Source organism: Dyella sp. EPa41, from assembly GCF_016586165.1.
Lineage (GTDB): Bacteria > Pseudomonadota > Gammaproteobacteria > Xanthomonadales > Rhodanobacteraceae > Dyella.
This window is the reverse complement of the sequence record NZ_BCPR01000005.1, coordinates 1-57,671: the sequence shown is the minus strand read 5'-3', so window position 1 is coordinate 57,671 and position 57,671 is coordinate 1. Positions and strand designations below refer to the sequence as shown.

Annotated in this window: 48 protein-coding genes and 1 tRNA gene (1 of these 49 running past the window's edge); 28 read left to right on the top strand and 21 right to left on the bottom strand. The window is 65.5% G+C overall.

All coding sequences use genetic code 11. The annotated features are described in order from the left end of the window. The 7 genes from JMF82_RS03110 to JMF82_RS03080 all read left to right on the top strand — a co-directional run. Positions 1–151: the end of a restriction endonuclease subunit S gene (locus JMF82_RS03110; RefSeq protein ID WP_201313077.1), read on the top strand. Its footprint begins 1,340 nt before the window's first position; only the last 151 of its 1,491 coding nucleotides appear in the window; its start codon lies off the left edge, out of view; the stop codon is at positions 149–151. Between the two features lie 46 nt (positions 152–197). After that, positions 198–1,166, top strand: coding sequence for an Abi family protein (locus tag JMF82_RS03105; RefSeq protein ID WP_201313076.1), 969 nt, complete (start codon positions 198–200; stop codon positions 1,164–1,166). A gap of 154 nt (positions 1,167–1,320) precedes the next feature. Then, positions 1,321–2,790, top strand: a complete 1,470-nt coding sequence (locus JMF82_RS03100; RefSeq protein WP_201313075.1) for a class I SAM-dependent DNA methyltransferase — start codon at positions 1,321–1,323, stop codon at positions 2,788–2,790. 24 nt (positions 2,791–2,814) lie between these two features. Beyond that, on the top strand, positions 2,815–3,948 hold the full coding sequence (locus JMF82_RS03095; RefSeq protein ID WP_201313074.1) for a hypothetical protein: 1,134 nt from the start codon (positions 2,815–2,817) through the stop codon (positions 3,946–3,948). Positions 3,949–4,301: 353 nt separating this feature from the next. Next, complete coding sequence (locus JMF82_RS03090) at positions 4,302–4,646, top strand: hypothetical protein (protein ID WP_201313073.1); 345 nt, start codon at positions 4,302–4,304, stop codon at positions 4,644–4,646. A 143-nt stretch (positions 4,647–4,789) separates the two neighbouring features. Next, positions 4,790–5,131 (top strand): HigA family addiction module antitoxin, encoded by a 342-nt coding sequence (locus JMF82_RS03085; RefSeq protein WP_201313072.1) that lies wholly within the window; start codon positions 4,790–4,792, stop codon positions 5,129–5,131. A gap of 439 nt (positions 5,132–5,570) precedes the next feature. Beyond that, the gene (locus JMF82_RS03080; protein ID WP_201313071.1) at positions 5,571–5,750 is read left to right on the top strand and encodes a hypothetical protein; all 180 of its coding nucleotides are present in this window, start codon (positions 5,571–5,573) and stop codon (positions 5,748–5,750) included. A 38-nt stretch (positions 5,751–5,788) separates the two neighbouring features. Here JMF82_RS03080 and JMF82_RS03075 read toward each other — a convergent pair whose 3' ends face one another. Continuing rightward, positions 5,789–6,277, bottom strand: coding sequence for a hypothetical protein (locus JMF82_RS03075; RefSeq protein ID WP_201313070.1), 489 nt, complete (start codon positions 6,275–6,277; stop codon positions 5,789–5,791). A gap of 305 nt (positions 6,278–6,582) precedes the next feature. After that, positions 6,583–6,726, bottom strand: coding sequence for a hypothetical protein (locus tag JMF82_RS03070; protein ID WP_201313069.1), 144 nt, complete (start codon positions 6,724–6,726; stop codon positions 6,583–6,585). Here JMF82_RS03070 and JMF82_RS03065 point away from each other — a divergent pair. The 5 genes from JMF82_RS03065 (at position 6,719) to JMF82_RS03045 (ending at position 13,058) form a co-directional block, all read left to right on the top strand. After that, positions 6,719–7,168, top strand: coding sequence for a hypothetical protein (locus tag JMF82_RS03065; RefSeq protein WP_201313068.1), 450 nt, complete (start codon positions 6,719–6,721; stop codon positions 7,166–7,168). The genes JMF82_RS03070 and JMF82_RS03065 overlap by 8 nt on opposite strands. A gap of 422 nt (positions 7,169–7,590) precedes the next feature. Continuing rightward, positions 7,591–10,056 carry an EAL domain-containing protein gene (locus tag JMF82_RS03060; protein WP_201313067.1) on the top strand — a complete coding sequence of 822 codons (2,466 nt, stop codon included), beginning with the start codon at positions 7,591–7,593 and terminating at the stop codon, positions 10,054–10,056. Between the two features lie 523 nt (positions 10,057–10,579). Continuing rightward, positions 10,580–11,398 carry an AraC family transcriptional regulator gene (locus JMF82_RS03055; protein ID WP_236585270.1) on the top strand — a complete coding sequence of 273 codons (819 nt, stop codon included), beginning with the start codon at positions 10,580–10,582 and terminating at the stop codon, positions 11,396–11,398. A gap of 234 nt (positions 11,399–11,632) precedes the next feature. Beyond that, on the top strand, positions 11,633–12,514 hold the full coding sequence (locus tag JMF82_RS03050; protein ID WP_201313065.1) for a catalase family peroxidase: 882 nt from the start codon (positions 11,633–11,635) through the stop codon (positions 12,512–12,514). A 43-nt stretch (positions 12,515–12,557) separates the two neighbouring features. Beyond that, positions 12,558–13,058 carry a DUF302 domain-containing protein gene (locus JMF82_RS03045; protein ID WP_201313064.1) on the top strand — a complete coding sequence of 167 codons (501 nt, stop codon included), beginning with the start codon at positions 12,558–12,560 and terminating at the stop codon, positions 13,056–13,058. A 963-nt stretch (positions 13,059–14,021) separates the two neighbouring features. Here the strand turns inward: JMF82_RS03045 and JMF82_RS03040 are convergent. The 3 genes from JMF82_RS03040 to JMF82_RS03030 form a co-directional block, all read right to left on the bottom strand. Beyond that, entirely contained in the window at positions 14,022–14,717 is a 696-nt protein-coding gene (locus JMF82_RS03040; protein ID WP_201313063.1) for a VIT family protein, read from the bottom strand. A gap of 220 nt (positions 14,718–14,937) precedes the next feature. Beyond that, entirely contained in the window at positions 14,938–17,868 is a 2,931-nt protein-coding gene (locus tag JMF82_RS03035) for a serine/threonine-protein kinase (protein WP_201313062.1), read from the bottom strand. 65 nt (positions 17,869–17,933) lie between these two features. Beyond that, entirely contained in the window at positions 17,934–18,479 is a 546-nt protein-coding gene (locus JMF82_RS03030; RefSeq protein ID WP_201313061.1) for an ECF-type sigma factor, read from the bottom strand. A 219-nt stretch (positions 18,480–18,698) separates the two neighbouring features. Between JMF82_RS03030 and JMF82_RS03025 the strand changes: the two genes are divergently transcribed. The 3 genes from JMF82_RS03025 (at position 18,699) to JMF82_RS03015 (ending at position 20,880) form a co-directional block, all read left to right on the top strand. Further along, entirely contained in the window at positions 18,699–19,535 is an 837-nt protein-coding gene (locus tag JMF82_RS03025) for a hypothetical protein (RefSeq protein WP_201313060.1), read from the top strand. Positions 19,536–19,761: 226 nt separating this feature from the next. After that, positions 19,762–19,917: a hypothetical protein gene (locus JMF82_RS03020; protein WP_201313059.1), complete on the top strand. Its 156-nt coding sequence runs from the start codon at positions 19,762–19,764 to the stop codon at positions 19,915–19,917. A gap of 108 nt (positions 19,918–20,025) precedes the next feature. After that, positions 20,026–20,880 carry a LysR family transcriptional regulator gene (locus JMF82_RS03015; protein ID WP_201313058.1) on the top strand — a complete coding sequence of 285 codons (855 nt, stop codon included), beginning with the start codon at positions 20,026–20,028 and terminating at the stop codon, positions 20,878–20,880. Positions 20,881–20,922: 42 nt separating this feature from the next. On the opposite strand, the gene JMF82_RS03010 is transcribed toward JMF82_RS03015, so the two are convergent. Beyond that, positions 20,923–21,480 carry a lipocalin-like domain-containing protein gene (locus JMF82_RS03010; protein ID WP_201313057.1) on the bottom strand — a complete coding sequence of 186 codons (558 nt, stop codon included), beginning with the start codon at positions 21,478–21,480 and terminating at the stop codon, positions 20,923–20,925. 307 nt (positions 21,481–21,787) lie between these two features. On the opposite strand from JMF82_RS03010, the gene fdnG reads away from it, so the two are divergent. The 4 genes from fdnG to fdhE are packed head-to-tail and all read left to right on the top strand — an operon-like array spanning position 21,788 to position 27,379. After that, a complete protein-coding gene (fdnG, locus tag JMF82_RS03005) occupies positions 21,788–24,862 on the top strand; it encodes a formate dehydrogenase-N subunit alpha (RefSeq protein ID WP_201313056.1) in 3,075 nt (1,024 codons plus the stop codon). Positions 24,863–24,873: 11 nt separating this feature from the next. After that, entirely contained in the window at positions 24,874–25,785 is a 912-nt protein-coding gene (gene fdxH / locus JMF82_RS03000; RefSeq protein ID WP_201313055.1) for a formate dehydrogenase subunit beta, read from the top strand. Further along, on the top strand, positions 25,782–26,432 hold the full coding sequence (locus JMF82_RS02995; RefSeq protein WP_201313054.1) for a formate dehydrogenase subunit gamma: 651 nt from the start codon (positions 25,782–25,784) through the stop codon (positions 26,430–26,432). The genes fdxH and JMF82_RS02995 overlap by 4 nt, the downstream gene beginning before the upstream one ends. Further along, positions 26,429–27,379 carry a formate dehydrogenase accessory protein FdhE gene (gene fdhE / locus JMF82_RS02990; protein WP_201313053.1) on the top strand — a complete coding sequence of 317 codons (951 nt, stop codon included), beginning with the start codon at positions 26,429–26,431 and terminating at the stop codon, positions 27,377–27,379. Before JMF82_RS02995 ends, fdhE begins: the two co-directional genes overlap by 4 nt. Before the next feature lie 10 nt (positions 27,380–27,389). Here fdhE and JMF82_RS02985 read toward each other — a convergent pair whose 3' ends face one another. Next, the gene (locus JMF82_RS02985; RefSeq protein WP_201313052.1) at positions 27,390–28,442 is read right to left on the bottom strand and encodes a permease; all 1,053 of its coding nucleotides are present in this window, start codon (positions 28,440–28,442) and stop codon (positions 27,390–27,392) included. A 262-nt stretch (positions 28,443–28,704) separates the two neighbouring features. Here JMF82_RS02985 and selA point away from each other — a divergent pair, with 262 nt between their 5' ends. From selA to JMF82_RS02970, 3 genes are all read left to right on the top strand, one after another. After that, positions 28,705–30,126, top strand: coding sequence for an L-seryl-tRNA(Sec) selenium transferase (gene selA, locus JMF82_RS02980; RefSeq protein WP_201313051.1), 1,422 nt, complete (start codon positions 28,705–28,707; stop codon positions 30,124–30,126). Then, on the top strand, positions 30,123–32,117 hold the full coding sequence (gene selB, locus JMF82_RS02975; RefSeq protein WP_201313050.1) for a selenocysteine-specific translation elongation factor: 1,995 nt from the start codon (positions 30,123–30,125) through the stop codon (positions 32,115–32,117). The genes selA and selB overlap by 4 nt, the downstream gene beginning before the upstream one ends. Then, positions 32,070–32,166 (top strand) — tRNA-Sec (locus tag JMF82_RS02970). The genes selB and JMF82_RS02970 overlap by 48 nt, the downstream gene beginning before the upstream one ends. A gap of 16 nt (positions 32,167–32,182) precedes the next feature. On the opposite strand, the gene selD is transcribed toward JMF82_RS02970, so the two are convergent. Beyond that, positions 32,183–33,223 (bottom strand): selenide, water dikinase SelD, encoded by a 1,041-nt coding sequence (gene selD, locus JMF82_RS02965; protein WP_201313049.1) that lies wholly within the window; start codon positions 33,221–33,223, stop codon positions 32,183–32,185. Between the two features lie 198 nt (positions 33,224–33,421). Between selD and JMF82_RS02960 the strand changes: the two genes are divergently transcribed. The 3 genes from JMF82_RS02960 to JMF82_RS02950 all read left to right on the top strand — a co-directional run bounded on the left by JMF82_RS02960 (position 33,422) and on the right by JMF82_RS02950 (position 36,482). Beyond that, positions 33,422–34,297 carry an EamA family transporter gene (locus JMF82_RS02960; RefSeq protein WP_201313048.1) on the top strand — a complete coding sequence of 292 codons (876 nt, stop codon included), beginning with the start codon at positions 33,422–33,424 and terminating at the stop codon, positions 34,295–34,297. A 275-nt stretch (positions 34,298–34,572) separates the two neighbouring features. After that, a complete protein-coding gene (locus JMF82_RS02955; RefSeq protein WP_201313047.1) occupies positions 34,573–35,187 on the top strand; it encodes a peroxiredoxin in 615 nt (204 codons plus the stop codon). 236 nt (positions 35,188–35,423) lie between these two features. Then, positions 35,424–36,482, top strand: a complete 1,059-nt coding sequence (locus tag JMF82_RS02950) for a methyltransferase (protein WP_201313046.1) — start codon at positions 35,424–35,426, stop codon at positions 36,480–36,482. Positions 36,483–36,553: 71 nt separating this feature from the next. Here the strand turns inward: JMF82_RS02950 and JMF82_RS02945 are convergent, their stop codons facing one another. From JMF82_RS02945 to JMF82_RS02930, 4 genes are all read right to left on the bottom strand, one after another. After that, on the bottom strand, positions 36,554–38,329 hold the full coding sequence (locus JMF82_RS02945) for a GGDEF domain-containing protein (protein WP_201313045.1): 1,776 nt from the start codon (positions 38,327–38,329) through the stop codon (positions 36,554–36,556). Positions 38,330–38,343: 14 nt separating this feature from the next. Further along, the gene (locus JMF82_RS02940; protein WP_201313044.1) at positions 38,344–38,628 is read right to left on the bottom strand and encodes a hypothetical protein; all 285 of its coding nucleotides are present in this window, start codon (positions 38,626–38,628) and stop codon (positions 38,344–38,346) included. Positions 38,629–38,741: 113 nt separating this feature from the next. Further along, complete coding sequence (locus JMF82_RS02935) at positions 38,742–39,563, bottom strand: SAM-dependent methyltransferase (protein ID WP_201313043.1); 822 nt, start codon at positions 39,561–39,563, stop codon at positions 38,742–38,744. Between the two features lie 124 nt (positions 39,564–39,687). Beyond that, positions 39,688–40,083 (bottom strand): DUF5329 domain-containing protein, encoded by a 396-nt coding sequence (locus tag JMF82_RS02930; RefSeq protein ID WP_236585267.1) that lies wholly within the window; start codon positions 40,081–40,083, stop codon positions 39,688–39,690. Positions 40,084–40,320: 237 nt separating this feature from the next. On the opposite strand from JMF82_RS02930, the gene JMF82_RS02925 reads away from it, so the two are divergent. Beyond that, positions 40,321–41,886: a phospholipase D family protein gene (locus tag JMF82_RS02925; protein WP_201313042.1), complete on the top strand. Its 1,566-nt coding sequence runs from the start codon at positions 40,321–40,323 to the stop codon at positions 41,884–41,886. Between the two features lie 9 nt (positions 41,887–41,895). On the opposite strand, the gene JMF82_RS02920 is transcribed toward JMF82_RS02925, so the two are convergent. Together JMF82_RS02920 and JMF82_RS02915 are read right to left on the bottom strand one after the other, a co-directional pair. After that, complete coding sequence (locus JMF82_RS02920; protein ID WP_236585279.1) at positions 41,896–42,696, bottom strand: SGNH/GDSL hydrolase family protein; 801 nt, start codon at positions 42,694–42,696, stop codon at positions 41,896–41,898. Between the two features lie 233 nt (positions 42,697–42,929). Next, on the bottom strand, positions 42,930–43,340 hold the full coding sequence (locus JMF82_RS02915; RefSeq protein WP_201313040.1) for an SRPBCC family protein: 411 nt from the start codon (positions 43,338–43,340) through the stop codon (positions 42,930–42,932). Positions 43,341–43,643: 303 nt separating this feature from the next. On the opposite strand from JMF82_RS02915, the gene JMF82_RS02910 reads away from it, so the two are divergent. Beyond that, entirely contained in the window at positions 43,644–45,554 is a 1,911-nt protein-coding gene (locus JMF82_RS02910; RefSeq protein WP_201313039.1) for a sigma-54-dependent Fis family transcriptional regulator, read from the top strand. 10 nt (positions 45,555–45,564) lie between these two features. On the opposite strand, the gene JMF82_RS02905 is transcribed toward JMF82_RS02910, so the two are convergent. From JMF82_RS02905 to JMF82_RS02880, 6 genes are read right to left on the bottom strand one after another with little or no spacing between them, the layout of a single operon-like run. Further along, positions 45,565–47,967, bottom strand: a complete 2,403-nt coding sequence (locus JMF82_RS02905) for a TonB-dependent receptor (protein ID WP_236585266.1) — start codon at positions 47,965–47,967, stop codon at positions 45,565–45,567. A gap of 5 nt (positions 47,968–47,972) precedes the next feature. After that, the gene (gene gfa, locus JMF82_RS02900; protein ID WP_201313038.1) at positions 47,973–48,545 is read right to left on the bottom strand and encodes an S-(hydroxymethyl)glutathione synthase; all 573 of its coding nucleotides are present in this window, start codon (positions 48,543–48,545) and stop codon (positions 47,973–47,975) included. Between the two features lie 32 nt (positions 48,546–48,577). Then, a complete protein-coding gene (locus tag JMF82_RS02895; protein ID WP_201313037.1) occupies positions 48,578–49,690 on the bottom strand; it encodes an S-(hydroxymethyl)glutathione dehydrogenase/class III alcohol dehydrogenase in 1,113 nt (370 codons plus the stop codon). A 23-nt stretch (positions 49,691–49,713) separates the two neighbouring features. Further along, positions 49,714–50,472, bottom strand: a complete 759-nt coding sequence (locus JMF82_RS02890) for a c-type cytochrome (protein ID WP_201313036.1) — start codon at positions 50,470–50,472, stop codon at positions 49,714–49,716. An 18-nt stretch (positions 50,473–50,490) separates the two neighbouring features. Continuing rightward, complete coding sequence (locus JMF82_RS02885) at positions 50,491–51,333, bottom strand: transporter substrate-binding domain-containing protein (protein ID WP_201313035.1); 843 nt, start codon at positions 51,331–51,333, stop codon at positions 50,491–50,493. Between the two features lie 59 nt (positions 51,334–51,392). Then, complete coding sequence (locus tag JMF82_RS02880) at positions 51,393–53,192, bottom strand: methanol/ethanol family PQQ-dependent dehydrogenase (protein ID WP_201313034.1); 1,800 nt, start codon at positions 53,190–53,192, stop codon at positions 51,393–51,395. Positions 53,193–53,602: 410 nt separating this feature from the next. Here JMF82_RS02880 and JMF82_RS02875 point away from each other — a divergent pair, with 410 nt between their 5' ends. Beyond that, the gene (locus tag JMF82_RS02875) at positions 53,603–55,744 is read left to right on the top strand and encodes a TonB-dependent receptor (RefSeq protein WP_201313033.1); all 2,142 of its coding nucleotides are present in this window, start codon (positions 53,603–53,605) and stop codon (positions 55,742–55,744) included. A gap of 8 nt (positions 55,745–55,752) precedes the next feature. Here the strand turns inward: JMF82_RS02875 and JMF82_RS02870 are convergent, their stop codons facing one another. Further along, complete coding sequence (locus tag JMF82_RS02870; RefSeq protein ID WP_201313032.1) at positions 55,753–57,045, bottom strand: amidohydrolase; 1,293 nt, start codon at positions 57,043–57,045, stop codon at positions 55,753–55,755. Positions 57,046–57,671: the final 626 nt, after the last annotated feature.

The following is a 57,671-nucleotide window of genomic DNA, read 5'->3' as shown; positions in this document are numbered from 1 at the left end:
AGCGATGATCGAGCGAGGCTTGGAGCAAGCGGCAGCTCAACGGAAAACATCCTCAAAGCCGCCTTCGCCGGCCAGCTGGTACCACAGGACCCTAACGACGAGCCCGCCAGCGCGCTACTGGAGCGCATCCGCACCGAGCGCGCAGCGATAGGTCAGGCCAGCACTCGGAAGCGCGGCCGCGAAGCCAAGGCACACGAATGAACTACGCACGACCATGGAAGAGCTTCGCGGATCAACTGCAACTGCTGAAGGCACGCGGTATGGCTGTCGACGACGATGCGGCAGCGGCCAGCTACCTGTCGCGAATCGGCTACTACCGGCTCAGCGCCTACTGGTACCCCTTCCGCATCTGGTCGATGCAGCAGGAGGCAGACACCGGCCGGATCACCCACCAGCGCACCGACGCATTTCAGGATGGAACCCGTTTTGTCGAAGCGGTAAACCTGTATTTGTTCGACAAGAAGCTGCGGCTGATCACCCTGGATGCGCTGGAACGCATCGAGGTGGCTTTGCGCGTGGATATGGCCTACTTGCTGGGTGAACGCAACACGTTCGCCCACCTCGACCCGGCTGAACTGCACCCCGGCTTTGCCGGTAAACTGCAACGCGATGGCCGCACGGCCCATGCGGCGTGGCGCGACCGTTACCAGCAGCTCGTCGCGCGCTCTAAAGAGGATTTCGTCAAACACTACCACCGGAAGCACGGCCCGGATCTGCCAATCTGGGTCGCCATCGAGGTGTGGGACTTCGGCACCATGTCGCAGCTGTTCGCCATGATGAAGGTGCCCGACCAGATGAAAATTGCCGCCAAGTATGGCGTCGTCGATTGGAAGGTGTTCCAGTCGTGGCTGCGGTCACTCAGCTACCTGCGCAACTTGGTGGCGCATCACAGCCGGTTATGGAACCGCAATGTGGTGGAGCAACCCAAGCTGCCTGCGCACGGAGAGATCGCCTGGTGCGATGCATTCGCGGGCAACAACGATCTGCTTGCCAAGCCGTTCCTGCTGCTCGCCATCTGCCGGCACATGGTTCGCCGGATCTGCCCCGGCACGGCATGGCATGTGCGACTTGCCGAGCACCTCCGGTCGTTCCCTGAACAGCGCGTGGCGCAGCCACGATCTGTGATCGACATGGGCACACCGCCGAAGTGGGAGTCCTGGTGGTGATTCCGGACAAAAAAGAACCCCCGCGTGCATCTTTCGACGTAGAGGCGGGGGCCGTGTTACGCGCTAGGGTAAGGGCGCATAAAGAAAATTTCAATATCAGAGGCCAATCGGCAGATGAACGAGAGTTCGCCGAAAGGCCTTTACGGAGTATGTTGTGAATTCCAACACCCTTGTCCAAAAGATCTGGAACTTCTGCCACACCCTGCGCGACGACGGCGTGGGCTACGGCGACTACCTGGAACAGCTCACTTACCTGCTGTTTCTCAAGCTGGCGCACGAGTACGCCCAGCCGCCGCATAACCGCGACACGCACATTCCGCGCAGCTGTAACTGGACCACGCTGCGTAACAAGACCGGCGAGCCGCTAGAAGCGCACTACCTCACCGTACTGCACAAGCTGGGCGAAGAGCCGGGCATGCTGGGCGCGATCTTCTTCAAGGCACAGAACAAGATCCAGGACCCAGCCAAACTGAGCCGGCTGGTGCAGATGATCGACGCCGAAAACTGGCTGAGCCTGGATGCCGACGTGAAGGGCGACCTCTACGAGGGCCTATTGCAGAAGAACGCCGAGGACACCAAGAGCGGCGCAGGCCAGTACTTCACCCCACGCGCGCTGATCGAGGCGATGGTGGAGTGCGTGAACCCCGAGCCGCTGAAGACCGTGGCGGACCCGGCCTGCGGCACGGGCGGCTTCTTCTTAGGCGTGCATGCCTGGCTAACCCGGCCGGGCATGCACCTGGACCGGAAGCAGGCGCGCTTTCTCCGAAACGAGACCTTCCATGGCAACGAGATCGTGCCCAGCACGCGCCGCATGTGTCTGATGAACCTGTTCCTGCACAACATCGGCGAGCTGGACGGAGCCCCTGCGGTGGAACGCTCCGACGCGCTGATCTCAGAGCCGTACAAGACCTTTGACTACGTGTTGGCCAATCCGCCCTTCGGTAAGAAGAGCAGCATGACCATCACCAACGAGGACGGCGAGGAAGACCGCGACGCGCTGACTTACGAGCGCCAGGACTTCTGGCAGACCACCTCGAACAAACAACTCAACTTCCTGCAGCACATCGTCTCGATGCTCAAGACCACCGGCCAGGCCGCCGTGGTGCTACCGGACAACGTGTTGTTCGAAGGTGGTGCTGGTGAAAAGATCCGCCGAAAGCTGCTGGAAACCTGCGACGTCCACACCCTGCTGCGTCTGCCCACTGGCATCTTCTATGCGCAGGGTGTGAAGGCGAACGTGCTGTTCTTCGATAACAAGCCCAAGGACGGTAAAGTGCACACCAAGGGCGTGTGGATCTACGACCTGCGCACCAACAAACACTTCACCCTGAAAACCAAAACGCTCAAGCGCGATGACTTGCAGGACTTCATCGCCTGCTATCACCCAGCCAATCGCCACAAGCGCAAGGAAACCGAGCGCTTCAAATACTTCGACTACAAAACCCTGATCGCCCGAGACAAGGCCAGCCTCGACATCTTCTGGCTCAAGGACGAGAGCCTCGACAACCTCGACAACCTGCCGCCGCCGGACGTGCTGGCACAGGAAATCATGGAGCATCTGGAATCGGCGCTGGCTTCATTCCGCGAGGTTGCAGCAGGACTTCCGCGGACTAGCGATCAGTAGCCGGCCCTCCAAGGAGAACTGTCCATGGCATTCTTTGAAGTCGTCGATGACCGTCTTTCCAGGCTCGTCCCCACTAGCCTGGCTGATGCGCAAATTCGCGAACGACGCGATCTGCAACGACTGCTGCGCGCGCACCTGGTTCAGCTCCTACCAGATCTTCTGGTTATCTCGGAAGAGTTTGGAGACTGGGACGACTCGAAACGCAGGGTGGACCTGCTTGCTGTCGACCGCATGGGCAATTTGGTCGTGATCGAACTCAAACGTGGCGACACTGGCCACCACATGGATCTACAGTCCATCCGCTACGCGGCGATGGTGTCTACTATGACGTTTGCGCAGGCCGTGGATGCATATCGCATTTTTCTTGGTCCTAGCGCTGGAGCCAGCGCGCAGGACATGCTGCTGGAGTTCCTCCGATGGAGCGAACCCAATGAAGATGATTTCGCCCAAGATGTGCGCATCATCCTCTTTTCTGAGGACTTCTCGCGCGAGCTCACCAGTTCCGTACTGTGGCTGCGCGACAAACGCGTGGATATCACCTGCTTCAGGGTCAACGCATACCAAGTGCGCGATCGATTGCTGTTGGATTTCAATCAGATCATCCCTTTGAGGGAGGCCGAAGAATTCCAGGTCAAGGTGCGGGACAAGCAATTGGTTGAGAACGATGCGCGTCGCGAACGGGTACCTTGGAACGGTGAGTTCTACGCCAATTATGGCAATGATGCCGCTCGCTCATGGGATGACGCTTGCAGGTACGGTTTTATCAGCGCCGGTGGAGGACACTGGTTTACGCGTACTTTGAACCTACTGACACCGGGCGCTCGAGTATGGGTTAACCGACCAGGCGTCGGGTATCTTGGCGTCGGAGTAGTAACGGGTGAGCCAACATCCGCACTGGATTTCACCGTCGATACGAAGCAAGGTCGATGCCGATATATCGACTTGGACACCGTGAACGAGGTGATACGCGGTCATGCCGATAGCTCCGAAACGATGGAGGTGTTCGTGCCGATCAAGTGGCTTGCCACCGTTCCAGAGACTAAGGCTATCCGCGAGCCGGGCCTGTTCGGCAACCAAAATTCTGTAGCGAAACCAACTGTGGCCTCGTGGCCACATACGATCGAACGTCTCATGGATGCGTTCGGACTAGTTGGTTAATTGAGCCCTGCGTTGGCGTTTGCAGACCTTGGCTGTTCTTTTCGTTCAACGGCTGGATACTTGCGAGGTTGGAAAGCTCCGTATCCACGCCGTCTTCGCATTCCACCTGTGGTCCATCACTGACACGCAGTCCGACCAGCATTCGCGCACCCGCCACATTCTGCTAGGCGTACGTCCATCTGGCTCTAGCCTGACAGACGATATGCGTGCCGATCGCTAGTTTCGAGAGGTCATTCGCGCGGTCAATTTGGAAGGCTTCGCGAGTGACCATGACATCAAAGTCATGAAGCGCGGGCCGTGAGTGCCGTTAACACCCACGACCCGCTGACCATTACCAACGACCAAGGTTGATCATGGCTAACCGCGATCATACGGTACGCGTTCGCTCGTCAGTTCCCGCTGACGACACCCTCACTGGCCCGCCCGATGACCTTTCTCCTACGGGCGTGGCGTGGCCTGAAACCTTCCGTCGAGGCACCCGTGCCGACATCGCCCTGGCGGTGTTGGCACTGACGCGGTTGCGCATCGACAGCGAGCGATGCCGCCTGGCGCAGGTACGGGGTTACGCCGGCAGACCGCTGGCGTGGCCGCTTTCCGTGGCTGAAATCGCCAGTTTCGGCACGGCCATCCAATGCCTGCAGCAGTACGCCAGGCTGCTCGTTCACGAGGCTCCGGTGAATCCTCCCGCCGTCCAATGATTGCCACCCCGCAGCGCATCGGCCGCCATGGCGATGCGCCGCAACTATGGCAATCGCTGACATGGCCGTTAGGCATTCACTGACGCGAATGGTCGTAAGCACCCGCCCGTTCTACGGGCGTGTCCGACAGGGAAGGTAAGTCCATGGAACTCATCAAGCTCACGCCATGCCTGGGCGTGGATCCGGCATTCCGCCTGCGTTCGCCCGGCGAGGTGCTGTTGAACGACTACATGCGCCCCGAGGCGATGAATCCCGCACAGCTCGCGCGCCGTACGGGCATCCAGGCGGTGCATATCAAGGAGGTCATCACCGGCACCCGGCGCATAACGCCACGGTACGCCATGCGGCTTGCCGCGGTGCTGCCCACCTCCGCGCTCTATTGGCTGGCATTGCAGGCGCGGTACGACCTGGCGCGCGAGGGCAAATGCATCCCCACATGCCTGTACCCGTCCCCGAAAGACCGTCCGCCTCCTGGCGTTGACTAGCGGATCTTTGTAGCCGCTCACGCGATTCGCCAACCACCATTTGAGGAAAAGGCCATGGTGGCGATGCCGGATCTTCAGATATGTACGTAATGGTCGTCGGCATCGGGCCAAGCCGAGATGGCCGTCGGCAGCACGCGATTTGCGTAGACCTTCACCTTGTTTATCCGTGGGCGTAGACCCAGCCTGATCGGCATGCTGTTGGTCTGCTGTCAGTGATCGCTCAATGGTCGTACTTTTAAGAATGTTCTTATGCTCATTCTTTCGTGGATCCGATAAAACGAAGGTCAGACGGCCCGCGACCGTACGTCAGTTTTCAGTTGGCGAATAGGTTGGCCATAGCCGCGCGTACCAGCGTTGATTATCAAACGCCGTAAAGCTAGCGGGCGTCTAGACCTGGGCGGGGTTGTCCGCTCACACGCATAGCAATGGAGACGTATCCATGAAAGAAATCGATATGAGTCAGTGCGAATTGGTTTCAGGCGGCGAGTTCTACTACGGCCTGTCGGTGGACAACGCCAGCAACAGTGAAAACCCGTACTACGGATTCACTGTGCCCTTTGGCCGCGGGTTCTGCTTCCAAACGCCCTACGGAAGCCACTTCTTTGTTTGCACGGCCTGACTTCCGGCCTTCCCAAAGTGAGGCGCGCTCTGCGCGCCTCACTTGCTCTGGACGGGTGGATCGTAGTTCCAGGTGTGCGACCTTCTGTTGAGGATCACGCGCCAATGGCCCTCTATGTATCGGGCGACGAAGTAGTTCTCATAGATGCAATCGCCGCCGCACTGCTCGTACGTATAGACCATGGCCACGTCACCGCTGGCGGAATAGGCCGGCATGCTGATTCGAAGCAGCGATGAGGCCGTGGGGAAGGTCTCACCAAAGGCCGATCCTGGTGCAATGGGCAACCGAGCGCCCGTCGCCACTGGATAGGGGGGAGCCGGTGCGCGCGTCGTCAATGCCTTGGCGATGCGCTGGTCATCCACCCGGTGGATTGCGCCGCACGTGATGCCCTCCGGCAGTGAACGCGTGTCGCGTGTCCGCTGGATCAATGGTGGAACCAGGGTGCTGGTCAAGTCTCCAAATGGATTGAGCAAATCCGTTCGGGCAACCTTGGGGAAAAACGGCCGGGACGAAAGGATGACTTCCATGGCATCCGCTTCCTCGCATTGAAGCGCCAATATCGTCCTCAGAACCTCTTGGTCCGGCTTTGGAGATGACGCCTCCATCGTCGCGGCCGCGAGCGTGTCAGCGCACGCCACGAGTGCCATCCATCCGATGATCCAAACACTCTTCATCTCCCATGCAACCTCTCGCTCATCCGCTCAAGCTATGAACGTGGCGCCCGACAAATGTTCCATGGGAAAAGGGAAGGGCGATTCGCTCGGTCGTTCGAGGTGCTGACCACTTCAATTCATCGCGATGCTGGCCGTGCCTTGAGACGGCATTCCGTGGGTCATGCTGGAGCGGGCCGCCAACTTCCCGCGCCTTTGACCTTGGCTTTGGCTTGAAGTGGACGCAGCAACCATTCGATGATGTTGCCGAAGCATCGGTCCATCTTTGGAACGACCGCCAGACACAGGGGCAGCGTCATGATCACCAGGATCTTCGTGTGTTTGATGGCTTTCTGCCTGCTTCCGGCGCAGGCATGCCGCGCATCGTCGGCCCCTGGTGCACCGGAATCCGCCACGGATGCGCCAGTGGAGACCATCTGTGCCGTGAGGGGGCATCCCAACGCGTACGTGGGCAAGGTGGTTCGTCTGAAGGCGGTCTACAAATCGGACGAGATGTATTACTCGGCGCTCTTCGATGAAACCTGCGACAAGCAGAAGACGCTGGATGTCGAGCACCCCTTGAGAACGCACGGCGACCAGAGCGTTGTGGCGTTCTTCCACGAAGTAAGCGACCGCTGCAAGAAGAAGCAGCAGGTCGTGTGTCCCACAAAAGTCGACCTCGATGTGGATGTGCTGATACGCAAAAAGCAGGATGGCGGTTCCATCGCCGAGTTCATGCATATACGGAGTTACACGTTCTCTTCCTAGCGTGTCGAGGCGGGGCGGAAGGCAAGGCGATCTTCCCGGTGAGCGGGTGGGTATTGCGTCCGCTGGTTGCGGAATGTTCCTGTCCTGGGTCCCGAGCATCGAAGGGCACCCCGGTCATGGCCACGCCATCGGGGCCGGCAAGCGCAGCATTGGACCGGCGTATCGGACGGGCGTAACCTGAGCCGGTCAGCCAGCCGTCTTGTTTCGGGGGCCGGGCCGTTATGGGGAGTACACCGGGCGAGGATGAACTCCAACAGGCGTCTGGACGCCTGACGGAGGCCGTTGTCTCCGGGGGCGGGAGTGGTTGCCCCGCGCAGGCGAGCCCGGGGGCGGAGGCGCTTGCCGGGCGATCGCCGGAGGCATTGCCTGGCGAGCCGGGCTGGGCGCTGAAGCTGGCCCACGTCGGAAGCCTGCAGTGGCACATGGATAGCGGCCAGGTCGTGCTGTCCGAGGAGCTTTGTCATATCTACGGCTTGCCCGGGAGCGGGCGCAAGCTGTCCTTCGCGGACTATCTGTCGTTGCAGCACGCCGCGGACCAGGCCCGCATCGCCCGGGTTTTGGAGCAGGCGCGCGAAAGCGGCGAGCCCTTTGAGTTCGAGGGAAGCTTCATCCATCCCGATGGGTCGCTACGGGCGCTGATGAATCGTGGCCTCGTGCAGCTCGACGAGCGCGGCCAGGCCGTGCGCGTGCTGGTGACCTGCCAGGAGATCACGCTGCACAGGCGCGCGCAGCAGCTGACGGAGGGGCAGCACGACATCCTCGTGGGCATCGCGGCACAACATCCGCTGGCGGAAAGCCTGGCGCGCATTGCCCTGCTGCACGAGGCGCTCAACCCGGGCGCGTTGTGTTCCATCCTGTTGCTGGACGACGCGGGCGCGCACGTGATGAACGGTGCCGCGCCGAGCCTTCCGCCGGCCTACAGCGCCTTGTTGAGCGGGCTGGAAATCGGCGATGAGCGCGGCTCCTGCGGCACTGCGGCGTGGCGCCGCGAGCGTGTGGTGGTGGCCGACATCGAGACGCACCCCTACTGGGCCGGCTACAAATCGCTCGCCCTCGCGCACGGGCTGAAGGCGTGCTGGTCCACGCCCATCTTCGGCAGCGACGGCGGCGTGCTCGGCACCTTTGCCGTGTATTTCCGCGAGCCGCGCTATCCGCGCCAGGATGAGCTGGACAGCATCGACCAGATGGTGCCGGTCGCCAGCGTGGCGATCGAAAGCGCCAGGCTCATCCATCGCCTGCGCGTGCGCGACAGCTTCTTCGAGATGTCGATGGAGCTGTTCTGCATCATCGATCCGGCAACGGGCCGGCTCATCCAGTTCAACCCGTCGTTGCAGCGGCTGACCGGCTACGGCAGCGACGAGCTGAAGCGTCGCAGCTACCGTGAGCTTTTCCCCGTGGAGCAGGGCGCCGGCTTCGAACAGCAGGGGGCCGTTTTCAACGATCAGGGGCAGACGGCCCACGAGTTCGTCACCGGCTGCGTGTGCAGGGATGGTGACCGCCACACCCTGGAATGGGTGTCCTTCGCGGCGCCCGATGGCCAGCTTTACGCGGTGGCGCGCGATGCCACCGCGCGACGCCTGGTGGAAGAGAAGCTGGCGCATGCCTCGTCGCACGACGCGGTCACGGGCCTGCCGCATCACCCCCTGTTCGAGCGCGACCTGGCCGCCATGCTGGCCGCCATGCCCGAGCATCTCTCCACCATGGTCATCGGGCTGGACCGCTTCCAGATGGTCAACGAATCGATTGGCCATCTATCCGCGGACGAGGTGCTCAAGCGCCTGGCCATGCGTTTCCAGGCCGCCTTGCCGGTGCACTCGCCGCTCGCGCGCATGGCCGGCGACCAGTTCGTGATGGCGGTGGAGGGGCGCGATCCGCGGCAGGCGCGTGCGCTTGCCGAGCGCCTCAGGACCATCGTGGCCCTGCCCCTGGAAGGGCTCGACTATCGCCTGCTGCTGACCGCCAGCGTGGGCGTCAGCCATTACCCCCAACATGGACGAACCGCCGACGACCTGCTGCGACGCGCCGAGGCGGCGATGATCCAGGCCAAGCGGGATGGCCGCGACCAGGTCACCGAACTCAGTGCCGCGCAGATGGTGGAGCTGGAGGATCGCGTGGCGCTCGGCTCGCACCTGCGCGACGCGCTCCTCAACCACGAACTGGAGCTTTACTACCAGCCGCAACACCGGGCGGATGGGCTTGCCCTGGTCGGCTTCGAGGCGTTGCTGCGCTGGCACTCCCGCGAGTTCGGGCCGCTGTCGCCCGCGCGCTTCATTCCCATCGCCGAGGCGCTTGGCCTGATGCCCGAGATCGGCGTGTGGGTGCTCGACACCGCGTGTCGCCAGGCGCGTGCCTGGCTGGACCTCGGGCATGGCCGCTTCGTGATCGCCGTGAACGTGTCGGCGCAGCAGTTGCAGCGCCCCGGCCTGGCCGACAGCGTGGCCGGCATGCTGCGCCGGCATGGCCTGCCCGCGTCGACGCTGGAAATCGAGATGACCGAGAGCTCCCTCATGGAAGACATCACGCGTACGCAGGAAACGCTGGCCGCGCTGCGCGGCCTCGGCGTGCGGCTGTCCATCGACGATTTCGGCACGGGCTACTCCAGCCTTTCGTACTTGCGGCAGTTCCCGGTGGACAAGCTGAAGATCGACCAGAGCTTTGTGCGCGGGCTGCCGGGGGACGCCAAGGACACCGCCATTGCCAGCACCATCATCGCGCTGGCGCACCAACTGGGCATGGATGTGGCGGCCGAAGGCGTGGAAACGGAGGAGCAGGCCGCGCTGCTCACCCGGCTCGGCTGCGACCTCCTGCAGGGCCACTATCTCGCGCCCGCCATGTCGACGTGGGAGGCCCAGTCCTATTTCGGCCGCGGCCATGGCCAGGCGATGTGATTGCCCTGGCATGAAGGGTGGTGCGTTTTCGCTTCCTTATGCGGCGAGCGTTTCCGGGGTTGGCACGAAGTGAGCGGCGGGCGGTCGAGGCATTGAGCGTGCGCGTCGCGTGGATTCCGGTCGGGCTGAACATCGATTCCGGCGGGCGCTGAACACGCTACCGGTACTGACAGGGGCCGGGGGCTCCTGTTGGACGCTACCGATCGTATTCTGAAAGGGATCGTTCCCGACTCTCGGCGGACCTGGCATAGGGACGGTCCTGGCCTCTGCAAATCTGGCGACCGGACCTGGACCCCACGGCAAATACGTAGGCGCCCACGGGTGCAAGTAAGTCTTATGGTTGGGGGCGCCGGCTCGTTTCTTCGTTTAAAGTTCGCTGATTCTGGCTCGGTTCGCGTGACACGATATCAGTCCGGAGGCGCACTGCATGGCTCGAGGAGCTTACGGTGAAAGGCTTGGCCGCAGTTTCAATCTTGAAACACCTCCCACGCTAAGCAGCCAAACAGAGCGCGGGAGCCTTATCGTGACCGAGCTGCTGTGCGATGAGCCCGATTTCGGATTCACCGAGCCGATCGCGGCGGAAAGTGCTTATCTCATCGGCTTGCAGATGCGCGGCATCGCTCGTCACGAGTTATGGGAAGACGGGCATTCGATTCCGGTGAAACCCATAGCGCCGGGCACCACGCACCTGTATGACCTGGAATGCAATCCGGTTTGCTACACCGATCAGCCGTTTCACGACCTTTTCTTCTATGTTCCGCGTGAAGCCCTTGCGGAGCTTGGGGATGACGGCACTCCCTCCGTGCGCGACCTGCATTGGCCCCGTGGCGCGTTCCTGGGCGATGAGGTCATACGCCACATTGGTTACGCGTTATTGCCCGCATTGGACGCGCAGCAGCACACCAACCAGACGTTCGTCGACCATATGTTGCTGGCATTGCGCAGCCATCTGGTCGCCACGTATGGCGGAATCCAGGTGGTCAAGACCCTCCGGCCGTGCGGTGGCCTGGCGCCATGGCAAGAGCGCCGCGCCAAGGAGTTGATGCGTAGCCGCTTGGCCGATGGTGTGCCGCTGGTGGAGCTGGCACGGGCATGTGACCTTTCGCCAAGCACGTTTGTGCGCGCATTCAAGCGCAGCACCGGCATGTCGCCGCATCAGTGGCTCTTGGCGCAACGCGTCGATCACGCCATCGCATTGATGCGTGACCCTGCCCGATCGCTGGCGGATATAGCGCTAGCCTGTGGGTTTGCGGACCAAAGCCACTTCACGCGCGCCTTTACCACGCGCATGGGGGTACGGCCAGGTGCCTATCGAGCCAGCTTTTCGCGGAAGCCGGGGTAACGAACATCCCGGGCGCACTTTTTTTCTACGGCTGCTTTGATTATCCAAGACCCCATCCCTGGAGGGGCTGACCATGCCGCGTACACGCCAGCATGGAGATCAGCAGTCATGTCACGTAGTCCCTCATGGCCTTCGACACTGTTAGCACTGGCCCTCGTTGCGGCTTTCGCGGGAATGGCCAGCGCGCAAGATACGACTCCCCCAGGCCCGCCCGCCAAGGAGACGCCTTTAAGCATGGTGAATGCCCTGCATACGGCATTTGGCGATCATCACGCCCGTGCCGTGCACACCAAAGGCGTCATGCTGGAGGGAACATTCAACCCGGCACCCGAAGCGCGAACCGTCACCAAGGAACCCATTTTTGCTGGCGATTCCCTGCCTGTGATCGCACGCTTCTCGCTCTTTGCCGGTGTGCCGGATCTACCCGACAATGCAGACGGCGCCTCGCCGGCAGGCTTTGCGGTAAAGATCAAGGCACCCGACGGCGATGATTTCGACATCGAGTGCAATCAGCACAACGGGTTCATCACGGCCACATTTGACGAATTCGCGGCGTTTCTCCGCGCGGTCGGTGCGAGCGGGCCTGGCGTGCCACATCCGACGCCCGTCGAAACATTCGTGGGTTCGCGTCCGGGGGTGAAGGCCTTCCTCGACAGCCGCACGTATCCCGCCTCATACGCCCAGGCAACCTACTTTGGTATCAACGCGCTGAAGTTCACCAACGCGCGCGGCGAGTCGGTCTACGTGCGCTACAGGATGGTGCCCCGCGCGAAGGAGCACTACCTCACGCCCGCCGAGCGCAAGGCGCAGAGTGGAAGCTACCTGCAGGACGAGCTCGCCCAGCGCGTTGCCAAAGAGCCTGTTGTATTCGATTGGTACGTGCAGATCGCCGGCAAGGGTGACAAGGTCGAGGACCCGTCCATTCCCTGGCCGGACAGCCGAAAGCTCGTGAAGCTCGGCACGTTCACGCTATCTCGTCCCCCTGCCGACCCGGAGACGGCCCAGCGCCAGTTGTTGTTCTTGCCGGGGCAACCGCATCCGGGCGTGGAGGCGGCGGACCCCATGCTGATCATGCGAAACACGGCCTATCCGATTTCATTCGGCCAACGGCAATAGGGCCTGCTGCGTCGGCAAGATTGGTAGGCAAAGGAGTATCGATATGCGGCCAACCATCACCACCATCACTACCGAGCACGTCGATCTACTTTCCGGCAAAGACTTCAGTGAAACGGTCAAGGACCTCACCGCCGAGCTTGGGAAAGCCAGTACGGAAAAGCTGATGGACCGGCTTGCCTCTAGCCAGAGTTGGGAGGCGTATGCCGGCGAGTGCGCGGATTTTGCCGGAAGAAGCAACCTCATCGAGGTGGGCTATCTCAACTGGGGGAGGGTGCTCTCCCTGTCGGGAACACCCATGAAAGCGGCATGCTTCATCGTTGGCAATCCGCTGACCGCCCAGAAGCTGCTAGGGGCCGGTGGCCCGCAGGTAGGTCTTTATCTTCCAACCAAATTGCTGGTGTTCGAGGACGCGGAGGGGGCGGTGCATGTCTCTTATGACAAGTTCTTGCCGATAATGGCGCCTTTCGGTGTTGCTGCACTCAACCAGGTCGCGGGGGCGATCGACAGCGTGCTCGACAAGCTTGCGACCGCTGCGGTCGACTGACTTCATTGGTTATTGGAGCGCTTGTTTCGTCCTTCGGATGGCGAGTTTTTGACTACAGGTTTTACGCGGCGCCTCCCGGCGAGATCACCTCGCCTCACTCAACCCCATGGTCCGCTTCGACGGCGGCCTCCATCGGTCATGCAACACACCGGTAGCTGCGCAAGCAGCGGGAGTATGGCCTTGACCGATGGAGATCGCCCCCGATTTCGGCTCTTTCGAGATCGCCCAATGGGGCAAAAGCAGCAAGGCGACCAATACCAGCGCGTCGTTCAGGCTGTATCGGAACACCGCCCGGTCATCACCCTAATTCGCACTTGTCGCCGCTGGCGCGATGAACGCCATGTTCCGTGGGCCCGGGCGGGTTCTTCCGCGGATGGACAGCGCGTAGGTGGCCATCACTGCACAGCGCCATCCATGGCGATGCCGCAACGCGCGACGCGTTGGGCGTGGCGGGACGTGTGTGGTCCGCGCCTGACGGCCGGCTGTGTCGTTGTTCGATGATGTAAGCGCACGCTGATGCCGACATGAGCGAAGCGAACGTCGCTGTGTGCGGGGTTGCCTGGAGAAGTGGCAGGGCTCTTGAGGCTGATCCAATTTTCCAAAGGGACGATTTTTCAGAATTGTCTTATTGATTGTCCGTTTGGCGGGTCATTAGGCTTGTCGTTGCCTTCGCGCCCATCGCGTTCTCACCCTGTCCGTTCCCCTCGATGCGCAGGATCCATGGGCCATGGCGTTGAAGGGGAGGACGTCATCCAGCTCGTAACATCGGATGGCGTCCTCCTCCCTCCCTCCCAGTACCGTATGAGCCGGCCGCGATAGATGTCGCGGCCTTGCCGTGTTCCTGATGGATGGGCCGCGTCGACCTCGACGTGGGCTTCCGCCCTGGCGTCGACCCTAGGGCAGAACATGCGTTGCCTTATGGAATCGTCGCCATCGGCGCACCGGAACCTGGTGGAAGCCGGCTCACGCGGCACCGCCGAACAGCATGCCCACGGCGGTGGTGATGGCCATGGCCAGCGCGCCCCAGAAGGTGATGCGCAGGGAGCCGACGCGAACGTTGGCGCCACCCGTGCGCGCGGCAACGCCGCCAAGTACCGCCAGGAAAACCAGCGACGTCGCGAACACCGACAGCAGCAGCCCCTTGGCGGGGGCAAGCACCACCACTAGCAGGGGCAGTGCGGCGCCCACGGCGAAGCTCATCGCCGAGGCTGCGGCCGCCTGAAGCGGACGCGCCTTGAGCGTTTCCGTAATGCCCAGCTCGTCGCGCATGTGGGCATCGAGCGCGTCATGCGCCATCAACTGCTCGGCGACCTGGCGCGCCAGCTGCGGGTCGAGGCCGCGCCCGACGTAGATCGCGGCCAGCTCCTTGTGCTCGCCTTCCACATCGGTCTTCAGCTCTTTCTCTTCGCGGTGCAGGTCGGCGTTCTCGCTGTCCGCCTGCGAGTGCACTGACACGTACTCGCCCGCGGCCATCGACATGGCGCCGGCCACCAGGCCCGCGGTGCCGGCGACCAGGATGGCCGATGGCGTGGCATGCGCCGCGGCCACGCCCATGACCAGGCTGGCGGTGGACACGATGCCGTCATTGGCGCCGAGCACGGCGGCGCGTAGCCACCCCATGCGCTCGGTGACATGGCGTTCGCGATGGCGATGCTGCATGGGGCCCTTCCTTTTCGTGACGATGGATCAGAGCACGCGGCGTCGGGCTGTTGCCTTGCTGCCGAAGCACGGTGTCAACGCAGGCCAAGGATATCCGAGCGTTGTTTGAAGAACGATTCTTGTTCAGACGGTTGAGATGAGCCGTAGCGCATGCAACCCATGCAACATCGCCTCACCGGGTTCATGGGCGCGTGAAGAGCGGGGCGCCTGTACTGCGACGTCATCGTTGCTCGGTGGCGCGTTGACCGCGTGACGGTATTCCGCGGCACATCGTGCAGCGACGGAAACCACCGTCTTCCCCGTTTCCTTGATGATGGGCCTGGCAACGCCGCCCAGGCGTGGGCCCGGTGGGTGGCGCGTCGTGGCCCTGGGCCGAAGCCGCGGCGAGCAGGTGCTTGGCCATGTCGCGATCGATGTTAGGCCCGTCAGGGATGTCGGCCAGCAAGGTGCTTGCTTCGGCGCGCAGTCGCTCGCTGGTGGCATGGTCACCGAGCGTGGCATCCACGCGCGCGACATCGGCCTGAAGGCGTGCAAGCAACGCGGTGGAGGTTGGCACGGTGGTGCTGGCGGCGGCCAGGGCGGTGTCGAGATGCCGCGCGGCTTCGTCGTTGCGTCCTAGTCCTTGCAAGAGGTCGCCATAGAGCAGGCGCGCGCGAATGGATTTTTCCGAGCTCTCATCCGCGAGGGCGGCATACATGGCGACGGCTTGCGCGGCGAACACGGCGGCGTGCTGCGCGTCGCCGCTGGCGGCGGCGAGTTCGGCGTTGACGGTGAGTGCGAAGGCGGTGTCGGGATGCGCGTCGCGATGCCGGCGCCGTGCTTCGGCCAGTGCGCTTTCCACCAGCGATCGCGCCTCGCCGAGGTTGCCGCGGGCGACCAGCACTTCGGCCAGCACGGCGCGGTCGTAGCTGCGGCCGTTGTCGGCGTAGTCGGCGCCGAGCAGGCGCTGCTTGCGGTCGATCGCATCGCGCATGCCGGCCTCGGCGTCGGCATAGGCGCCCTGGCGGAAGCGGAGCTTGGCGATGTTGCCGATGCTGATCGCCTCGTTGAGTCGCGACGCGGGCTTGAGCGCTTCATCCACCGCCATCGATTTCGTGTAGAACGCTTCGGCCTGGAGGAACTTGCCCTCCAGCGTGTACACGCCGCCCAGGTCGTTGAGGTGCCAGGCGGTGTGGGCATTGGGGTGGGTGTAGGCGTGGGCGTCGATGTCCAGCGCATCGCGCATGAGCTGTTCGCTCTCGCCGTATTGGCCGAGCTTGGTGAGCGCCGAGACGAGGATGGTGATGCTGTCCGCCACCTCGGCGTGGCGCGCGCCCAGATGCGTGCGCTTGCGGCGCAGCGCTTCGCGCAGCAGCGGTTCGGCGCGGTCGGAGCGGCCGGCGTCCTGGTAGATCCAGCCCAGGTTCAACACGGCCTCGGTGAGCGCTTCGCTGTCCTGCGGCAGGATGCGACGCGCGAGGGCCAGGTCTTTCTCGCCGAGGTCGATGGCTTTACGCGATTCGCCGGCGCGTTCGTCCAGGCCGGCCAGCCAGGCGAGTGCCTGCACCTCTTCGGGGGAGTCGCGGTTGGGCCCTTGTTCGAAGGCGTCGATGGCGCCTTGCAGTCGCGCGGTGGCTTCGCGCACGCGGCCGAGTTCGTCGGCTTCCTTGGCGAGCAGGTATTCGATGTGCAGCGTACGGCGGTCGGTGGCGCCGAACTGCGACCTAGCCAGCGTGGCGGCTTCTTCCAGCGGTTGCCAGGCGCGCTCCGGGTGGCCGCTGCGGCGATCCAGGTCGCCCACCAGCGCGAGGATCTCGGCGCGCAGCGCGGGCTGCGTGGCGAAATCGCGTTCGGCGCGTTCGCGGCCGCGGGCCAGCAGTTCCTCGGCGGTTTCGTTGGCTTCGGTGCCGTGCGCGGAGCTGTCGAACAGGCCTTCCATGAAGGTCTTCAATGCGTCGGCGCGCTGCGCTTCGCTCTCGGCGGCCACGGCGTGCGCGCGCACCTCCCGTGCCGCATGCCCGGCGCGACGCGCCTCGTGCAGGCCGACGATGGTGGTGGTGGCGAGCAGCACGGCGATCACGGCGCCGGCGGAAACGCCGATCGCATGGCGACGGGTGAAGGTGAGCGCGCGATAGGCGAGCGTATCCGCGCGGGCCTGCAACGGCATGCCGTCGAGATAGCGCTGGATATCCGCGCTGAGCGCTTCGACGCTCGCGTAGCGGCGCGAAGGGTCGGGCTGCGTTGCCTGGTGTACGATGGCATGGAGATCGATGCCGAGCGCGTGACGCAGCGCGTCGTCGTCAAAGACGAAATCCTTCGCGCGGGCGTCGGCGCGGTGGGGGTGTTGCCCGCCCAGCAGTTCGGCCAGCAGCACGCCGAGCGCGTAGACGTCGATGGCGGTGGTCGCCACGTCGCCGGTCAGCTGTTCGGGCGCCGCATAGGAGCGGGTGAGCCGGCGCGCCTCGGTGCGCGTGCGGTCGCCGTCGCCGGTGAGCAGTTTGGCGATGCCGAAATCCACCAGCTTCACGCCGCCGTCGGCGCCGACCAGCACGTTGCTGGGCTTGATGTCGCGATGGACGATGAGGCTGCGGTGCGCGTGTTCCACCGCCGAGCAGACGTCGATGAACAGCGCGAGGCGTTCGCGCGTCGCAAGGCCACGCGACGTGGCATGCGATACGAGGTCATCGCCGGCGACGAATTCCAGCGCAAGAAAAGGCGTGCCGGTCGGCGAGAAGCCCGCGTCGAGCAGTTGCGCGACATGCGGGTGCTGCAGCCGCGCCAGGATGTGTTGCTCGCGCAGGAAGCGTCGGCGCTCGTCGGCGTCGTGCACGTCGATGCGCAACAGCTTGAGTGCGACCTTCTGTGGGCCGCCCGGCAGTTCGCGCTCGGCCTCGAACACGCTGGCCATGCCGCCCGCGCCGACAAAGCGCAGCACGCGATAACCCGGGATGGCCGGAAGGCTGTCGTCCAGCGTGGGCAGCCATTGGCCGATGCCGCGTTCCAGCGCCGCCACGCCGGGCGCATGGTCCAGCGCCTGTTCCACCAGCACGCGCAGCGTGGGATCGGTGCAGTGCGCGCGCAGCCAGTCGGCCCGCTCGTGCGCGGGCACGTCGAACAGCTGGTCGATCAGCGGTTCGATCTCGTGCCATCGCTGGGAGAAGGCAAAAATCATGACGGGCGCGTGTTCGTGGCTGGCCTACCTGTAAAGCGCAGGGACGTGGCCGCGACCGACACGGCTCAGGCGCCCGGCATCAGGCAGGCGGAGAGAAAGGTGCGGGCCTTCAGCCAGTCCCGCTCGACGGTGCGCGCATTGATGCCCAGCGCCTCGCCGATTTCCGGGCTGGACAGGTCGGCGAACAAGCGCAGCTCGGCCACGCGCGCGAGGCGTGCGTCGGTGTCGGCCAGTCGCTTCAGCGCTTCGTCGATGGCGAGCACGTCGAGGATGTCCGAGACATCCTCGGGCGCCGTGATGTCTGGCGCCTGGCGCTTCTGCGCCTTTTTTCGCCGCGCATGGTCGATCAGCAGGTGGCGCATCACCTGGCTCATGTACGCATACAGGTGCGCGCGGTCGGTAAAGGCGAGCCCGTCGTTGCTCACCAGCTTGAGGTAGGCCTCGTGCACCAGCGCCGTGGTCTCCAGCGTGTGCGCGGCCTCGTGGGCGCGCTGGTGGCGCGCGAGGCGGCGCAGCGTGGCGTAGACCTTGGGTATCAGCACGTCGAAGGCGGCGACGTCACCGTTGGCGGCGCGTGAAAGCACCTCGGTGATCTCGGGCTCCGCGGTCATGCGCGGCGGCTTCGCGCGGCGCGTGTCGGTAGCCGCATCCCTTTTGCGCTGTAAGGGGAGATGGCGCAGTTGGAAACGGCCGCAGACCCGGGGAATGCCATCGCCCTTCGCATCCATAGAGGACTAGAGATCATGTCGAATCATCGCGCTACGCATGGCCGGCTCACAAGGGCCGCGGGTTTCTTCGCGCTGGCTTTCGCAGGCCTGACCGGTGTTGCCATGGCTGAGGCCGGCACGGCGGAATCCGTCACCACTTACACCTACCAGACGCTCGACGTGCCCGGTGCGTCGTCGACGATCTTCTGGGGCATCAACGATTTCGGCGAACTGGGTGGCCAGTTCGCGGTGAACGGCGGTGCGCCGCATGCCATGGTGTATCGCCGTGGGCAGTTCGAGCCGCTCGACCCCGCGGTGCTGGGCACGTACTTCAGCGCGGCCGGCGGCCCCAACGACGTGGGCTGGACCTACGGCGCGTACGCCGATGCATCCGGCACGCAGCATGGCTTCGTGATGCGCGGCCATCATTTCCAGAACGTGGATTTCCCCGGCCACGTCGGTTCGAACGTGGACGGCTTCAACGAATTCGGCACCATCCTCGGCGTGTACTGGGACGCCGACGGCGCCTTCCACGGCATCATTCGCCGCGGCAGGAACTGGGATACGCCGTTTGACGTGGCAGGCGCGGCCGAAACCTATCCGCTGGGCATCAACGACCTCAACGAATCGGTGGGCTACTGGGACACCAACCCGAAGGCGCCCGCGCCGCATGGCTTCTATCGCGACGCGAACGGCAAGATCACCACCATCGACGTGCCCGGCGCCGACAACACCGTGGTGTTCGCGATCAACGACGTGGGCCAGAAGGCCGGCTACTACTGGAGCGCCCACGGCCCCGACCACTCCTTCGTGGAAACCAACGGCCACTTCCAGACGCTGGACATGCCCGGCGCGGTGAGCACGCTGGTCACCGCCATCAACAATTTCGGCGTGGTGGCCGGCTATTACACGGACGCGAACCACCACCAGCACGGCTTCGTCGCCACGCCCAGTCACTGAAACACGCGTGTCACGTCGGGAGGCCTCGCGAGAGCGGGGCCTTTCCGCGCGAGCGTCCGTGGACACCTGCGCGACTGTCCGGACATCGTCCGCGGACAGTGCGCGTGGCGAGCATGCTTTCGTGGAAATGGCTTGGTGGCGCGGTTTTCCAGGCGTCTGCGAGGTTGGCACGGCGATTGCTCCATGTACATCGAGAGCAAGAAAACCAACCACCTGGAGAGCAGTCATGAAATTCGAGAACCTGATTCTGAATAGCCTGTACGTCGCCTGCTTCGCACTGTGCGTGCTCACCGTCGGCGCCATGATCACCACCACGCCGGCCTCCGTGGCAAGCGCCGCCGCCACCCAGCACGCTGCCGCTTCGGCCGACTACAACGGATAAAAGGGACAGGGACATTCCCTGTCCTCTCCCGGGGCCCTGCGTGTACGCTGCGTGTTCGGACCATACCGTTTCGACGCTGCAACGACCGCCGCAAGGCAGGATTTACGGATGAAGGCCCTGGATCTCGACGCCGTCAACGCATTTGTGTTTGTTGCCGATCTGCAGAGTTTCACGCGCGCAGCGCAGGCGATGGGTACCACCCAGTCCGCCATCAGCCTGAAGCTGCGCCGCCTGGAGGAACATCTTGGCCGACGCCTGCTGGAACGCACGCCGCGACAGGTACGCCTGTCCGCCGATGGCGCTGTCTTCCTCGATGCCGCGCGCACGCTTATCGGCGCCCACGAACGCGCCGTGTCCTCCTTCTTCGTCGAACAGCGCCGCCTGGTCATTGGTGTCAGCCACCTGATCGTCGGCAGCGAGTTGCCGTCCCTGCTTCGCCGCATGAGCGAGCACGACCCGAACCTGGTGATCGAGATGCGCGTGGCCGGTTCGCGCGAGGTCATGCAGGCCTATGAGGAAGGCACGCTGGACGCCGCCATGGTGGTGCAGCCGCCGCATCGGCGGCACGATGGCGAAACGCTGTTCACCGAACGCTTCGCATGGATCGCCGTCGCCGGCTGGGAGCCCGTGCCGGGGCAGCCCTTGCCGCTGGCGACGCAGGGCGAGTCGTGCAGCATCCGCGCCGCCGCCGTGCAGGCGCTGGATCAGGCGGGCCTCGCCTGGACCGAAGTGTTCGTGGGCAAGGGCGCGGCCGTGGTCGGCGCCGCCGCCGCCGCCGGGCTCGCCATCGCCTTGATGGCCAGCCGCACGGCGCCGGCCGGCACGGTGGACGTGGGCCCGGCGCTGTCCCTGCCCGGCCTGCCGACCCAGGACGTGGTGCTGTATTCGGCCTTGAACGACGCGCGTTCACGCCAGGCGCTGCAGACACTGGCGACGGCGTTCAAGAGCCTGTCCAGCGCCTGAGGCGTGCCGCGCCGTTCCACGGCCATGCCTCGCGGGTGTCGTTCAGTCGACGCGCTGCCACACCACTTCGCCATGGGCGCCGTCACCCGAGCCGCTGCTCGGCTTGGCCACGACGTAGGTGAGCTGGTTGCCGTCACGCGTGAAGCTGCTCTTGCCGTCGCGACCGTTCCAGTTGGGAAACGACGCCTGGTCGATGTGCGTCACGATGCGGTTGTCCTCGACATGGATGCTGCCGAAATGGGAGTTGCTGTCGAGTGAGGCCGCGCGGTATTCCTCGGGCGTGCCCTTCGACTTGTCGCCGGCGGCGAACGGCGTGCGCCGCACGCGCGCGATATGCATCAGGTAGTGCCCCTTGGCATCGATCATCCACAAACCCTGCGGATGCGGCCCATACAGCTCGACCCGATGGCCATCCGGATAGACGTTGTCGCAACGCACGAGCGTCCAGGTGCCGACCAGCCAGGTGGGCACGGCGACATCGGTCATGGTCGCCGGGCCGGTCGGCGCATGCGTTTCCTTCGCCGCGCCCGCATGGGCGGTCGACACGACCAGGGCCAGGGCGAATAACCCGGATGCAAAACAACGAAGGCGTAGCGACATGGGGAGTCCTCGGGGGTAAGCGCACACCGGCAGGCTAGGCCCGGCCGCGCGGTCGAAACAGGGGGCGCCGGCATATTTCAGCGATTGCGGATTGACATGGTGGCCTGCCGACGTTGCACCGCCCCCTGTCATAAAGCCGGCCGGGGGGCGGCTCCCATCACAAAACTGTCACCGATGCCCCGGGGCCGCTGTGTTACATTTTTGAGCAAGCAACGGGCCAAGCCCGGTGTTGTCACGGAGATGGTCGAGCAATGTCCTCCGCCCCAGCGGGCGGTATGTCTAGCCAGATGTTCCGGGAGCGCAAGCGATGGCACTCACTCGCCGCGAGTTCATCAAGTTCACGGGCCTGGGCTTGGCGGCATCAAGCCTTGGCATGCTTGGTTTCGGGGCCGCGGGGGAGGCGCAAGCCGCCGCCGTGCGACCGTTCAAGCTCACCCATGCGACGGAAACGCGCAACACCTGCACGTACTGTTCCGTCGCCTGCGGCCTGCTGATCTACAGCATGGGCGATCGCGCCAAGAACGCGCGCTCCAACATCATCCATATCGAGGGCGATCCGGACCATCCGGTGAATCGCGGCACGTTGTGTCCCAAGGGCGCGGCGCTGCTCGACGTGGTGCACGCGCCCACGCGCCTGAAGGCGCCGCGTTACCGGCCCCCGGGAGGGACCGACTTCAAGGAAGTCTCCTGGGATTTCGCGCTCGATCGCATCGCGCGATTGATGAAGGATGATCGCGACAAGAACTTCATCGCCAAGAACGTCGCCGGCACCACGGTGAACCGCTGGACCAGCGTGGGCATGCTGGCCGCGTCGGCGTCTTCCAGTGAAACCGCCTACCTCACCTGGAAGGTGGTGCGTTCCCTCGGCATGGTGGTGTTCGACAACCAGGCGCGCGTCTGACACGGACCGACGGTGGCCAGTCTGGCCCCATCATTCGGTCGCGGTGCGATGACCAACACCTGGCAGGACATCAAGAACGCCAATGTCGTCGTCGTGATGGGTGGCAATGCCGCCGAGGCGCATCCGTGCGGCTTCAAGTGGGTGATCGAGGCGAAGATCGAGAACGGCGCCAAGCTCGTCGTGGTCGACCCGCGCTTTACGCGCACGGCCTCGGTGGCCGACTACTACGCGCCGATCCGCCCGGGCACCGACATCGCGTTCTTGAATGGCGTGATCCACTACCTGCTGGAGAAGGACGCCATCCAGCATGAGTACGTGCGCGCGTACACCAATGCCAGCCTGATCGTGAAAGATGGTTTCGGTTTCCAGGAAGGCCTGTTCAGCGGCTACAACGAGGAAACCCACGCCTACGACAAGTCGAGCTGGGACTACGAGCTGGACGACAAGGGTTTCGCCAAGTCCGACGACACCTGGCAGGACCCGCGCTGCGTGATCAACCTGCTCAAGCAGCACGTGTCACGCTACACGCCGGAGATGGTCTCGCGCATCTGCGGCACGCCGCAGGACAAGTTCCTGCACGTGTGCGAGCTGATCGCCAGCACGGCCGCGCCGGACAAGGCGATGACCAGCCTGTTCGCGCTTGGCTGGACGCAGCATTCGGTGGGTTCGCAGAACATCCGCAACATGGCGATGGTGCAGCTGCTGCTGGGCAATATCGGCGTGGCGGGCGGCGGCATGAATGCGTTGCGTGGCCACTCGAACATCCAGGGCCTTACCGACGTGGGCCTGCTGTCCAACCAGATGCCGGGTTACATGACCCTGCCCAGCGACAAGAACGCCAGCTTCGACGATTACATGAAAACGAGGCTGTTCCAGCCGCTGCGTGCGGGGCAGACCAGCTACTGGCAGAACTACCGCAAGTTCTTCGTGAGCTTCCAGAAGGCGATGTTCGGCGACGCCGCCACGCAGGACAACAGCTGGGCGTACGACTGGCTGCCGAAGCTCGATATCCCGCTGTACGACATCATCAAGGCGTTCGAGATGATGAACAACGGGCAGATGACGGGCTACATCTGCCAGGGCTTCAACCCGCTGCAGGCCTTCCCCGATCGTGGCCGCACGCGCAGTGGCCTCAGCAAGCTCAAGTTCCTCGTGACGATGGATCCACTCGACACGGAAACGTCGCGCTTCTGGCAGGACTTCGGTCCGCAGAATCCGGCGAAGTCGGCCGAGATCCAGACCGAGGTGTTCCAGCTGCCGACCACCTGTTTCGCGGAAGAGAATGGCTCACTGGTGAATTCCGCGCGCTGGCTGCAATGGCACTGGAAGGCGGCGGATGGCCCGGGCGAGGCCAAGTCGGACATCTGGATCATGACCGGCATCTACCACCGCCTGCGCGAGCTGTATCGCAAGGAGGGCGGCGCGTTCCCCGATCCGCTGCTCAACCTCACGTGGAAGTACACCAACCCGGTCGATCCCGATCCGGAAGAGCTGGCCAAGGAAATGAATGGCCGCGCGCTCGCCGACCTCACGGACGCGACCACGGGCGTGGTGACCAAGGCCGGCACCTTGCTGGATGGCTTCGCGCAGCTGCGCGATGACGGCACCACCATGTCGGGCTGCTGGATCTTCTCGGGCTGCTTCACCGAGAAGGGCAACCAGATGGCGCGGCGCGACGCCACCGATCCGCGCGAGCAGGGCATCGCGCCGAACTGGGCGTGGGCGTGGCCGGCCAACCGGCGCATCCTCTACAACCGCGCCAGTGCCGATCCGGAAGGCAAGCCGTGGAACCCGGCCAAGCCGGTGATCTCGTGGAACGGCACGCGCTGGGTGGGCATCGATACGCCCGACTACGGCCCCACGGTGAAGCCGTCCGACGGCGTCGGTCCCTTCATCATGAACGCCGAAGGCATGGGTCGCCTGTTCGCGCGCGACCAGATGGCGGACGGGCCGTTCCCCGAGCACTACGAGCCGCTGGAATCGCCGGTGGACAACGTGCTGCACCCGAAGGTGAAGTCGAACCCGGTGGCGCGCGTGTTCGCCGACGATCGCCAGAAGTTCGGTGACGCGAAGAGCTTCCCGTACGTGGCCACCACCTATCGCCTCACCGAGCATTTCCATTTCTGGACCAAGCACGCGCTGATCAACGCGATCCTGCAGCCGGAGGAGTTCGTGGAGATCGGCGAGGTGCTGGCGAAGGAAAAGGGCATTGCGCAGGGCGGCTGGGTGAAGGTGTCGTCCAAGCGCGGCGAAATCGTGTGCAAGGCGTACGTGACCAAGCGCATCAAGCCGCTCACCGTCGACGGCAAACCCACGCATGTGATCGGCGTGCCGCTGCACTGGGGTTTCACGGGTCAGGCAAGAAAGGGCTATGGCGCCAATACGTTGACGCCGCCGGTGGGCGATGCGAACACGCAGACGCCCGAGTTCAAGGCGTTTTTGGTCAACGTGGAAAAGACCACCGCACCGGTCACGGCCTGAGGGGAACGGACATGTCAGACCTGCAATCGCAAGACTACATCCGCCGTTCCGCCTCGACGATGACGCCGCCGTCGGCGCGCAGCCACGAGGACGAGGTGGCCAAGCTGATCGACGTGAGCCGGTGCATCGGCTGCAAGGCGTGCCAGTCCGCGTGCATGGAATGGAACGACCTGCGCCAGGAAGTCGGCCACTTCGAGGGCTCGTACCAGAACCCCAACGACCTCAGCCCCAGCGTGTGGACGCTGATGAAGTTCGCCGAGTACGAGAACGAGCAGGGCAACCTGGAATGGCTGATCCGCAAGGACGGCTGCATGCACTGCGAGGATCCGGGTTGCCTCAAGGCCTGCCCGGCGCCCGGCGCGATCGTGCAGTACGCCAACGGCATCGTCGACTTCATCAGCGACAAGTGCATCGGCTGCGGCTACTGCGTGAAGGGCTGCCCGTTCGACATCCCGCGCATCAGCAAGACCGACCACAAGTCGTACAAGTGCACGCTGTGCTCCGACCGCGTGACGGTCGGGCTGGAACCGGCCTGCGTGAAGGCGTGCCCCACCGGCGCGATCATGTTCGGCACCAAGGCCGACATGAAGCACCAGGCGGAAGAGCGCATCGTCGACCTGAAATCGCGCGGCTTCGACAAGGCCGGCCTGTACGACCCCGCGGAAGTGGGCGGCACGCACGTGATGTACGTGCTGCACCACGCCGACAAGCCTTCGCTGTATTCGGGCCTGCCCGACAAGCCGGGCATCAGCCCGATGGTCGAGGCATGGAAGGGCGTGATGAAGCCGCTGGCGCTGGCCGGCATCGCGCTGGCGACCGTGGTGGGCTTCTTCCACTACATGATCAAGGGGCCGAACGAAGTCACCGAGGCGGACGAGGCCGAAGGCGAGCGCGTGCTCGATGAAACGGAGAAGACGCCATGAAGACCGTCATCACGCGCTACACCACGGTCAACCGGGTCAACCACTGGCTCACCGCCATCTGCTTCGTGCTGATGGTGTTGTCGGGCCTGTCGATGTTCCACCCCATGCTGTACTGGCTCTCCGGCCTGTTCGGCGGAGGGCAGTGGACGCGCGCGGTGCACCCGTGGATCGGTTGCGTGCTGCTGGTGAGCTACGTCGGGCTGATCGTGCAGTTCTGGCGCGAGAACCTGTGGCACCGCGAGGATACGCAGTGGGTGAAATCCATTCGCGAGGTGGTCGAGAACGACGAGGAACACGCGCCGCCCGTCGGCCGCAACAACGCCGGCCAGAAGCTGGTGTTCTGGTCGATGACGTTCCTGATTCCCGTGCTGTTCCTGACCGGGCTGGTGATCTGGGAGGTGTATTTCGGCGAGGCGACGTCGATTCCGGTGCAGCGCGCGGCCGCGCTGATCCACAGCCTGGCGGCGGTGGCGGCGATCATCGTGTGGGTCGTGCACGTGTACGCCGGCATCTGGGTACGCGATTCGGTACGCGCCATGACCCAGGGTTACGTGACGCCGGGTTGGGCGTGGCGCCATCATCGCAAGTGGCTCAAGGAGCTGGCATCCGACCGGCATGACAAGGACCTGATCAGGAAGCGCCCGTGAGGCAAGCGGAAGCACCACCGACCGGCAAGTGGACCGGACCCAACCATGCGGGCGTCAAGGCCGTCGAGCCTATCCTGCTGCCCGATCCCGCCCGGCGTTTTGCCGCCACGGCGCAGCGGTTGGCTCAGCTCGCCGACGGGCACCCGATGGAAGCGTGGCTGCGCTTCATGGCGGAGCTGTCGCGGGCGCAGCATGCGGTGGCGACGACGCTGGCGCCGACGGCATCGCTCGACCAGGCCTTCGTGGCCCAGGCGGTCGACGCGCGCCTGCCGCCGCTGGCGGCCGATGGCCACGAGCGCGATCCCTCATGGCGCGAAGGGCTCGCCGGGCTGCTCGATCACATCGGTCGCTGCGAGCTGCCGCCGGAGGCGCGCGGCGCCATCGACCAGCTGCGGGGCAGCGATGAGGCGGCGCTCGAAAGACTCGCCGATCAGTTCCTGCGCGGCGGCTTGTCCGCCTCCGACGCGGCGGCGGCCGTCTATGTCGCGGCCGCCCTGCAGGTGTACTTCACGGGTTCCGCCGCGCGCCTGGACGCCGCCGACCTGCGCCTGCTGGAAGAGCGCGGCCTTTGCCCCTGCTGCGGTTCGCCGTCGGTCGACGGCCTGGTCACCGCCACCGGCACCACGCCGGGCACGCGTTTTCTCTACTGCTCGCTGTGCTCCACCGCGTGGAACCACGTGCGCGCGGTGTGCATCACCTGCGGCGGCACGCGCCGCCTGTCGCTGCAGGGCATCGATGGCGACCCCGGCCTGATCAAGGCCGAGGCCTGCGGCGACTGCCACACCTACGCCAAGCTGCTCTACCAGGTGAAGGACACCAAGGTGGATCCGTACGCGGATGATCTCGCCTCGCTGGGCCTGGACATCCTGGTGGCGGAAGCCGGTTACGCGCGGCATGCGCCCAACCCGTTCCTGCTCGTGGGCGACGGTGAAGCGGTAACGGGCTAGCCCGCACGGTTCAGTGCATGCCCAGCCAGGCCGCCAGCGCGCCGCCGAGGATGCCAACGCCGACCACCGCGCTGGCGATCGCCACCAGGGTGCGCACGCGGAACGAGCGTCCCAGCATCGCCAGTGACGGCAGGCTGACCGGCGGCAAGGTCAGCAGCAGGGCGGCCGCCGGGCCGCCTCCCAGGCCGAGGGCCAGCATGGCCTGCACGATCGGCACCTCGCCGGCGGTGGGGATGACGAACAGCATGCCGGCCAGCGCGAGCGCCACGATCCAGAACCACTCGTTGCCGATATCGGGGCCGACGTGCGGAAACATCCATGCGCGCACCGCCCCCAGCAGCAGCACGATCACCAGGTACTCGGGAATCAAGCGGACGGCCATCTGCACGAAGATGCGCAGCCAGCGCCGCGCCACTTCGGCGAACGAACGGGGCTCGGCTTCCTGCGGCGGCAGTTCCACCATCGGCGTCGTCGCCGTGGCCATGCGGTTCACCAGGTAGCCCAGGCCGAACACCATCGGCACGCCGAGCGCGAGGCGCAGCAACGTCCAGTGCCAGCCGAGCACGAAGCCGGTGAAGACCAGCGTCGCGGGATTGAGCGTGGTGTTGCCCAGCCAGAACGCCACGGCCGCCCCGGGCGCCGCCTGGTGCCTGCGCAGGCCCACCACCACCGGCGCCGCGCAGCACGTGCACATCATGCCGGGAATCGCCAGCAGGCCGCCGGCCAGCACGCTGCCGAAGCCGCGGCCGCCCAACGCCCGTTGCACCCAGTTCACCGGCAGCAGGGCCTGTATGCCCGAGCCCAGCAACAGGCCCAGCACCATCGCCTGCCAGATCGCCTTGCCGTACGCGAGGGCGTAGCCGAGCGCCGCGCTCCACGACGGCGCCGGGGCGCTGGGCGCGTCGCCCATCAGGATGGAATGGCCGATCGAATGCTGGCTCGCGGCGACGAAGGCGCGCCCGTAGTACGGGTACCACTTCACGTAGAACAGGCCGGCGATGGCCAGCAACACGAACACGGACCAGCGAACGGTACGCGCGGGCGATAGGACGGCGGCGGGCATGGCTTTCCCCTGCGGGTGGTGCGGAATATCACGGCCCTACAGGGCACGGTATCGCCCACAGGCTGCAGGCCGGACGCACTGCAGAAGGGGCAGGGTTTCGCCGGCGCGATGGCATGCCGGGCGCTGCATCCAACCACGCGACGGCGTGAAGACGGCGTCATCCCGCCTACCTTGCCTTGACCCTTGCTCGGTCTGCAACGCAGCATAGGTATCCCTAGCCTTCATCGTCCGCGGCAAGCGGCGATGCACTGGATGGAGCGCCATGGCCGCATCGGAGGTCAACTTGCTGCGCCAGCTGCCCGCGGTCGCCGCCGTACTGGCCACCGCGGAGGCTGCATCGGTGGTGGAGCGCCACGGGCGGGCCGCCACCACCGACGCCATTCGCCAGGTGATCGATGAAGCACGCGAGGTGTTGCGTGTCGCCCCCGTGGCGGCGCCCAGTGCGGCTGATCTCGCGCTGCGTGCCGGCGAGCTGCTGGATGCGCACCTGCCGGGCCTGCGGCCGCTGTTCAATCTCACCGGGACGGTGTTGCACACCAACCTTGGCCGCGCGGTGTTCGCCGAGACCGCGATCGAGGCGGCGGTGGAAGCGATGCGCCATGCGGTGGCCCTGGAGTTCGACCTCGCCGACGGCGCGCGTGGCGAGCGCGACGATCACGTGCGTGGCCTGCTGTGCGAGCTGACGGGCGCCGAAGACGCCACCGTGGTCAACAACAATGCGGCGGCGGTGCTGCTTTGCCTCAATACGTTCGCGCTCGGCCGCGAGGCGGTGGTATCGCGCGGCGAGCTGATCGAGATCGGCGGCGCGTTCCGCATGCCGGACATCATGGCGCGCGCCGGCGCGCGCATGGTCGAAGTGGGCACGACCAACCGCACGCATCCGGCCGACTACCGCAATGCGATCGGCGAACACACCGGGCTCGTGCTGAAGGTGCATACCTCCAACTACCGCATCCAGGGCTTCACCGCGGAGGTTGGCGCGCGCGAACTCGCCGCGATGTGCGACGCGGTGGGCGTGCCGCTGTTGAACGACCTGGGTTCCGGCAGCCTGGTGGATCTGTCCGTCCATGGCCTCGTCAAGGAACCGACCGTGCGCGAGGCGGTGGCGGAGGGCGCGCGGCTGGTGACGTTCTCCGGCGACAAACTGCTGGGCGGTCCGCAGGCGGGTTTCATCGTGGGCGATCGCGCGCTGATCGAGCAGATCAACCGCAACCCGCTCAAGCGCGCGCTGCGCCTGGACAAGGTACGGCTGGCCGCCATCGAGGCCACGCTCAACCTGTACCGCGACCCCGACCGGCTGGCCGAGCGCCTGCCGACCTTGCGTTTTCTCGCGCGAAGCAAGGCCGACATCGAGGCGCAGGCGCACCGGTTGCAGCCGGGCGTCGCCGAACGGCTCGGCGGCATGTTCTCCGTCGAGGTGGGCGACTGCTTCAGCCAGGTGGGCTCGGGGGCCCTGCCGCTGGATACGTTGGCCAGTGCGGCGTTGCTGGTTCGCTCGTGCGGCAGCCAGCGTTCGCTCGAGCAACTCGCCGCATCGCTGCGCGCGTTGGCGCGTCCCATCGTCGGCCGCATCGCCGAGGGCGCCCTGCGCCTGGACCTGCGCTGCCTGGCGGAGACTGATGAAGCGGCCTTTCTCGATTCGCTGGCCCAGCTCGACGCCAGCGACCTGGTGGACACGCCATGATCGTCGGCACCGCAGGGCATATCGACCACGGCAAGACGTCGCTGGTCAAGGCCCTGACCGGTGTCGATACCGATCGGCTGAAGGAAGAGAAGGCCCGCGGCATCACCATCGACCTCGGCTTTGCCTACCTGCCGATGGACGACGGTTCCGTGGTCGGCTTCGTGGATGTGCCGGGGCACGAGCGTTTCGTGCACACCATGGTGGCCGGCGCCAGCGGCATCGATGTCGCGTTGCTGGTGGTGGCCGCCGACGACGGCGTGATGCCGCAGACGAGGGAACACCTCGCCATTCTCGATCTGCTGCATGTCCGCCGCGGCATCGTCGCGCTGACCAAGGCCGACCTGGCGACGCCGGAGCGGCTCGCCGAGGTGGCCGCGGAGATACGCCGGGCCACCATGGGCACGGTGTTGGAAGGCGCGGACATCCTGCCGGTGTCCACGGTGACCGGGGAGGGCATCGACGCACTGCGCGACCGTCTCGCGGTTGAAGCGCACACGCTGGGCGAACGCGCGGCGGAAGGCCGCTTTCGTCTTGCCGTCGATCGCGTGTTCACCCTGGCGGGCATCGGCGTGGTGGTGACCGGCACCGTGCTGTCCGGCATCGTGCGCATGAAGGACCCGGTGATGCTCAGTCCGTCGGGGCTGGCTGCGCGCGTGCGCTCGTTGCATGCGCAGAACCAGCCGATGGAGATCGGTCGCGCAGGCGATCGCTGCGCACTCAACCTGGTGGGCGAGGACATCGGCAAGGAGGCGATCCATCGCGGCGACATGGTGGTTGATCCTTCGCTGCATGCGCCTGCCGATCGCATCGATGCGCGGCTGCACCTGCTGCCTGGCGAGCCCAGGCCGATAGGCCAGTGGTTTCCCGCGCGGCTGCACCACGGCGCAGCCGAGGTGGGCGTGCGCATCGTGTTGCTCGAAGACGGCCTGCTGCAACCGGGCGACATGGCGGATGTGCAGCTGGTGCTGGAGCGCCCGATCGCGGCCGCGGTGCTCGACCGGTTCGTGTTGCGCGACGTGTCGGCCCAGCGCACCATCGGTGGTGGCCACTTCATCGACCTGCGCGCGCCGTCGCGACAGCGCCGCACCGAAGCGCGCGTGACCCAGCGGGCGGCGATGGCGATCGACGATCCGCAGCGGGCCTTCGCTGCGCTGCTCGACGCGCCGCCCCATGCGTGGGACCTGCGGGCCTTTGCGCGGGACCGCGCGCTGTCCGACGCATGGATCGACGACACCGTTGCCGCCCTCTCGCCCGTGCTGTTCGACGCCGACGAGCAACTCATGGCCATCGCGCCCGCGCACTGGCAGCGCCTGGTGGCCCGGATGGTCGATTACCTGGAGGCCTTCCACGCCGCCAACCCGGACGTGCAGGGCGTGGTGCGCGAGAAGCTGCGGCTGGCGTGGCTGCCGCGGCTGCCTGCCGCCGCCTTTGCGCTGGCGCTGCAACATCCCGATCTCGCCGGGCATATCGTTCGCGATGGTGGTTTCGTGCGGCTGGCCAGCCATTGCCTGCAGCTGAGCCCGGAGCGCGAGGCGCAGTGGCGATCGATCGCGCCGTTGATGGGCGGCGACGTGCGCTTTCGCCCGCCACGCGTGCGCGACATCGCCGGCGTGCTCAAGCGCCCCGAGCAGGACGTTCGGCAGCTGCTGAAATTCGCGGCGCGGCTGGGCCTGGTCGACGAGGTGGCGCATGATCATTTCTTCCTGCGCACGACCACGCACGAGATGGTGCTGGCCGCCGCCGACATCGCCGCCCACGCGACGGATGGGCGCTTCACGGCGGCCCAGTTCCGCGACCGCCTCGACAATGGTCGTAAGGTCGCCATCCAGATACTAGAATTCTTTGACCGCCAGGGGGTCACGCTCAATCGGGGCACCTTGCGCAGGGTCCAGGCGCGATATCTCGACGTGTTCGGACCCGTTCCCGCAGTGGCTTTACCGCATGGAAGAGAATCGTCTCCGGTGGGGCGTCCGGACTTCAAATCCGGGTGAGGCAGGTAAGACTGTCTCGGGTGGGTTCGACTCCCACTCTCTTCCGCCAATCGCCGGCGGCCTGCTCAAACGACCTCGATGCCCGGCGTGCCCGCCACCGCCGTGCCGATGATGCGCGTGCCGGGATAGCCCGCGGCTTCGATCCTGTCGCGGATGGCCGATGCCTTCTCCGCCTTGCATGACACCAGCAGGCCACCCGAGGTCTGCGGGTCGGTCAGCAGCGCACGCCGCCATTCCGGCAGGCCGGCGGGCAGGTCGACGCCATCGCCGTAGCTGTTCCAGTTGCGCCTGGATGCGCCGGTGACATGGCCCGCCTGCGCCAACGCTTCCGCCTGCGTGAAAAACGGAATGCGCGATTGTTCGATGCGAAGCCGCACGCCGCTGCCGCGCGCCATCTCCAGCCCGTGCCCCAGCAGGCCGAAGCCGGTGACGTCGGTGATCGCATGCACGTCCGCGTCCTGGGCCAGTTCGTGGCCGATGCGATTGAGCAGCGTGGTCGACGCCAGCATCTCGTCGTACGCATCGGCGGGCAGCGCCTGCTTCTTGAACGCGGCCGAATAGATGCCGACGCCGATGCCCTTGGTCAGGATGATGGCGTCGCCTGCCTGCGCGGTGGAGTTGCGGCGCAGGTTGGATGGCGCGCACAACCCGACGGCGGCGAGGCCGTAGATCGGTTCGGCCGAATCGATCGAATGGCCGCCGGCGACGGGGATGCCGGCCTGCGCGCATATCGCGTCGCCGCCGGCAAGGATCCTGCGTACGGTCTCCACGTCGAGCTTGTCCAGCGGCATGCCAAGGATGGCGAGCGCCATGATCGGCTTGCCGCCCATCGCGTAGACGTCCGAAAGCGCATTGGTCGCCGCGATGCGGCCGAAGTCGTAGGGATCATCCACCACGGGCATGAAGAAGTCGGTGGTGGCGATGACACAGGTGCGTTCGTCCACCTGCCAGACGGCTGCGTCGTCACCGGTTTCGGTGCCGACCAGCAGCCCCGCGAAAGGCATGGCGGCGGCCTTGTCGGCAAGCAGCTGCTGGAGCACGGAAGGTGCGAGCTTGCAGCCACAGCCACCGCCGTGGGCGAGGTCGGTCAGGCGAACGGAGGTCATGCGAGCTCCTGCGAGGTGCCGATGGCGCGATGGCCAGGTTTCCCGAGCATAGCGAAAAGCGCCATCGGGAAAAGCGGGTTCGCGTCAACGCGGACACCGCCTGGACCTTTGCGTCGGCGGCCCATGCCGCGATCGGGATGGGTATGGCCTTCGCTTGCTGGCATCATGGACAGCTCCTCCCCCGCTTGTGTCACGTCCATGACGTCACGTTCCAACCTTGCCCAGGTGGCGCTAGCCCTTGGTGCGTTGTTGATCGCCATGGTGTCGTACCAGTGTGGTGCGTCGCTGGCCAAGCATCTGTTTCCGCAGGTGGGTGCACAGGGCGCCACCGCGTATCGGCTGGGCCTCAGCGCGCTGTTCCTGTTGCTGTGGCGGCGCCCCTGGCGTCGCTGGGGCGGACGCCGCGATCGGCTCGCGCTGTGGGGCTATGGCCTCTCCATGGGCGTGATGAACCTGGTGTTCTACCTGTCGCTGCGCACCATCCCGCTCGGCATCGCGGTGGCGCTGGAATTCACCGGGCCGCTGGCACTGGCCATGTTCAGCTCGCGCCGCCTCATCGATTTCGTGTGGATCGCGCTGGTGGTGGCGGGCCTGGTGCTGCTGTTGCCGCTGCAGGGCGAAGCGCATGCGCTCGATCCGGTGGGCGTGATGTACGCGCTGGCGGCCGGCGTGGGTTGGGCGCTGTATATCGTGTTCGGCAAGAAGGCCGGCGCGACCTACGGCGCGGATGCGGTGACGCTGGGAACGTCGATCGGCGCGCTGGTGGCGATTCCCTTCGGCATCGCGCATGCGGGCGCGACCCTGCTTTCGCCCGGGTTGATGCCGTACGCGCTGGGCGTGGCGCTGCTGAGCTCGGCCCTGCCGTATTCGCTGGAAATGGTTTCGCTGACCCGCCTGCCTGCCCGCACGTTCAGCACCTTGTTGAGCCTGGAACCCGCGGTCGCGGCGCTGGCGGGCGTCACCCTGCTCGGCGAGCGACTCAGCCCGCTTCAATGGCTGGCCATCCTGGCCATCATCATCGCGGCGGCGGGCACGGCCTTGAGCGTAACCAAACCGGCCTCGCCGGCGAACTGACTTAGGACGCTTCCCGGCGTGGATTGCTTCCGGGCCCGATCAGGCACATGCTCGACGAGCGATGTGCTTTCGCGTGGCGCCCGCAGGCATCGGGAGATGCAACCTTTGCGGGCTGCGCAGGCACCCACCTTGGATCAGCGGCCGATGAACGATTCGCCGCCATGGACGCGTCAGTCCCGACGAGGCCGATGGAATGGCCCGGCCGGAAGCATGGACCGCCGCCCGGATGAAGCTTTCGCGCAGTTCCTTTCCATAAGCATGTCGAGGATTAAGCAATGAACAAGCGTCTCGTGTTGTCGCTGGCGATGGGGGCCCTGGTGGCTGGAGCATGGGTGGCGCCGCCCGCATTCGCCGCCTTGGGCCAGGGCACGACCGCACCCGCCTTCACCGCCCAGGCGAGCAAGGACGGCAAGGCCTCGGAAATCACGCTGGCCAGTGCGCTCAAGAACGGCCCGGTCGTCGTCTACTTCTTCCCCTCGGCCTATACCGGCGGCTGCGATGTCGAGGCGCACGCCTTCGCCACCGAGGCGGCCAAGTTCCAGGCCGCGGGCGCGACGATCATCGGCGTGTCGGCGGACAGCATCCAGCGGCTCAACAAGTTCTCGGCGGACCCGAACTTCTGCGCGGGCAAGTTCCCGATCGCGTCCGACCCGGAAGGCAAGATCGCCGCGTCGTTCGACCTGAAGATGTCCGCCGCCGTGCCGGGCGCGAAGGATGTGCAGGGGGCGGTGATCGATCACGGCTTCATCTCGCGCACCACCTTCGTGATCGGCAGCGATGGCAAGATCGCCGCGGTGTTCGATTCGGAAACCGATCACCTTCACCCGCAGGAACACGTGGCCAAGTCGCTTGCCATCGTTGAGCAGTTGAAGGGCGGCAAGGCGCCGTAAGCCGCGCACGGGTGCCATGGCGCGCCATGGACATGGCTGCCATGGCACCCAAGGAAACGGATGGCCTGGGCCCATGACCTAGGACCTATGACGTTCGTTGACCGTCGAAAGTTGTGTTTTTTGCGCAAGAACCTGGCGATAGATTCTGCGCTCCACAACAAACGCACGTGATACGGAACGCGCCTGAGATTCAGGGGTTGGCGCTGTACGACGCGTCAACCACCCTGGAGCATCTCATGCAAGTCCCGCAAAACGCCGTTCGTGAAACCCCCGTGGCCGTTCCCGCCGACCAGGCGCTTTCCCCCGATCGCCTGCTGCAACTGGGCATGGGTTTCTGGGCGTCCAAGGCCATGCTGTCCGCCGTCGAACTGGGCGTGTTCACGCAGCTCGCGGGCGCCAGCCGAAGCAAGGAAGAACTCGAGCGCTCGCTTGGCCTGCATCCCCGTTCGTCCCGCGATTTCCTCGACACGCTGGTGGCCCTGGGGGCGCTGGAGCGCGACAACGACCAGTACCGCAACACGCCGGATGCGGAACTCTTCTTCGATCGGGCCAAGCCGAGCTACGTGGGTGGCCTGCTGGAAATGATGGAGAGGCGACTCTATGCGGACTGGGGCTCGCTCAGCATGGCGTTGCGCACGGGGCTGCCGCAGAACCGCTCCAAGGATGGCGCGTCGCCCTTTGACGAGCTCTATCGCGACGAGCCGTCGCTGCGTGGTTTTCTCCAGGCCATGACCGGCGTGAGCCTGGGCGCCGCCCAGGCCATCGCGAAGAAATTCCCCTGGGAGAACTACCGCAGCTTCATCGACATCGGTGCGGCGCAGGGCGCGTGTCCAGTGCAGATCGCGCTGGCACATCCGCATCTTCGCGGCGGCGGCTTCGATCTTCCGCTGGTGGCGCCGGTATTCGACGACTATGTCGCCGCGCACGGCCTGCAGGACCGGTTGCGCTTCTACCCCGGCGATTTCTTCCATGATCCCTGCCCGTCGGCGGACGTGCTGATCATGGGCCACATCCTCCACGACTGGGACTACGACCAGAAGCAGGCCCTGCTGGCCAAGTGCTACGACGCGTTGCCCGTGGGCGGCTGCCTGATCGTGTACGACGCGATCATCGACGACGAGCGCAGGCACAATGCCTTCGGCCTGCTGATGAGCCTCAACATGCTGATCGAAACGCCCGGTGGCTTCGACTACACCGGCGCCGAATGCCGGGAATGGATGACGGCCGCCGGCTTCCGCGACGTGCGCATCGAGCCGTTGCTGGGGCCCGATTCGATGGTCATCGGGGTCAAGTAACGATGCTTCGCGCCATGCCCGCGCGGCGGGCATGGCGTGGCGCTGAACCCGGCGGAATGCATCGCCACGGATCAGGCTTCGACCAGCCCGTCCTCTTCGGTATCGGCGATCACGCGATTGCGGCCGGCGCGCTTGGCGCGATACAGCGCCGCATCCGCCTCCCTGCACAGCCTCTTCAAGTCGTGGCCGCAGTACTCGGTGGAAGCGAGGCCGACGCTGGCGGAGAAGGTGACGATGCGGTCATCGCCTTCCACCTTGGCGACGTCGATGGCGCGACGGATGCGTTCGGCGATGGCGATGCCCTGTTCGCGCGTGCAATCGAGCAGCAGGATGCCGAACTCTTCGCCGCCCAGGCGTCCGAACAGGTCCGTCGGGCGCAGTTGCTGCCGGCAGATGGTCACGGTGCGGCGCAGGACGGCATCGCCCGTGGCGTGGCCGTAGGTGTCGTTGATGTGCTTGAAGTTGTCGAGGTCGATGAAGAACAGGCATGCGGTGCCCTGTCTTCGTTCGAGCAGATGGAGGGCCTTGCCGGCTTCGCCCATGAAGTGCTGGTGGTTGTAGACGCCGGTCAGGCCATCGGTCGAGGACAGCTTCTTGAAATGGAGCTGCGAGCGCTTGAGCCGCAGCATCCAGAGCACGGCCGAAGCGAGCACCATGAGCAGCAGGATGATGTAGAGGCGGATCGTCTCGACCGCCTTGGCGTCCAGCGCCTGCTGCAGGCGAAGGATATTGTTCTGGCGGCTGAGCTTCTCCGTCTCCAGCTTCTGCACGATCACGTGCTGCTTGGCCATGGCGTAGGCCAGTGCTCTCGCGCTGACGTCGTTGAGATAGCCGACATCCTGCGCGACGTAGTGCTCGTAGTTGGCCAGTGCCGCCGCCGTGTTGCCCTGCTTCTTGTCGAGGCTGTAGAGCACAAGGTAGGCGTCCCTCAGCGTCTCGTTGATTTCACTGGGGTCGCTCAGGGCGAGTGCCGCGAGCGCGGCCTTGCGGGCGGCATCGTCCCTGCCAAGTCGCAAGTTGGCCTGCGCCAACTCCACCTGCAAGGTCAGCATGTTGGAGTAGTACTGATCCGAGCGGACGCCCGGGGCAATGCGCTGGAGCAGCTCGATCGTCTTCGACGGCTGGTTTTCGTCGAGATGGAGACTGCCCTTGACCAGCCACAGCGTATGGGTGAATACCGATTCGTGCGCCGCCTGGCAGGCGTCGAGCGCGCTCTGCAGTTGCGCGCTGGACGAGGTCAGCTTGCGCGTTTCGTAGAGCGCGGTGATTTCCGCGGTCATCGGCTTGCAGGCCATTTCTCCTGCGGGCAGATCCTGCCCCATTTCATGCGCGTAGCTCGCGGCCAGCTCGTATTGGCCGGCCGAACGCAACAGCTGCGAGAGATAGGACAGCGCGACGAAGCGAGCGAGCTTGTCCTGGGTGCCGGGAAGCTTCTCCACCAGCTGGTTGGCCAGTTCGAACGCTTCCTGATAGCGCTTGTTGCTGCCCCAGTCATCCATGAGTATGGCCGTGGCCTTGACCACCAGCGCAGGATCGCCCGAGTGCTCGATGACGTCCCGCAGCCTTGGCTCTGCCTTGGCGTAGTCACCTTGGAACGAGGCCTCCCAGGCGTCGAGGTAGCGTAAATGCCACCGCTCGGCCATGGACATGGCGGGCGTCCGCGGGCGCAACTGCGCCAGGCGCTCCAGGAAGCGGGGATGGTTTGCCGTGCGCAGGCTTTCCGCCTGCTCAAGCTGCTCGCCGAGGTCCGATGCGGGTATTTCGGCAAATGAGGGTCGGATGGTGACGCAAAACGCCATGGCCGCCAGTGCGGGCCATGGCGAAAAGCGGTGCCACCGGCGTGGCATGCTGAGGTTGCCGGTCAGCCGAGCAGGGAGTCGGGGGCTTCGCCCGGGCTCTCTTCGCCGGGTTCGCCATCGGGCTGTTCTTCGTCTTCGTTTCCGCCGGTGTGGTAGTCATGATTGACCCGCAGCGGATGGTGGCCGAGTTCGGCCGAGAGCAACGAGCTGTCGCCTTGCCTTACCGCGGCGAGCAGGGCCTCGGAGGCGTTGGCCTCGCTCAGCACTTCCGCCAGTTCTTCCGTGGGCGCATGGCGCAAGGCTGCGTTCTTGCCGATGGCTTCCAGCAGATCGATCGTGTCCGACATGGTTTTCCCCCTGTTCCCTGTGATGTTTCAGGTATCTCCGATGCAAGCAATGCCCATGCCAATGACGTCATGTGAAGGTGCGATGTCGCGCATGGACATGGTCGCGCAAACGTTCATGCCAGGGCACACGCCTCGTCCAACGCCTGCAGCCGCTGGCGCACGGCGAGGTTCGGCTTCAGGCGCGCGGCGGGCGGCAACACCACGGTGTCTTCGCCGGTGAGCGTGATATCGGGAAGCTCGCCCAGCCGTATGCGACGCACCCTTGGTTTTTCGATCGGCAGCGTCGCGGCGCGATAAATGATGATGTCGTGGTCGAGCGGATAGTCGGCGCTCAAAACGTCCACCAGCACCTTGCGATAGGCGGGGCCGGTTTCGAAGCGCGTGAGCGACCAGTCGCCGACCAGCGCCACCTGCCACAGCACCAGATAGCCGCACGGGTCGATCTTGCGCTCGTAGAACAGCAACTGGCTGGCTTCGAAGTGCTGGCAGCCGAAGCGGCCGGGGTCGATGCCCAGGTCCGCGTAGAGACAGTCTTCCGCGGAAATGCCGGGCTCCATGTGCGCGACGTGGCCCTCCGCCCGGGCCTGTTCGATGGCGGTGCGCGGCGACCAGGCGAAGATGCCCGGGTGGCCGTAGAAGACGGCGCACACGCGCTTGCCGGCGCGCACTTCGGTCATCATCAGGTCGACCCATTCGCGGTAGGTCTTCTGCCGCGATTTGCCTTCCTTGTAGTAGGGCTGGAGGCTGCGCACGTCCGGATGCATGCGTTGCAGCCACATTTCCGCGGCGCCATGGGCCAGGGCGGCGAAGACCACGTCGGCCTGCTCGATATGGCTGCGCGCCAGCGGCGTGAGATGGGAGCCGAGCGTCATGCCCAGGCCGACACAGGCGAGGCTGCCGCGGGGGGCATCGTTGGGTAAGGAAGGGGCGGTCATGCTGTGATGGTAGGCAATTTTCCCGGCACGCGTGTGACGAACGGCGGGGAGCCCGGTGCCGGCGGTCGGGGGATCGGGAAGAGGGCGCCGGTGGCAGTCCAGGCGTGACGGGCTGGCCGCCAACCTATGGTGGCGTGGCGCGTAGACGCTGAAGCTCTTCCCTGAGCCAATCGGCCGAGAGGCGCTCGGTGCCGTCGCAGTTCACCCGGTAGGGCTTTCCGCTGAAGCTGCTGTCGGTGCCCGCGCGCTCGATGAACTCCTCCGCGGAATTCACCTTGTGCCGTTGCACCAGGTAGTCGAGCTTGTATTGCAGATGGTTCCGCGCCGCCTCGGCATCGTAGGCCTTGCCGTTGCGGATGAACGTGCAATGGCTGCTTCCGACAAAGGCGAGCAAGGCCTGCACTTCGCGCTGGCCCGTGGCATCCAGGTCGGCATGCGCCGTCGCCGCGCATGCGGTGCCCATGGCCAGCCCGAGCAGCCGGGCGGCAAGACGTGTCGAGGGCATGCGTGTTTTAGCCATGGGTGATCCATTTGCGTGCTTGAAGCGGGTGCGAAGCCGGTGTGCATCCCTGCACATGATCGTCACGTCCGTTCGGACGGCCATTCCGATGCTATCGCGCCGCCCGGAAAGCTGTATGGAACATGTGTGCATGCCATGCATGCAGGGTGCAACAGTCAGCCGTGATAGGGCTTGGCTATGTTAAATGGATGATGTCACCGGTCGGTGCGTTTCGTGGTCCTGCGTCGAGGTGCGGACATGCGGACAGATCGTCGGATCGTCTCGTTTGCCTTCACAATCCTTTGTCTGTTCCTTCAGGCGTGTTCCACGCTGCCGCCCAGCACCGCGAAGGAGGAGACGCATCACCTGACTCCCGCCGACGACACCGCGGCGGCCCGCTATGCGCATGCCGAGGTGGACAAGCACCAGAACCAATCCGGGTTCCGCTTGCTGACCTTGAGCACCAACGCGCTGCTCAGCCGGGTGGCGCTGGCCGACCGGGCCGCGCATTCGATCGACCTGCAGTACTACATCTTCGCCAACGACATGACCGGCCACCTGATGCTGCAGCATCTGCTGGCCGCGGCCGACCGCGGCGTGCGCGTGCGCATGCTCATCGACGACAACAACTTCGACGACAAGGATCACCTGTTCGAGGCGCTGGATTCGCATCCCAACATCGAGATCCGCCTGTTCAACCCGTTCCAGACGCGCGATCCCACGCTGCTGTCCCGCGCCACGCAGTTCATGCTCGAGTGGCGACGGCTCAACCGGCGCATGCACAACAAGTCCTTCATCGTCGACAACAACGTGGCGGTGATCGGCGGGCGCAATATCGGCGATCCCTATTTCGATGCGGGCAGCGACACGCATTTCCGCGATCTCGACGTGATCGCCATTGGGCCGGTCGTGCACCAGGCCTCCGAGGCGTTCGATGCCTACTGGAACTGCGATGTCGCCTATCCGCTCAACCAGCTCAAGAAGACGGACGGCTCCGGCCAGCAGCTTGCCGCCGCGCGCCAGGTACTCAAGAAGGAAGTGCGCGCCTTCGCCAAATCGGATTACGCGCAGGCCGTGATCGATGAACTCCCGGACGGCCCGACCGCCGACGCGCGCGGCGCATGGTTCTGGGGCGATGCCGAACTGGTGGCCGACCAGCCTGAAAAGATCGAGGCCTCGCGCGACGTGCCGGCGTTGCGCATCGGCCCCAAGCTCAAGACCATGCTGGACGGAGCGCAGCACGAGATCCTGGCGTCCACGCCCTACTTCATTCCGGGTGACGCCGGCACCAGGCACCTGGCTTCCCTTGCGCAGAACGGCCTGTCCATCAGGATCCTCACGAACTCGCTCGCCTCGACCGACGAGACCGCGGCGCATGCCGGCTACGTGCACTACCGCAAGGCGCTGGTCGAAGGCGGCGTGCAGCTCTACGAACTGAAGCCCTCATGGGGACAGAGCCAGCCGTCGACCTCGCTGGGCAAATCCTCGGGCATCAGCCTTCACGCCAAGACCATCGTGGTGGATGGCCGGCAGGTCTTCATCGGCTCGCTGAACATGGACCAGCGATCCAAGCTGCTCAATACCGAGATGGGTGTCATCGTGGATTCGCCAGGCCTCGCGAAGGCCATCGGCGACTTCTTCCGCACCGCGACCTTGCCGTCCAATGCCTACCAGGTGATGGTCGACCCCGCTTCGCACCACCTGGTATGGCTCACCACGGCCGACGGCAAGCCGGTGATCTACCAGAGCGAACCCGATGCCACCACCAAGCGGCGCACCGAAGTCACCCTGCTGCGCATGCTCCCCATCGACAGCCTGCTCTGACGCGGCGGGTCAATGCATGGCGGCTGGCGCTGCCAGGGCCTGCTTGATCGACGCATGGGCGAGCGGCTCCATCACCTGGTAGCCCATCAATGTCGGGTGCACGCCGTCGGACGACAGGCCATCCTTCATGCCGCCCGACGCGTTCGCCATGGCCGAGAAATAGTCGACGTAGGCGAAACCGTTGCGCGCCGCGTATTCCTTGATCCAGGCGTTCAGCACCTTGATGGTGGGCACGACGACCAGGCCCTGCCGCCAGGGGAATTTCTCCGCCGGCGGCACCGAGCCGAGAACCACGCGGATGCCATGTGCGCGCGCCAGCTCCGCCATCGAGGCGATATTGCCCTCCACCTGCGACAGCGTCACCGGCCCCGTATTGCCGGCAACGTCGTTGGTGCCGGCGAGGATATGCACCACCTGCGGATGAAGCTCGATCACGTCCTGGCGAAACCGCAGCAGCATCTGCGACGTGGTCTGCCCGCTGATGCCGCGATCCACCTTGCCCTCGGTGAAGTAGCCGGGGTCCAGCTTCTCCCAGCCTTCGGTGATCGAATCGCCCATGAAGACGACCTGCGGCGATGCCTTGCCCGACGACAGCGACGCATTCTTCGCGCGGTAACGACAAAGCTGCCCGAAATCGTGCGCAAACATGTAGGGCACCCATGGCTCGCCCGGCATCTGCTCCGGCGATTTCTGGCTGATGCACGGGTCGGTGACGATGCCCGTGGGCTCGTCCTGGGCAAACGCCGTCGTAGTGGTGATGCCCACGGCGCACATCATGCCGAGGGCACGGATCATCAAGCGACCGAACATCAAGGGTGGCTCCAATCGACAAGGAAGGATGGGCATCGCGCATATCCGTCGCCGGCAGCACGACCGATGAGCCGCGGGATGCGCAAGGCAGCATACCCATCTCGGGCAGCGTCGGCATCCTCGTGATCCGTGTTGCGAAACGCATGATGTGCCGAAACTCTCGCGCGGGGCCACGGCATCGAACGCAAGGCCTTGCGTTTCACGAGGGGAAGGCGACGGGAGCGCCATGCGGCTTATTCCGTGAGCGCGATGGCGAGCGCGGCGAGGCCTTCGGAGTACAGGTCCTGCAGGGTCAGATAGACGTCCCGCTCGTGCGTCTCCACCGGTTCGAAAACGCTGGACCACACGACCTTGCAGCCCAGCTCCATGGCGTCCACCTGCAGGGTCGCGCGGCACTCGCGCATCGGCAGGGCGCCGTCGACCCAGGCGTAGATGTAGCGACGCATGAGGTCGTTGCGGGTTTCGAGGCGTTCGACGGCGCGGGTGCCGTCGACGTAGTGCAGGGTGCGAATGCGGCCTTCCCAGGACAGGTCCAGGCGGCTTACCGCGGGATGCCAGCGATGCATGGCGCCGAAATCGCCGATGAGCGCCCAGACGACGTCCGCCGGGCTGGACAAGCCCTGTGCGACCTGGATTTCTGGCATGACGACCCCCGGCGTGCGCACGCGCGTGTCCGTGTTCCCAAGTGTTCAGGCAAGAGCCAAGCCAAGGTCGAAGGGGGCGAAAACCACGCGCGGCGGCGCTTTCACCGTCACGCTTTCGTGAATGCTGTTGCTGTTCCGGGACAGCGGTGGTGACACAGCGCGCCACATGTTGCACTGCGGTTTGCGTCGAGCCATGCAACGGCAGTAGGTTCCAGAGACCGCCTCATGGAGGATGCCGCGGAGCGTGCGATTCGCGCGTCACCCCCACGCCTCCGCAACACCTCTTCTACGATGGAGTTGCGCATGGGCCAGGCCTTGCAGACTGCCTCCTCGCCCCTCATCAAGGGCCTGCTCAGGGAGCGTTTCGGCGACATCGATGTCGCGCCGCACGTGGCGCGCTCATGGCTGCGATGCGTCGAGGAATACGGGCTGGAAGTGGATGGCCCGCGCCCCATGCCCGTGCTCGACAATGCCTCGCTCGTCGAGCGGCAGCAACGTTTCGGCGAGTTGCTCAACGTGGCGCGCGCCGAGATGGAAAACCTCTATGAGCAGATCGCCGGTTCCGGCTATGCCGTGATCCTCTGCGATGCGGAAGCGGCGATTCTCGGGGCGATCACCGATCCCACGCTCAAGCGGGAATTCCGCAAGGCGGGCCTGCGTGCGGGCGCGATCTGGAGCGAACGCTACGAAGGCACCAATGGCATGGGTACCTGCGTGGCCGAACGCAGTCCGGTGACGGTGTACCGGCAGGAGCACTTCCGCCATTTCCACGCCGACCTCTCGTGTTCGGGTGCCCCGGTACTCGATACCCAGGGCAACGTGCTGGCGGTGCTGGACGCATCCACCGTCAACGCGGCGGACACCCGGCTGATCCAGCGCCACACGATGGCGCTGGTCGCGATGTCGGCGAACCTCATCTCGCGCTACCACTTCCTGCTGGAGTGTCGCGAGAAGTGGGTGCTGCGCTTCCACAGCCGGCCTGAATTCGTGGGCCTGCTGCATGAGGCGCTGCTGGCGGTGGACGACAAGGGCATCGTGCGCGCGGTCAACGAGAGTGCGCTGGCCCAGCTCGGCGTGCCGCGGGACCAGTTGGTCGGGCAGGCGCTGGACAAGGTCTTCCCATTTGACTTCCAGACATTGGAAGAACGTGCCTACGCCGATGCGACGACGCTGTGGCCGGTGCGTGACGTGGCCTACGGGAGGCGCTTCTTCGCGATGGTCCGCCCGCCGGGCATGGGTGGCGCTGCCTCGCGGCGGACGGAGCGCGGCAGCGCGCGCCATTACGTCGGCGACGATGCGCACATCCAGCATTGCATGAACTGCGCGCGCCAGCTGTTCGGCCGCCGGGTGCCGTTGTTGCTGCAGGGTGCGACCGGCACCGGCAAGGAGGCATTCGCCAAGGCGTTGCACCAGGCGAGCGCGTGGGCGGACAAGCCGTTCGTGGCGGTGAACTGCGCGGCGATTCCGGAAACGCTGATCGAAAGCGAACTCTTCGGCTACACGCGCGGTGCTTTCACCGATGCCTCGCGTGACGGCCACCTGGGCAAGATCCGCCAGTCCAGCGGTGGTACCCTGTTCCTCGACGAAATCGGCGACATGCCGCTGCACATGCAGACGCGCCTGCTGCGCGTGCTGGAAGAGCACGAAGTGATGCCGCTGGGCGGGGAGCGGGCGATCCCGGTGGACCTGCACATCATCAGCGCCACGCACCAGGACCTGCAGAAGATGGTGCAGGCCGGCGAGTTCCGCGAGGACCTGTACTACCGTCTCAACGGCATCACCCTGCAGCTACCGCTGCTGCGCGAGCGTACGGACAAGGAGGCGCTGGTGGAGGCCATCCTCGACGACGAGTGCCAGGGCCATGTGCGGCCCCGGCTGAGCGACGATGCGCTGGGCCTGATCGTCGGCTACGCGTGGCCCGGCAACATCCGCCAGCTGCGCAACGCGCTGCGCACCGCCGCGGCGCTGTGCAGCGACGGCATCATCAAGGCCTGCAATCTTCCCCACGAAATCGTGGGCGGCCATGGCGCCGAGCCGCGGTTGGATGCGGTCGTCGAGACGCAGACGCCGTTGCGCACCGCCGAGCGGGCGGCACTGCTGCGCGAACTGGAGAGCAGCCACTGGAACATCAGCCGCACCGCCTCGACGCTGGGCGTCAGTCGCAACACGCTGTACCGAAAGCTGCACAAGCACGGTATCGCGCTGCCGGACTGAGCGGGCCTGCCTACAGGTGGACCCGCACCCCCACGGTGAACAGCCGCGGCGCGCCGGGTGCCACGAACAGCGTGGTCGGCGCGTTGCCCGGCGCGAGCTGGGGACGAACCAGCCGGCCATCGGGAAGGGCGTCGTCGGCGACTGCGCCATAGGTTTCGTAGCGGCGGTCGAACACGTTGTCGACGCGCGCGTAGAACTGCCAGGTCGCGTTCAATGCATAGCTCGCCCGCAGGTTCAGCAGCAGGTAGCCCGGCGTGCTCCAGTCGGCGCGCATCTCCGGGTCGTCGTCGCTGATGCGGCCGTCCTCGTTGCCGTTGCTGACGCTGGATGAAGCCGTCGAGATGTCGCCGCCCAGGGTAAGCCGCGAGGTGGCGTTCCAGTCCAGCGTGAACTTGAGATGGTGGCGCGGCAGGCCGGCGATGCGCATGCCCGGGCGCGTGTCGATGACGCGCTCGCCCGCCTGCAGTGGCCCGCTGGATTCATAGGTGGCCAGCAGCAGGCTGTAGCCGACATGCCACCACCATGCACCCTCGTGGCCACCAGCGTCGAGATCGGCGCCCTGGTAGCGCGTGCGGCCCACGTTGGCGAAATAGCCTTGCTGCGTGTTCGGCGCACGCAGGAACAGGATGTCGTCGTGGTTGTCGGTGCGGTACAGCTCCGCGCTTGCCTTCAGGCGTTCGCCGTCCTGCCAGCGCACGCCGAGCTGCCCGTTGCGCGACACCACCTGGCGCAGTGGCGGATCGGCCTGCAGGCCGGTCGGCAGCCGGCACGGTTGACCGGCATCGGCGCAGCCGAGCTCGATCACCGAAGGCGCGCGGTTGCTCTGCGAGGCGTTCACGAACAGCACCCATCGGCCAACCGCCTGCGTGATGCCGAGCGACGGGTTGAGCTTGCGAAAGGTGTCGAGCTGCGACGGTTGTTCACCGTCATCCGCGTTGGCGAGCTGGCTGCGCAGGCGCAGGTCGTTCCAGCGCAGCGAACCGGTAAAGTGGGTGGACGCGCCGACGGCCCAGGTATCGGTGGCGTAGAGACCGATGGCGCGGCTGTCGCCTTGCACCCCGGAGAAGAACTCGACCGGCGCGGCGTGATCGCCCTGAACCGTGCGGTTGCCTTCCGCGATCCACGCATCCTGGGTGAATTGCGCGTAGCGCACGGTGCTGCGGTCGAAGGTGGCGCCCAGCGCGATCTGGTGCCCGCCCGCCTTCGTGCCGAGATTGAACCCGGCTCCCTGGCCCTGCTGTCGGTTCTGCGTGGTATTGAGCACGCCGGTGGGCAAGGCGCCTGCCTGGTTGCGGCTGACATCGCACGAGGCATCCAGTGGCGTACCCCCGCTGTCATACCCCGCGCCGCAGCGGTCGATGAAATCCTGGTAGTCGTCGTTGACGTCGCCGTTGACGGTGTCACGCCGGGTGTGCCGCGTATACGCGAGGGCGGTGAGCGCGGTGTCTTCGCTGAATCGGTAGGTGTCGTGCAGGGCGAGCTGCGACACCTGGCTGCGCGTGATGTCGGGCGCGGTGTAGATGGCGCGCCGGTCGTGCTGGTACAGCCCGGGTTCGAAGGCGCCCTCGCCGTCGTCGTAGCGCGTGCCCGGCAGCAGGCCATTGCCGGACAGGCGGCTGCTGCCCTGGATGGCGGAAACATCCCAATCGTTGCGTTCGCGCTGCCGGCCGAACTTCACGAACAGGTTGCCCAGCCGTCCCGGCGAATCGCGCCGCCAGCCGTTCTCGTTGAAGTACGTGCCGGCGACGTAGACATGCCAGCCTTGTGCATTGCCGGCGCCGTAGGACAGGTCGGTGCGCTTGCGCGCATAGCTGCCATACGACACATCGGCGTCGAAGCCGGGCGAGGTGAGCCCGGATTTGGTCGTGAGCACCAGCGCGCCGCCGAGCGTGTTGGGACCGAACACGGGGTTGGCGCCCGGCAACAGCGTCACCGAATCGAAGGCGAATTCCGGCAAGAGATCCCAGGCCACGATGTCGCCGAACGGCTCGTTCACGCGCACGCCGTCGAGGTACACCGAAATGCCCTGCGCCGCGCCGAGCGTCGGCGAGGCGCGGAAGCCATGGAACGTCACGTCGGTCTGGAACGGACTGCCCTGCACCTCGTTGGTGTTCACCCCGGTGAGGCGGTTGCCCATCACGCCGACCAGGTTGCCGGCGCTGTCGCGCTGCTCGTCGTAGCGCAGCGTCTGCGCCTGGTAGGGCAGGATGGCGGCGTCGAGACCGATGCCGGGCAGCGGCGCCGGCGAGACGTATACCGGCGCCAGATTGGTGACTTGCGGCGCGTCCTCCGCGCGCACGGCGCCCATCGCGCAACACAGCGCGATCGATCCTGCGATGGCGTGGCGGTACCGGATGACCCGGGCGTCCGGCAGGAAACCGGCCACGGTGCTTTCTCCGCGGCCGGTTTCCATCAAGCTCACGCCTTGAGCACGCCCGACGCCTGGGCCAATTTGGTGGCGATGAAATCCATCAGGGGCGGCGACAGGCAATCGTACGGGGGCAGGCCCAGTTCGCGCAGCCGCGCGCGCACCGCATCCATGTTGTTCGGATCGGCACCGGACTCGATGATGGAAGACACGAAGGCGGCGAATCCAGGCGCCGACCATCCGCTCTCCGACGACAATTCCGTGTGGATGAAGTCCAGCCCGTAGAACGGATGGTCTTTGTTCTCGATGCGGCCCAGCATGTGCACGCCGCAACCGATGCAGGCGTGGCGCTGGATGGTCGCCTTGTCGTCGACGATCTTCAGCTTGTCCTCGTTGTCGGTCACTGTCACCTTGTCGCGAGGCGCCACCGCGATCATCGCGAACAGGGCGCCGTCGGGTTTCCAGCACCGGGTGCAGCCGCATACATGGTTGTGCGCCGACTGCGTTGCGACGCTGACCTTGACCGGTCTGTCCTTGCATTTGCATACCAGGGTGCCGCCGGCGAAATCCGCCGAGCCCTGCTTGACGCCGTGGTCGACCGAAGGATGGATGGCGATGCTCATGGCCTTGCCCTCTCGATGGCGCCGTGGCGCCGCTAGTAGATGATCACGGAACGAATGCTCTTGCCTTCATGCATCAGGTCGAACGCGCGGTTGATCTCGTCCAGGCCCATGGTGAAGCTGATGAACGGGTCGATCTTGATGTCGCCCGACATGTAGCGATCCACATAGCCCGGCAGCTGGCTGCGGCCCTTCACGCCCCCGAACGCGGTGCCGCGCCACACCCGTCCGGTGACCAGCTGGAACGGACGCGTGCTGATTTCCTGGCCCGCGCCGGCCACGCCGATGATGGTCGACTCGCCCCAGCCGCGATGGCAGCACTCCAGCGCGGCGCGCATCACCTGCACATTGCCGATGCATTCGAACGAATAGTCCACGCCGCCGTGGGTGAGATCGACGATCACCTGCTGGATGGGCGTGTCCGGATAGTCCCTGGGGTTCACGACATCCGTCGCGCCCATGGCGCTGGCCATCCCGAACTTGTCCGGGTTGGTGTCGATGGCGATGATGCGGCCCGCCCCGGCCATGACGGCGCCCTGCACCACGGCCAGGCCGATGCCGCCGAGGCCGAAGACCGCCACCGACGAACCGGGCTCGACCTTGGCCGTGTTGAGCACCGCGCCGATGCCGGTGGTGACGCCGCAACCAAGCAGGCACACCTTGTCCAGCGGGGCGGCCTGGTTGATCCTGGCGAGCGCGATCTCCGGCAGCACGGTGTAGTTGCTGAAGGTGCTGCAGCCCATGTAGTGCAGCAGCGGCTTGCCGTTGAGCGAGAAGCGCGACGTGCCGTCGGGCATCAGGCCCTTGCCCTGCGTGGCGCGGATCTTCACGCAGAGATTGGTCTTCTTCGAGCGACAGTATTCGCACTCGCCGCACTCGGGCGTGTACAAGGGGATGACATGGTCGCCGGGCTTGAGCGTGGTGACGCCGGCGCCGACTTCTTCCACCACGCCACCGCCTTCATGGCCGAGGATGACCGGGAACTGTCCTTCGGGGTCGGCCCCGGACAAGGTGAAGGCGTCCGTGTGGCACACGCCCGTGGCGACGATGCGCACCAGCACCTCGCCGGCCTTGGGGCCTTCGACGTCCACTTCCTCGATGACCAGGGGTTTGCCTGCTTCAAAGGCAATGGCAGCTCGCGACTTCATGGCGACTCCTGACAAAGTTGGCGCTAGTCCTGGCTTGACGGTGGCCGGCCCGGCGGCACCAGGTCGAGCTGGCGCGCCTTGATGTACTCGTAGATCTGGCGGACCTCCTGCTCCTGGAAGAAACCCGCCCACGCCGGCATGCCCTTGTCGGCGCGTCCGGCCATGGCGGTGGTGAGGAAGGTGTTCCATGTCATGCCCTGGCCCAGCGAGTTGCGCAGGTCAGGCGCGATGTCGCCGCCCACGGCATCGCCACCATGGCAACGGAAGCAATACGAGTTGTAGTTCTCGTAGCCCTTGAAGATGTCGTCGGTGACCTTGGGCGGCTTGTCGTCGAGATAGACCTGGAAGTCGGCGGTGACGGATTTGCCGGCTGGATTCTTGTAGGCATGCGCGCCGCCACCGGCCGCGGCGGTCGCTGCCGCCCCACCCTGGCCGGGCTTCTGCGACAACACCCAGGCCACCGCATCCTGCAGGTCGGCATCGCTCAGCTGGGGATGCGGCGGCATCGGCACGTCGCCCCACACGCCACTGCCGCCTGCCTTGATCTTCTTCGACAGCGTGGCGATAGCCTGCTGCCTTTGCGCGGCATATTTCCTTGCCACGTCCTGGTACGAGGGGCCGACCACCTTGTGGTCGATCGCGTGGCAGGAAAGACAATCGCTGCCCTTGACCACGGCTTCGCCCCTGCCGGCATCGGGTGGGGCGGCGGAAGCCGTGGTGGCGGCGACACACAGCGACGCCGACACCACGGCCCGCCACACGCCTATCGATGCATTTCGCATTCGCTTGATCCTCCGCTGCTAAAGGTTGGCCATCTGGTGCGATGGCGAGGCCGAGCCATCGCTGTCGCCAAAGATCTGGATGCCGTGCTGGTGCAGCACGCCGGTCAGCGCCCCCTGCTGCTGCTTGATCACCTGGTTGAGCGCGTTGCGCAGCGCTTCGTCGTTCTTGCGCACCGCCATCGACATCGGGAACGAATACATCTCGGGCGAGCCGGTGGCGCGGGTGTTGGGCAGCGCCACGGTGGCGAGGTCGGGGTAGTCGTGCAGGAACGCGCCGATCGCCGGTTGCCAGGTGATCATCACGTCGATCGTGCCGTCCTCCACGGCCTGCAGCATGCTGCGTGGCGACTTGCCTGGCGTCTCGGCCACGTCGAACGCCGTGGCGGCCTGGACCATGCCGCGAAGCTGCAGGCCCGACTCCACCGGCGTGTCCGACTCGAAGCCGATCTTCAGCTTGCGCAGGTCGGGCGAGTTCATGTTCTCCAGGTTGTAGTTATTGGCCTTCTTGAACACGAACACGTAGGAAGAGACGTAATACGGATCGGTGGTCAGCTCTTCTTCGTTGCCGTAAGGCATGCTCATCACGACGTCGCACTTGCCGCTGTCGAGGTTGCGCGAGAGATATTCGGCATAACCGCCATGCGCGCGCTGGTTGTCCCAGACGTATTCGAGCCTGGCGCCCATCGCCTTGGCGACGGTTTCGGCCACGGCGTTCTCGAAGCCTTCGCCGGCGCGGTTGGAATAGGGCAGATAGTCGGGGTCGGCGCAGACCTTCAGGGTCTTGCCGGCGGCGTGCGCGCCCGTGATGCCGGCAAGCGCCAGCATCAGGCCGAGCGACACGGATACGGGGAACGTGCGCATGGACTTTCTCCGGTGGCGTGGAAACGGAGACGGCGGCGAAGTCGCCGCCGTCCGTCCGTTCAATCGATGGCGAACACCAGCAAGGTGCCGCCGAGGTTCGTGTAGTCCGCGAGGCTCGCCGTGGCGCCCACCGCGCCGAGGCCCTCGGTCGCCTTGGTGAGGTTTTCGGCCAGGCCAATGGCCGCCCAGCCACCGACACCGCTCAAGATCGCCACGTACTGCTTGCCGTCATAGGTGTACGTGATCGGGTTGCCGATGATTCCCGAGGGCGTCTTGAAGTGCCAAAGCACCTTGCCCGTCTTGATGTCCACCGCGCGGAAATCGCCGGTGAGCGTGCCGTAGAACACCAGGCCGCCGGCCGTGGTGAGCGCGCCGCCCCAATCCTGGAAGCGATCCTTGATCTCCCACTTGGTCTGCCCGCTGATCGGGTCGAACGCGATGAAGCGGCCGCCCACTTCGCCGTGGTCGGCCGGATACATGTTCACCAGCGCGCCGACATACGGGAAGCCCGCCTTGTACTTCACGTTGAACGCCTGGTAGTCCATGCACACGTGGTTGGTGGGCACGTAGAACAGCTTGGTGTTGGGGTCGTACGAGGCCGGCTGCTGGTCCTTGCTGCCCTGTGACGAGGGGCAGATGCCTTTCACGTTGACGTTTTCCTTGGTCATCATCGCGTCGTTCAGCACGGGGCGACCGGTCGCCATGTCGATGTGGTCGGCCCAGTTCACCACCGCGTCGTACTTCTTGGCGGAGAGCAGCTTGCCGGTGCGGCGGTCTAGCACGTAGGCGAAGCCGTTGCGATCGAAGTGGGTGAGGGTCGGCACGGTCTTGCCGTCGATGGTGCTGTCGGTGAGGATGCTTTCGTTGACGCCGTCATAGTCCCAGCCGTCGTGCGGCGTCATCTGGAACACCCATTTCGCCTTGCCGGTTTCCGGGCTGCGCGCGATGATCGACATCGAGTACTTGTTGTCGCCCGGACGTTGCGTCGGGTTCCAGGTGCCGGGGTTGCCGGTGCCGTAATAGAACAGGTCGAGCTTGGGGTCGTAGGTGTACCAGCCCCAGGTGGTGCCGCCGCCGAGCTTCCACTGGTCGCCCTGCCAGGAGGCGAGGCTGGAGTTCTTGCCCACGGGTTTCTGCGTCGCGCCGTCGATGGTCTTGTCCGGGTCGAACATCAGCTGGTCGTCGGGGCCGGTGCTGTAGGCGCGCCACAGCTGCTTGCCGCTGGCCGCGTCGTTGCCGGTCACGTAGCCGTGCACGCCGTACTCGGCACCGGATACGCCGGTGATCACCACGTTCTTCACCACCAATGGGGCCATCGTCTGGGTCTGGCCCAGCTTCGGGTCCGCGTTCTGCACCTTCCACTTCACGTTGCCGTTCTTGGCGTCCAGCGCGTAGAGGAAGCCGTCCAGCGCGTTGGCGTAGATGACGCCGTTGGCATAGGCGACGCCGCGGTTGACCACGTCGCAACAGGCCACGGAGGGCGCGAACTTGTCCTGCTGCGGGGCGAACTTCCACAGGATGCGCCCCGGCTCCTTCAGCGAAACGGCGTACACGTAGTTCGGGAATGAACTTTCGAAATACATGGTGTCGCCGACGATCAACGGCTGGCCTTCATGGCCGCGCAGCGAGCCGGTGGACATCGTCCAGGCCACATGGAGGTTCTTCACGTTGTCGGCGGTGATCTGGTTGAGGCCGCTGTACCGCTGGCCCGCGTAGTTGCCCGCGGGGATCACCCACTGGTTGTGGTCCTGCGAAAGCTTGTCCAACTGATCGTCGGCCGATGCGATGCACGGCAACGCAAGGCTGAGGCATGCGATGGCGCTGAGGTGTCGCCAACGGCAAACGGACGGACTGGGCATGATGGTTCTCCCCGGGCACGTGGAACGAGGACGCACCGGTGACCGCAACGCTGCGCGAGCATCGGCACAGGTAACTGCATCGTGCATGTAGCAGCCCACGTGCCAGCTCCCGATATCGGGAAAAATGACCACACAATCATCGATCTATGGGATTTCCATGGCATGCCCAAGCACGTGCCGGCACGGCGAGTGTCCCCATAACGCCACACTGCGTGCTGCAGAACTGGCGCAGTTTCTTTTCGCTTTCCGTGAAGGAGCGCACCCAGCGCGCGAAAAGCCCACGAAGCGACAACGACCAGCCATCGCAGCACGCCCCCAAGCATGCACGCGATCACTCACGCCGCACTTGCATCGCCACCACCGACCTCGTGATCATGCAGCGCTACCCCACGACGCCACGGAGACCGACGATGTCCTCGCGAAGCCTTCGCAGGATGGCCAGCGTGATGATCGTCGCGAGCTCGCCCTGGGCGACGGTCTTCGCGCAGCAGGCTGGCTCGCAGGGCCAGGCCGCCACGCTTTCCACCGTGCAGGTCAATGCCAGCCGCCTCGGCATGCCGCCCATCGATGTGCCCGCCGCGTTGAGCGTGGTGCGCGTGGCGCCGTCGGAGTCGGGCGAGGCGGGCGTCAATCTCTCCGAAACCCTGGTGGGGGTGCCCGGCATCCTGGCGCGCGATCGCCAGAACTACGCGCAGGACGAGCAGATCTCGATACGCGGTTTCGGCTCGCGCAGCACGTTCGGCGTGCGCAGCATCCGGCTCTATCTCGATGGCGTGCCCGCGACGCTGCCGGACGGCCAGGGACAGGTCTCGCATTTCGTGCTCGACACCGCCGATCGCGTGGAGGTATTGCGCGGACCGTTCTCGGTGCTCTACGGCAACGCGGCGGGTGGCGTGGTGCAGATGTGGAGCGCGCCGGGTACGCCGACACCGCAGACCACGCTTGGCGTGTACGGGGGCAGTGACGACAGCTTCCGCTACAGCGTCGACACGCGCGGCACCGCGGGCCCGATGGACTACAACATCGCCGCGTCGCAATTCCTCTCCGGCGGTTATCGGCAGCACAGCCGCGTGAACCGGCAGTCCGCGCACGCGCGACTGGGTTTCGATCTCGGCCATGGGCAATCGTTGACGGTGGTGGTGAATCATCTCGACCAGCCGCGCGCGGAAGACCCGATGGGGCTCACCAAGGCGCAGGCCGCGGCGGACCCGCGCCAGGCTTCGCCGGCGGCGCTGGCATTCGATACGCGCAAGAGCACGCGGCAGGACCAGGCCGGCGTGATCTACGAACGGCCTTCCGGCGAGGACGGCCAGTGGCGCGCCATGGCGTATTACGGCGAGCGCGAGATCACCCAGTATCAATCGATCCCCGTCGCCACCCAGCTCAACCCGCTGCAACCCGGCGGCGTGGTGGAGCCCAACACGCACTATGGCGGCGCCGACCTGCGCTGGTCGCATCGGGGCCAGCTGGCCGGTGGCGACTACGAATTCGTGCTGGGTGCGAGTGGCGACTACCAGCGGCAGCACCGCCTGGGCTACGAGAACTTCGTGGGCACGACGCTAGGCGTCAAGGGGCGGCTGCGTCGTGACGAGGACGACAATGTCGATGACGTGGCGGCCTACGCGCAGTGGTACTGGCACTTCGCGCCGTCGTGGGCGCTGATGCTGGGGCTGCGCCGCGACGAGGTGCGCTTCAGCGAGCACGACTACTACATCACGCCGCGCAATCCGGACGACAGCGGCAGCGTCGACTATTCCGCCACCACGCCGGTGGTGGCGTTGCAGTATCGCCCCGGCGATGCGTTGCGGTTGTACGCGAGCTACGGCGAGGGCTTCGAAACGCCCAGCTACAACGAGCTTGGCTATCGCAGCGACGGGCAGCCGGGGCTCGCCTTCAACCTGCGGCCCGCGCGCAGCCACAACGTCGAGGCGGGCCTGAAGTGGCCACTTGCGCCGGCGATGGAGTTCGACGCGGCGCTGTTCCGCGCGGATACGCGCGACGAACTGGCCATCGCCACCAGCGTCAACGGACGCACCACCTACCGCAACGTGCATGACACGCGCCGGCAGGGCATCGAGCTTTCCTTCGACGGCGAGCTCGCGCCGGGCTGGCACCTCATCGCCGCCTACACGCATCTGCAGGCGCAGTTCCGCAGCGGCTTCCTTACTTGTGCAGGAACGCCTTGCACGACGCCCACGGTGCCGGTGGCGGCGGGTTCGCGCATGCCGGGCGTACCCGAGGATTACGGTTCGCTACGCCTGCAGCACGGTGGCGACACCGGCTGGCGCGAAGGGCTCACGCTCAGCGGCGCGGGCATGACCACGGCCAACGACATCGGCACGGCCACGGCAGCCGGCTATGCGGTGTTCGATGCCGATGTCGCCTACACCTTCGTGCTTGGCGAGAAGCAACGCCTGCAGCTGAGCGCGCGCGTCGACAACCTCGCCGACCGGCGCTACATCGGCTCGGTGATCGTCAACGACGGCAACGGCCGCTACTACGAGCCTGCGCCGGGGCGCACCTGGCTGTTTGGCGCACGCTTCACTTTCTGAGCGATCTGTCAGCCGGCCGGCGCGTTGAGGTAGTCCAGCGTGGCCTGCAGCATGGATTCCATGCCGAGCTTCAGCGCGCCTTCGTCCATGAAGAACTTCGGCGAATGGTTGGTGGGCGCCTTGAGTGCGTCCTGGCCGGCGGGCGTGGCGCCGACGAAGAAATACACGCTCGGCACTTCCTTGGCGAAGTACGCGAAATCTTCCGAAGCCATCCAGGGGCGCGCCTCGATCACGTGGTCGGCGCCGATGGCCCTGCCGATGCTCGCGCGCACGCGCGCGGCGAGCGCGGGGTCGTTGACCAGCACCGGATTGCTGTCGCCCACCGGTATCTGCGTCTCCACCGTGGCGCCGTTGGCTTCGGCGACGTGCTCGGCGATGGACTTGAGGTTGTCGAACGCCTGCTGGCGCATGCCGGTGTCGAACGTGCGCAGCGTGCCCTGCAGTTCGACCTTGTCCGGCACGATGTTGTAGCGCGAGCCGCCTTCGATGATGCCGAAGCTGAGTACCGCCGGCAGCTCGCTGATGTCGAGCTTGCGGCTCACGATGGTCTGCGCCGCATTGATGATCTGCGCGGCGGTGACGATGGGGTCGATGCCGTTCCACGGCGTCGCGCCATGCGTCTGGCGGCCGTGGATCACCAACTTGAACCAGTCCGAGCCTGCCATCGTCGCGCCCGGCCGCACCGCCACGGTGCCGACATTGAGCGCGCTCACCACGTGCATGCCGAACATCGCGTCGGGCTTGAAGTCGCGGAACACGCCTTCCTTCAGCATGAGCGACGCGCCGCCCTGCTCGCCGGGAGGCGCCCCTTCCTCGGCGGGCTGGAACACGAACATCACTTCGCCGGGCAAGTCCTTCTTCATGCCCGCCAGCACCGTGGCGAGGCCCAGCAGCATGGCCGTATGCGCATCGTGGCCGCAGGCATGCATGACGCCGGTGGGTTTGCCGCGGTATTCGCCCTTGGCCTTGGAGGCAAAGGGCAGGTCCACTTCCTCGGTGACCGGCAAGGCATCCATGTCCGCGCGGATGGCCAGCTTCGGTCCGGGCTTGCCGCCCTTGAGGATGCCGGTCACGCCGGTGTGCGCGATGCCCGTGTGCACCTCCAGCCCAAGCTTCTTCAGTTGCGCGGCGACCAGGGCGGAGGTGCGCGTCTCGCGATTGCTCAACTCGGGATGCTGGTGGATATCGCGACGCCAGCCGGTGACCTGGGGCAGCTCGTTCTGCACCAGCTGGGTGGTGTCGGCGGCGTGGGTGGATCCGATGGCGGCGGCAAGGGCAAAGGCAAGCACGGTCTGGCGCATGGAAGCTCTCCACGGGAAGTGCCTCGATCCTAGCGCGATCGCACGCCGCTGTTTGTACGGGCGCACCCAGTGCGCGACAGCGCTTTCGCGCCGGGCTGCATGGTTTTCTCTTGAGAGGGGGGTGCTGCCTTCGGTTGCCATGCTACCGCCAGGTGCCCCCTACGCACCGTAGGAAGTGCCCGTGGGACGCGGCGGACGTTTCAACGTCCTGCCGACCTCTGTAGGAGCGCACCCAGTGCGCGACAGCCTTTCGCGCCGGTCTGCACGTTTATTGCTCTTGTGGAAGCGGGCTATGCCTTCGGTTGCCATGCTGTCGCGAGCATGCCGCCTACGCAGCGGGCGTTTCGATCCCCTGCCGGCGCTCGAGTCACTTTTCTTTTGCTGGCCCAAAAGAAAAGTAACCCAAAGAAAATGGCCTTCAGAGCCAAGGCTCATAGCCATATGCGGGATAGGAGCGTCGGACGACCGAGGCCAGCCGGGATGGGCTCGTTGCTACCTCAAAAGAAGCCGCTACACCGCCACGCGCCGAGGCGAAGAGGACTCAAGGCAACGTCGTTGAGCCGTGAGGGGATCTATTCATACCGCACCGCCGTTTTTTCTCCCTCTCCCCTCTGGGGAGAGGGCTG

What these genes read in the sequence shown, in the direction of transcription:
- selA (WP_201313051.1), top strand. Translation starts at nt 28,705, where the DNA reads ATGGCCGCATCGGAGGTCAACTTGCTGCGCCAGCTGCCCGCGGTCGCC.
- JMF82_RS02995 (WP_201313054.1), top strand. Translation starts at nt 25,782, where the DNA reads ATGAAGACCGTCATCACGCGCTACACCACGGTCAACCGGGTCAACCAC.
- JMF82_RS03045 (WP_201313064.1), top strand. Translation starts at nt 12,558, where the DNA reads ATGCGGCCAACCATCACCACCATCACTACCGAGCACGTCGATCTACTT.
- JMF82_RS03040 (WP_201313063.1), bottom strand. Translation starts at nt 14,717, where the DNA reads ATGCAGCATCGCCATCGCGAACGCCATGTCACCGAGCGCATGGGGTGG.
- JMF82_RS02895 (WP_201313037.1), bottom strand. Translation starts at nt 49,690, where the DNA reads ATGAAGTCGCGAGCTGCCATTGCCTTTGAAGCAGGCAAACCCCTGGTC.
- JMF82_RS02905 (WP_236585266.1), bottom strand. Translation starts at nt 47,967, where the DNA reads ATGGAAACCGGCCGCGGAGAAAGCACCGTGGCCGGTTTCCTGCCGGAC.
- JMF82_RS02955 (WP_201313047.1), top strand. Translation starts at nt 34,573, where the DNA reads ATGAACAAGCGTCTCGTGTTGTCGCTGGCGATGGGGGCCCTGGTGGCT.
- JMF82_RS02885 (WP_201313035.1), bottom strand. Translation starts at nt 51,333, where the DNA reads ATGCGCACGTTCCCCGTATCCGTGTCGCTCGGCCTGATGCTGGCGCTT.
- JMF82_RS03010 (WP_201313057.1), bottom strand. Translation starts at nt 21,480, where the DNA reads ATGTCGCTACGCCTTCGTTGTTTTGCATCCGGGTTATTCGCCCTGGCC.
- JMF82_RS03020 (WP_201313059.1), top strand. Translation starts at nt 19,762, where the DNA reads ATGAAATTCGAGAACCTGATTCTGAATAGCCTGTACGTCGCCTGCTTC.
- JMF82_RS03025 (WP_201313060.1), top strand. Translation starts at nt 18,699, where the DNA reads ATGGCTGAGGCCGGCACGGCGGAATCCGTCACCACTTACACCTACCAG.
- JMF82_RS02945 (WP_201313045.1), bottom strand. Translation starts at nt 38,329, where the DNA reads ATGCCACGCCGGTGGCACCGCTTTTCGCCATGGCCCGCACTGGCGGCC.
- JMF82_RS02960 (WP_201313048.1), top strand. Translation starts at nt 33,422, where the DNA reads ATGACGTCACGTTCCAACCTTGCCCAGGTGGCGCTAGCCCTTGGTGCG.
- selD (WP_201313049.1), bottom strand. Translation starts at nt 33,223, where the DNA reads ATGACCTCCGTTCGCCTGACCGACCTCGCCCACGGCGGTGGCTGTGGC.
- selB (WP_201313050.1), top strand. Translation starts at nt 30,123, where the DNA reads ATGATCGTCGGCACCGCAGGGCATATCGACCACGGCAAGACGTCGCTG.
- JMF82_RS03105 (WP_201313076.1), top strand. Translation starts at nt 198, where the DNA reads ATGAACTACGCACGACCATGGAAGAGCTTCGCGGATCAACTGCAACTG.
- JMF82_RS02890 (WP_201313036.1), bottom strand. Translation starts at nt 50,472, where the DNA reads ATGCGAAATGCATCGATAGGCGTGTGGCGGGCCGTGGTGTCGGCGTCG.
- JMF82_RS02925 (WP_201313042.1), top strand. Translation starts at nt 40,321, where the DNA reads ATGCGGACAGATCGTCGGATCGTCTCGTTTGCCTTCACAATCCTTTGT.
- JMF82_RS02940 (WP_201313044.1), bottom strand. Translation starts at nt 38,628, where the DNA reads ATGTCGGACACGATCGATCTGCTGGAAGCCATCGGCAAGAACGCAGCC.
- JMF82_RS03075 (WP_201313070.1), bottom strand. Translation starts at nt 6,277, where the DNA reads ATGGAAGTCATCCTTTCGTCCCGGCCGTTTTTCCCCAAGGTTGCCCGA.
- JMF82_RS02935 (WP_201313043.1), bottom strand. Translation starts at nt 39,563, where the DNA reads ATGACCGCCCCTTCCTTACCCAACGATGCCCCCCGCGGCAGCCTCGCC.
- JMF82_RS03085 (WP_201313072.1), top strand. Translation starts at nt 4,790, where the DNA reads ATGGAACTCATCAAGCTCACGCCATGCCTGGGCGTGGATCCGGCATTC.
- JMF82_RS02985 (WP_201313052.1), bottom strand. Translation starts at nt 28,442, where the DNA reads ATGCCCGCCGCCGTCCTATCGCCCGCGCGTACCGTTCGCTGGTCCGTG.
- gfa (WP_201313038.1), bottom strand. Translation starts at nt 48,545, where the DNA reads ATGAGCATCGCCATCCATCCTTCGGTCGACCACGGCGTCAAGCAGGGC.
- JMF82_RS02930 (WP_236585267.1), bottom strand. Translation starts at nt 40,083, where the DNA reads ATGGCTAAAACACGCATGCCCTCGACACGTCTTGCCGCCCGGCTGCTC.
- JMF82_RS03015 (WP_201313058.1), top strand. Translation starts at nt 20,026, where the DNA reads ATGAAGGCCCTGGATCTCGACGCCGTCAACGCATTTGTGTTTGTTGCC.
- JMF82_RS02870 (WP_201313032.1), bottom strand. Translation starts at nt 57,045, where the DNA reads ATGCGCCAGACCGTGCTTGCCTTTGCCCTTGCCGCCGCCATCGGATCC.
- JMF82_RS03080 (WP_201313071.1), top strand. Translation starts at nt 5,571, where the DNA reads ATGAAAGAAATCGATATGAGTCAGTGCGAATTGGTTTCAGGCGGCGAG.
- JMF82_RS02915 (WP_201313040.1), bottom strand. Translation starts at nt 43,340, where the DNA reads ATGCCAGAAATCCAGGTCGCACAGGGCTTGTCCAGCCCGGCGGACGTC.
- JMF82_RS02920 (WP_236585279.1), bottom strand. Translation starts at nt 42,696, where the DNA reads ATGTTCGGTCGCTTGATGATCCGTGCCCTCGGCATGATGTGCGCCGTG.
- JMF82_RS02875 (WP_201313033.1), top strand. Translation starts at nt 53,603, where the DNA reads ATGTCCTCGCGAAGCCTTCGCAGGATGGCCAGCGTGATGATCGTCGCG.
- JMF82_RS03035 (WP_201313062.1), bottom strand. Translation starts at nt 17,868, where the DNA reads ATGATTTTTGCCTTCTCCCAGCGATGGCACGAGATCGAACCGCTGATC.
- JMF82_RS03065 (WP_201313068.1), top strand. Translation starts at nt 6,719, where the DNA reads ATGATCACCAGGATCTTCGTGTGTTTGATGGCTTTCTGCCTGCTTCCG.
- JMF82_RS03060 (WP_201313067.1), top strand. Translation starts at nt 7,591, where the DNA reads ATGGATAGCGGCCAGGTCGTGCTGTCCGAGGAGCTTTGTCATATCTAC.
- JMF82_RS03090 (WP_201313073.1), top strand. Translation starts at nt 4,302, where the DNA reads ATGGCTAACCGCGATCATACGGTACGCGTTCGCTCGTCAGTTCCCGCT.
- JMF82_RS02950 (WP_201313046.1), top strand. Translation starts at nt 35,424, where the DNA reads ATGCAAGTCCCGCAAAACGCCGTTCGTGAAACCCCCGTGGCCGTTCCC.
- fdxH (WP_201313055.1), top strand. Translation starts at nt 24,874, where the DNA reads ATGTCAGACCTGCAATCGCAAGACTACATCCGCCGTTCCGCCTCGACG.
- JMF82_RS03095 (WP_201313074.1), top strand. Translation starts at nt 2,815, where the DNA reads ATGGCATTCTTTGAAGTCGTCGATGACCGTCTTTCCAGGCTCGTCCCC.
- JMF82_RS02910 (WP_201313039.1), top strand. Translation starts at nt 43,644, where the DNA reads ATGGGCCAGGCCTTGCAGACTGCCTCCTCGCCCCTCATCAAGGGCCTG.
- JMF82_RS03050 (WP_201313065.1), top strand. Translation starts at nt 11,633, where the DNA reads ATGGTGAATGCCCTGCATACGGCATTTGGCGATCATCACGCCCGTGCC.
- JMF82_RS03030 (WP_201313061.1), bottom strand. Translation starts at nt 18,479, where the DNA reads ATGACCGCGGAGCCCGAGATCACCGAGGTGCTTTCACGCGCCGCCAAC.
- JMF82_RS02880 (WP_201313034.1), bottom strand. Translation starts at nt 53,192, where the DNA reads ATGCCCAGTCCGTCCGTTTGCCGTTGGCGACACCTCAGCGCCATCGCA.